40 protein-coding genes and 2 pseudogenes (1 of these 42 running past the window's edge) are annotated in these 57,671 nt (G+C 73.2%); 26 read left to right on the top strand and 16 right to left on the bottom strand.

Annotated elements, in window-relative coordinates; all coding sequences use genetic code 11:
- The 3 genes in view from NQO67_RS34160 to otnK are tightly spaced (each overlapping or abutting the next) and all read left to right on the top strand, a layout consistent with a single transcriptional unit that may run on beyond the window.
- On the top strand, positions 1–397 hold the 3' portion of the coding sequence (locus NQO67_RS34160) for a hypothetical protein (RefSeq protein WP_255954277.1). 599 nt of this gene lie to the left of the window's left edge; the window shows 397 of its 996 coding nt (coding positions 600–996); the start codon falls outside the window, past its left edge; its stop codon occupies positions 395–397.
- A complete protein-coding gene (locus tag NQO67_RS34155; RefSeq protein ID WP_255954276.1) occupies positions 394–1,131 on the top strand; it encodes an aspartate/glutamate racemase family protein in 738 nt (245 codons plus the stop codon). Before NQO67_RS34160 ends, NQO67_RS34155 begins: the two co-directional genes overlap by 4 nt.
- Positions 1,128–2,666, top strand: a complete 1,539-nt coding sequence (gene otnK / locus NQO67_RS34150) for a 3-oxo-tetronate kinase (protein WP_255954275.1) — start codon at positions 1,128–1,130, stop codon at positions 2,664–2,666. Before NQO67_RS34155 ends, otnK begins: the two co-directional genes overlap by 4 nt.
- 46 nt (positions 2,667–2,712) lie before the next feature.
- Here the strand turns inward: otnK and NQO67_RS34145 are convergent, their stop codons facing one another.
- On the bottom strand, positions 2,713–4,203 hold the full coding sequence (locus tag NQO67_RS34145) for a M1 family metallopeptidase (protein ID WP_255954273.1): 1,491 nt from the start codon (positions 4,201–4,203) through the stop codon (positions 2,713–2,715).
- A 146-nt stretch (positions 4,204–4,349) separates the two neighbouring features.
- Positions 4,350–5,597, bottom strand: coding sequence for a glycoside hydrolase family 18 protein (locus tag NQO67_RS34140; protein ID WP_255954271.1), 1,248 nt, complete (start codon positions 5,595–5,597; stop codon positions 4,350–4,352).
- A gap of 486 nt (positions 5,598–6,083) precedes the next feature.
- Here NQO67_RS34140 and NQO67_RS34135 point away from each other — a divergent pair, with 486 nt between their 5' ends.
- Complete coding sequence (locus tag NQO67_RS34135; RefSeq protein WP_255954270.1) at positions 6,084–7,322, top strand: acyl-CoA dehydrogenase family protein; 1,239 nt, start codon at positions 6,084–6,086, stop codon at positions 7,320–7,322.
- 451 nt (positions 7,323–7,773) lie between these two features.
- Here NQO67_RS34135 and NQO67_RS34125 read toward each other — a convergent pair whose 3' ends face one another.
- Positions 7,774–8,205 carry a hypothetical protein gene (locus NQO67_RS34125; protein WP_255954267.1) on the bottom strand — a complete coding sequence of 144 codons (432 nt, stop codon included), beginning with the start codon at positions 8,203–8,205 and terminating at the stop codon, positions 7,774–7,776.
- A 238-nt stretch (positions 8,206–8,443) separates the two neighbouring features.
- On the opposite strand from NQO67_RS34125, the gene NQO67_RS34120 reads away from it, so the two are divergent.
- The 4 genes from NQO67_RS34120 (at position 8,444) to fxsA (ending at position 12,812) form a co-directional block, all read left to right on the top strand.
- A complete protein-coding gene (locus NQO67_RS34120) occupies positions 8,444–8,884 on the top strand; it encodes an Lrp/AsnC family transcriptional regulator (RefSeq protein WP_255954266.1) in 441 nt (146 codons plus the stop codon).
- A 341-nt stretch (positions 8,885–9,225) separates the two neighbouring features.
- A complete protein-coding gene (locus NQO67_RS34115) occupies positions 9,226–10,851 on the top strand; it encodes an amidohydrolase (protein ID WP_255954265.1) in 1,626 nt (541 codons plus the stop codon).
- A gap of 536 nt (positions 10,852–11,387) precedes the next feature.
- Positions 11,388–12,179: a polyprenol monophosphomannose synthase gene (locus NQO67_RS34110; protein WP_255954264.1), complete on the top strand. Its 792-nt coding sequence runs from the start codon at positions 11,388–11,390 to the stop codon at positions 12,177–12,179.
- Between the two features lie 60 nt (positions 12,180–12,239).
- On the top strand, positions 12,240–12,812 hold the full coding sequence (gene fxsA / locus NQO67_RS34105) for an FxsA family membrane protein (RefSeq protein ID WP_255954263.1): 573 nt from the start codon (positions 12,240–12,242) through the stop codon (positions 12,810–12,812).
- Between the two features lie 186 nt (positions 12,813–12,998).
- Here fxsA and NQO67_RS34100 read toward each other — a convergent pair whose 3' ends face one another.
- The 4 genes from NQO67_RS34100 to yczE form a co-directional block, all read right to left on the bottom strand.
- The gene (locus NQO67_RS34100) at positions 12,999–13,373 is read right to left on the bottom strand and encodes an RNA polymerase-binding protein RbpA (RefSeq protein ID WP_099500427.1); all 375 of its coding nucleotides are present in this window, start codon (positions 13,371–13,373) and stop codon (positions 12,999–13,001) included.
- A 277-nt stretch (positions 13,374–13,650) separates the two neighbouring features.
- Positions 13,651–15,015 (bottom strand): MFS transporter, encoded by a 1,365-nt coding sequence (locus tag NQO67_RS34095; protein WP_255954390.1) that lies wholly within the window; start codon positions 15,013–15,015, stop codon positions 13,651–13,653.
- A 255-nt stretch (positions 15,016–15,270) separates the two neighbouring features.
- Positions 15,271–16,038: a glycerophosphodiester phosphodiesterase family protein gene (locus NQO67_RS34090; RefSeq protein WP_255954261.1), complete on the bottom strand. Its 768-nt coding sequence runs from the start codon at positions 16,036–16,038 to the stop codon at positions 15,271–15,273.
- A complete protein-coding gene (gene yczE / locus NQO67_RS34085; RefSeq protein ID WP_255954389.1) occupies positions 16,035–16,676 on the bottom strand; it encodes a membrane protein YczE in 642 nt (213 codons plus the stop codon). The genes NQO67_RS34090 and yczE overlap by 4 nt, the downstream gene beginning before the upstream one ends.
- A 394-nt stretch (positions 16,677–17,070) precedes the next feature.
- Between yczE and NQO67_RS34080 the strand changes: the two genes are divergently transcribed.
- The gene (locus NQO67_RS34080) at positions 17,071–18,570 is read left to right on the top strand and encodes an SCO1417 family PLP biosynthesis transcription factor (protein WP_255954260.1); all 1,500 of its coding nucleotides are present in this window, start codon (positions 17,071–17,073) and stop codon (positions 18,568–18,570) included.
- A gap of 96 nt (positions 18,571–18,666) precedes the next feature.
- Here the strand turns inward: NQO67_RS34080 and NQO67_RS34075 are convergent, their stop codons facing one another.
- Positions 18,667–20,286, bottom strand: a complete 1,620-nt coding sequence (locus NQO67_RS34075) for an ATP-binding protein (RefSeq protein WP_305126618.1) — start codon at positions 20,284–20,286, stop codon at positions 18,667–18,669.
- A gap of 100 nt (positions 20,287–20,386) precedes the next feature.
- The gene (locus NQO67_RS34070; protein ID WP_255954259.1) at positions 20,387–20,581 is read right to left on the bottom strand and encodes a hypothetical protein; all 195 of its coding nucleotides are present in this window, start codon (positions 20,579–20,581) and stop codon (positions 20,387–20,389) included.
- A 344-nt stretch (positions 20,582–20,925) separates the two neighbouring features.
- On the opposite strand from NQO67_RS34070, the gene NQO67_RS34065 reads away from it, so the two are divergent.
- From NQO67_RS34065 to NQO67_RS34045, 5 genes and pseudogenes are all read left to right on the top strand, one after another.
- Positions 20,926–21,318 (top strand): ankyrin repeat domain-containing protein, encoded by a 393-nt coding sequence (locus NQO67_RS34065; RefSeq protein WP_255954258.1) that lies wholly within the window; start codon positions 20,926–20,928, stop codon positions 21,316–21,318.
- 331 nt (positions 21,319–21,649) lie between these two features.
- Positions 21,650–23,065 carry a HEAT repeat domain-containing protein gene (locus NQO67_RS34060; RefSeq protein ID WP_255954257.1) on the top strand — a complete coding sequence of 472 codons (1,416 nt, stop codon included), beginning with the start codon at positions 21,650–21,652 and terminating at the stop codon, positions 23,063–23,065.
- 155 nt (positions 23,066–23,220) lie between these two features.
- Positions 23,221–24,345 carry a glycosyltransferase family 4 protein gene (locus NQO67_RS34055; RefSeq protein ID WP_255954256.1) on the top strand — a complete coding sequence of 375 codons (1,125 nt, stop codon included), beginning with the start codon at positions 23,221–23,223 and terminating at the stop codon, positions 24,343–24,345.
- A pseudogene (locus NQO67_RS34050) lies at positions 24,342–25,499 on the top strand (glycosyltransferase); the annotation flags it as partial. The gene NQO67_RS34055 and the pseudogene NQO67_RS34050, both read left to right, overlap by 4 nt.
- A gap of 440 nt (positions 25,500–25,939) precedes the next feature.
- Positions 25,940–26,906 (top strand): annotated as a pseudogene (locus NQO67_RS34045) (SGNH/GDSL hydrolase family protein).
- Here the strand turns inward: NQO67_RS34045 and NQO67_RS34040 are convergent.
- Both NQO67_RS34040 and NQO67_RS34035 read right to left on the bottom strand, forming a co-directional pair.
- Positions 26,869–27,840 (bottom strand): putative hydro-lyase, encoded by a 972-nt coding sequence (locus NQO67_RS34040; RefSeq protein WP_374119226.1) that lies wholly within the window; start codon positions 27,838–27,840, stop codon positions 26,869–26,871. The pseudogene NQO67_RS34045 and the gene NQO67_RS34040 sit on opposite strands and share 38 nt — an antisense overlap.
- Positions 27,837–29,189: an MFS transporter gene (locus tag NQO67_RS34035; protein ID WP_255954255.1), complete on the bottom strand. Its 1,353-nt coding sequence runs from the start codon at positions 29,187–29,189 to the stop codon at positions 27,837–27,839. Before NQO67_RS34035 ends, NQO67_RS34040 begins: the two co-directional genes overlap by 4 nt.
- Positions 29,190–29,515: 326 nt before the next feature.
- On the opposite strand from NQO67_RS34035, the gene NQO67_RS34030 reads away from it, so the two are divergent.
- From NQO67_RS34030 to NQO67_RS34015, 4 genes are all read left to right on the top strand, one after another.
- The gene (locus NQO67_RS34030; RefSeq protein ID WP_255954254.1) at positions 29,516–30,220 is read left to right on the top strand and encodes a GntR family transcriptional regulator; all 705 of its coding nucleotides are present in this window, start codon (positions 29,516–29,518) and stop codon (positions 30,218–30,220) included.
- A gap of 71 nt (positions 30,221–30,291) precedes the next feature.
- A complete protein-coding gene (locus tag NQO67_RS34025; RefSeq protein WP_255954253.1) occupies positions 30,292–31,818 on the top strand; it encodes a hypothetical protein in 1,527 nt (508 codons plus the stop codon).
- 262 nt (positions 31,819–32,080) lie between these two features.
- Positions 32,081–32,971: a hypothetical protein gene (locus NQO67_RS34020; RefSeq protein WP_255954252.1), complete on the top strand. Its 891-nt coding sequence runs from the start codon at positions 32,081–32,083 to the stop codon at positions 32,969–32,971.
- A gap of 148 nt (positions 32,972–33,119) precedes the next feature.
- Positions 33,120–38,015 (top strand): coiled-coil domain-containing protein, encoded by a 4,896-nt coding sequence (locus tag NQO67_RS34015; protein ID WP_255954251.1) that lies wholly within the window; start codon positions 33,120–33,122, stop codon positions 38,013–38,015.
- A gap of 122 nt (positions 38,016–38,137) precedes the next feature.
- On the opposite strand, the gene NQO67_RS34010 is transcribed toward NQO67_RS34015, so the two are convergent.
- On the bottom strand, positions 38,138–38,662 hold the full coding sequence (locus NQO67_RS34010; RefSeq protein ID WP_255954250.1) for a hypothetical protein: 525 nt from the start codon (positions 38,660–38,662) through the stop codon (positions 38,138–38,140).
- Positions 38,663–39,133: 471 nt separating this feature from the next.
- On the opposite strand from NQO67_RS34010, the gene NQO67_RS34005 reads away from it, so the two are divergent.
- The 5 genes from NQO67_RS34005 to NQO67_RS33985 are packed head-to-tail and all read left to right on the top strand — an operon-like array spanning position 39,134 to position 47,123.
- The gene (locus tag NQO67_RS34005; RefSeq protein ID WP_255954249.1) at positions 39,134–41,905 is read left to right on the top strand and encodes a sensor histidine kinase; all 2,772 of its coding nucleotides are present in this window, start codon (positions 39,134–39,136) and stop codon (positions 41,903–41,905) included.
- The gene (locus tag NQO67_RS34000) at positions 41,902–42,342 is read left to right on the top strand and encodes a roadblock/LC7 domain-containing protein (protein ID WP_255954248.1); all 441 of its coding nucleotides are present in this window, start codon (positions 41,902–41,904) and stop codon (positions 42,340–42,342) included. Before NQO67_RS34005 ends, NQO67_RS34000 begins: the two co-directional genes overlap by 4 nt.
- A gap of 9 nt (positions 42,343–42,351) precedes the next feature.
- Positions 42,352–42,753, top strand: coding sequence for a DUF742 domain-containing protein (locus NQO67_RS33995; protein ID WP_255954247.1), 402 nt, complete (start codon positions 42,352–42,354; stop codon positions 42,751–42,753).
- A gap of 25 nt (positions 42,754–42,778) precedes the next feature.
- Positions 42,779–46,528: a hydantoinase B/oxoprolinase family protein gene (locus NQO67_RS33990; RefSeq protein ID WP_255954246.1), complete on the top strand. Its 3,750-nt coding sequence runs from the start codon at positions 42,779–42,781 to the stop codon at positions 46,526–46,528.
- Positions 46,509–47,123 (top strand): GTP-binding protein, encoded by a 615-nt coding sequence (locus NQO67_RS33985; RefSeq protein ID WP_255954244.1) that lies wholly within the window; start codon positions 46,509–46,511, stop codon positions 47,121–47,123. Before NQO67_RS33990 ends, NQO67_RS33985 begins: the two co-directional genes overlap by 20 nt.
- 97 nt (positions 47,124–47,220) lie before the next feature.
- Here NQO67_RS33985 and NQO67_RS33980 read toward each other — a convergent pair whose 3' ends face one another.
- Positions 47,221–47,565, bottom strand: a complete 345-nt coding sequence (locus NQO67_RS33980) for an Mpo1-like protein (RefSeq protein WP_255954243.1) — start codon at positions 47,563–47,565, stop codon at positions 47,221–47,223.
- A 164-nt stretch (positions 47,566–47,729) separates the two neighbouring features.
- Complete coding sequence (locus tag NQO67_RS33975) at positions 47,730–48,623, bottom strand: M15 family metallopeptidase (RefSeq protein WP_255954241.1); 894 nt, start codon at positions 48,621–48,623, stop codon at positions 47,730–47,732.
- Between the two features lie 71 nt (positions 48,624–48,694).
- Here NQO67_RS33975 and NQO67_RS33970 point away from each other — a divergent pair, with 71 nt between their 5' ends.
- Positions 48,695–49,231 carry an NUDIX domain-containing protein gene (locus NQO67_RS33970; protein ID WP_255954240.1) on the top strand — a complete coding sequence of 179 codons (537 nt, stop codon included), beginning with the start codon at positions 48,695–48,697 and terminating at the stop codon, positions 49,229–49,231.
- 433 nt (positions 49,232–49,664) lie between these two features.
- On the opposite strand, the gene NQO67_RS33965 is transcribed toward NQO67_RS33970, so the two are convergent.
- On the bottom strand, positions 49,665–52,043 hold the full coding sequence (locus NQO67_RS33965; protein WP_255954239.1) for a glycoside hydrolase family 31 protein: 2,379 nt from the start codon (positions 52,041–52,043) through the stop codon (positions 49,665–49,667).
- Positions 52,044–52,370: 327 nt separating this feature from the next.
- Between NQO67_RS33965 and NQO67_RS33960 the strand changes: the two genes are divergently transcribed.
- Together NQO67_RS33960 and NQO67_RS33955 are read left to right on the top strand one after the other, a co-directional pair.
- Positions 52,371–54,335, top strand: coding sequence for an acetoacetate--CoA ligase (locus tag NQO67_RS33960; protein ID WP_255954237.1), 1,965 nt, complete (start codon positions 52,371–52,373; stop codon positions 54,333–54,335).
- A gap of 205 nt (positions 54,336–54,540) precedes the next feature.
- Positions 54,541–55,434, top strand: coding sequence for a DUF8829 domain-containing protein (locus NQO67_RS33955; RefSeq protein WP_255954235.1), 894 nt, complete (start codon positions 54,541–54,543; stop codon positions 55,432–55,434).
- Positions 55,435–55,565: 131 nt separating this feature from the next.
- On the opposite strand, the gene ptsP is transcribed toward NQO67_RS33955, so the two are convergent.
- Positions 55,566–57,236, bottom strand: coding sequence for a phosphoenolpyruvate--protein phosphotransferase (ptsP, locus tag NQO67_RS33950; protein WP_255954234.1), 1,671 nt, complete (start codon positions 57,234–57,236; stop codon positions 55,566–55,568).
- Positions 57,237–57,671: the final 435 nt, after the last annotated feature.

Below are 57,671 nucleotides of genomic sequence, written 5' to 3'. Positions count from 1 at the left end.
GCCTTCCCTCTACAAATGCCAGGTGCCGAACGGCGGGGTCGGCACGGTCGCCGATCTCGCGGCCGAGGCGGCCCGTGTCGACGCGGTGGTGGACGTGCCGTGGGTGGTGCTGTCCCAGGGCGTCGACCCCGCCCGATTCCCCACGGCGGTGGAGGCGGCCTGCCGCGCCGGCGCCTCCGGGTTCCTCGCGGGGCGCGCCCTGTGGACCGCCGCGCTCGGCGCCCCCGACACCCGGGCCACCCTCCACGGCCCCTGCGCCGAACGGCTGCGGCAGCTCGGCGACATCGTCGACAGGTACGGCAGACCGTGGTGGGACGCCGCGGTCGGTACGGACGTCGCGGCCGGCAAACGCGACGCCGTAGCCGGGGTGGCGCACCAGGACGGAGGCACGGCATGACGGCCGATCAGGAGCACGCACGACCGAGCGGTGCGGGCACGCCGCCCGGCACCGCACCGCCGCGGGTGTGCGTGCTGCACACCGTCGCCGCGCTGCCCGCGGTGTTCGACCCGCTGCTGCGCGAGGAGGCGCCCGGCGTACGGCCGTACCACATGGTCGACGAGAGCCTGCTCGCCGACACCATCGCGCACGGGCCGCTGCCGCGCACCACCGCCCGGCTCGCCTCGCACATCCGGCACGCCGAAGCGGCCGGGGCCCGCGCGGTCCTGGTCACCTGCTCGTCGATCGGCCCGGCGGCCGAACAGGTACGTCCGCTGGTGTCCATCCCGATCTTCCGGGTGGACGCCCCCATGGCCGCCGAGGCCGTGCGCACCGGGCCCCGCGTCGGCGTCCTCGCCACCCTCGACTCCACGCTGGAGCCGACCGCCGCCCTGATCCGGCGGCAGGCCGCCGAGAGCGGCGCCGAGATCACCCTCACCGCCTCCACCTGCGAGGGCGCCTACCAGGCGCGCATCCAGGGTCGTCCCGAAGAGCACGACGCGCTGATCGCCGCCGAGGCCCGTCGACTCGCCGCCGAGACCGATGTGCTCGTGCTCGCCCAGGCCTCCATGGCCGCCGCCGTCGGCACCCTGCCGCCCGGTGCGCTCGGTGTCCCCGTACTCACCTCACCGCGCACCGGCACCGCCCAGCTCGCCGCGCTGGGCGCCGTGACACCGCAGGAGGCGGGGGCATGACGGTCCGGCCGGCCACGGATGCGGAGCTTTCGGGCCCGGATCGGGCGGCCGGTGCACCCCAACCGGCCGGGACCGCGCAACCGTCCGCGCCCGGCACCGCTGCGCCCGACCCCCCTCGGCACCCCCTACTGGGCTGCATCGCCGACGACTTCACCGGCGCCACCGACCTGGCCGGCAACCTCGTGAGGGCCGGTTACCGCACCACGCTGATCGTCGGCGCCCGTGAGGCGGCACCCACTCCCGGCCAGCCGCCCGCTGCCGCGGTGGCGTCCGCTCCCGGCCCGGCGGCCGGAGCCACGGCGGCGGGCGTGCGGGGCCGGGGCGCTGGGGAAACCGCCGGGCCGGCCCCGGGCGCCGCCGGGGCGATGCCGTCGGACGCGCCGGACGCCGTGGTGGTGGCGTTGAAGACGCGGACGGTACCGCCGGAGGAGGCGGTCCGGGCGGCCCTCGACGCGCATCGCGGCCTCGCGGCACTGGGCTGCGAGCGCTTCTGGTTCAAGTACTGCTCCACCTTCGACTCCACGCCCGGCGGCAACATCGGGCCGGTCATCGACGCGCTGCTGGCGGCCACCGGCGCACCCTGGACCATCGCCTGCCCGGCCTTCCCGGACAATGGCCGCACCGTCTACCAGGGACACCTGTTCGTGGCTGACCGCCTGCTGAGCGAGAGCGGCATGCGGCACCATCCGCTCACCCCGATGACCGACCCGGACCTGGTCCGGGTGCTCGCCGCCCAGACCCGGCACCCCGTCGGACTGCTGCCGCACCCGGTGCTGCGCGCCGGCGACGCGGCGCTGCGCGCCCATGTGGACCGCCTCGTCGCCGACGGGACCCGGATCGTGGTCACCGACGTGCTCGGCAACGACGACTTCGCGCCGCTGCTGCGTGCCACCGCCCGACTGCCGTTGCTCACCGGCGGCTCGGGCCTCGCCCTCGCCCTTCCGCCGCCGTCCGGGCGCACCCCCGACACCGCCCCGGCCGCGGCCGCCGACCCGGGGCGTGCCGCCCGCATCCCGGTCGCCGCCGGCCCCGCCGCCGTGCTCGCCGGCAGCGTCTCCGACGCCACCCTCGCGCAGACCGCGTACGCGCGCGCCCGGTTGCCGCACCGCCGGATTCCGGTCGATGCGCTGCTCGACGACCCGGAGGGCACGGTGGCCGACGCGGTGGCGTGGGCGCGCGGGCGGGCCGGGCCGCGTCCGGTGCTGCTGTACAGCGCGGACGACCGTGACCAGGTGCGCCGGGCGCAGCGCCGGTTCGGCACGGAGCGCAGCGCGGCCGCCGTGGAGGGCGCCTTGGCGGCCTGCGCCCGGGAGCTGGTGGACGCGGGCTTCGGACGGCTGCTGGTCGCCGGCGGCGAGACCTCCGGCGCGGTGGTCACGGCGCTGGGCGTGCGGCGTTTCACCATCGGCCGCGCCATCGCCCCCGGCGTGCCCTGGACGGCGGCCGGCTACCGCGGGCGCACGGTCAACCTCGCCCTGAAGTCCGGCAACTTCGGCGCCGAGGACATCTTCGTCACCGCCCAGGACGTGCTGTGAGCCGGGCGCGCCCGATCCGGCAGGCGCGCCCGGCCCACCGTGCGTCTCACTCCTGGACGGGGTCCACCACCCAGTCCGGATGCCCCGGCATCGGCGGGGTGTGCGCGCCGTACAGCCATGGACGCAGGAAGCCCGACAGGTCCCGGCCGGCCACCTCGGAGGCCAGCGCGACGTAGTCCTGGGTGCCGGCCGCCTTCCCCCGGTAACGGGCGAACCACTGCTGCTCGATGCGCTGGAACGTGGCGTCGCCCACCTCCGCGCGGAGCGCGTAGAGCACCAGGGCAGAACCGTCGTAGCGCATCTTCTTGAACAGGTTGGACTCCGTCGGCTCGGCCGGTGCGCCGGTGTCGTGGCGCCACTGGTCGTGCTGGCGGTAGGCCTCCTTCATGGCCGCCTCGAAGCTGTCGCCGCCGTGCGCCTCGGAGTACAGCCGCTCGTAGTACCGCGCGTGCCCTTCGCTCAGCCACAGGTCGGACCAGGTCCGCAGGGCGACGCTGTCGCCGAGCCACTGGTGGGTCAGCTCGTGGACCATGTTCTTCTCGGCGTCCACCTGCGTGCCGAGCAGGTCGCCCTTCGGCAGCAGGGACAGCGTCTGCGTCTCCAGCGCCACACCGAGGTCGGTGTCCCCGACCAGGACGCCGTAGCGGTCGAACGGGAACGGGCCGAGCTGCCGCTCCAGCCAGGCCAGCTGGTCCGGCGTGAGCCGCAGGTACTGCTCGACCGACGCGGCCAGCGTGTCGGGGACCACATCCCGGATCGGCAGCCCGTGCGGGCCGGTGCGGTCGACGAAGGTGAAGTGACCGATCGCCAGTTGCACCAGCTGGGTGGCGACGGGCTGCTGGGTGTCGTACGTCCAGCGCACCCGGCCGTCGGGCTGCTCGGTGCGGCTGGTCAGCCGCCCGCCCGCGACCGCGTCGAGCCCGGGCGGCGTGGTGACGTGGAAGGTGAAGGGCGCCCGCAGGCTCGGGTGGTCGTCGGCCGGGAAGATCATCTTGGCGCCGTCGGGCTGGGGGTACAGCACGGTGCCGTCGGGCGTGGGGATCCAGCCGTAGTCCTCGATGGCGTCGTCGCGGTGCCGGGTCTGCGTCGGGTCGGCGGTGTAGGTGACGCGGACGGTGAAGTCGTCACCGTCGTCGAGCGGGGCGGCCGGCGTGACGACCAACTCGTCGCCGTCCCGGGCGAAGGACGCGGCACGTCCGTTCACGGTCACCGTGTGCAGGGTGTTGCCGGCGAAGTCCAGGTCGAAGCGGGACAGCGACTGCGTCGCCCGCGCCTCGATCGTCGCGCTCGCCTCGAACGGCGTCGCCGGCGCCTGCCAGTCGAAGTCCAGGGTGTAGTGGCGCACCGTGTAGCCGCCGTTCCCGTCCAGCGGGAAGAGCGGGTCGCCCAGGCCCGGCGCGCCGGGGGAGGGCCGGGTGGCCGGCCCGTGCGGCGTGGCCGCGTAGGAGACGGGCCCGGTCAGGGTGGCGGTCACGGCGAGTGCGGCGGCCAGCGCGAGCAGCGGTCTACGGCGGTGTACGGACGGTCGTCCGGTCATCGGGTTCCCCTTCGGTCGGATGCGCGGCAATGCCGGCCGCCGGGGGGAAAACGGCCGCTGGAGAAGGAGACGCGCGGCGCGCCGACAACGTTGCGCACACGAAAGGGCGGGAGCCCGCAGGCCCCCGCCCTTCACGGCTGTGCCGTTCAGCTGATCGCCTTGATCAGTTCGCCGTTCGTGGTGTCTCCGCTCAGTTCCCAGAAGAAGGTGCCGCCCAGGCCCTGCTGGTTCTTGAAGCTCATCTTGCCGGCGATGGTCGCCGGCGTGTCATAGCTCCACCAGTCGCTGCCGCAGTGCGCGTACGCGGTGCCCCCGACGGTGCCGGTGGCCGGGCACTTGGTCTTGAGCACCTTGTAGTCCTCGATGCCCTGTTCGTACGTGCCGGCCGCCGGCCCGGTCGCCGTGCCGCCGGGCGCGTCCTGGGTGACGCCGGTCCAGCCGCGGCCGTAGAAGCCGATGCCGAGCAGCAGCTTGTCCGACGGGATGCCCAGGCTCTTGAGCTTGGCGATGGTGTCCTCGCTGTCCCAGCCCGCCTTCGGGATGCCGCTGTAGGAGCTCAGCGGCGAGTGCGGGGCGGTCGGACCCTGCGCGTCCCAGGCGCCGAAGTAGTCGTACGTCATCGGGTTGAACCAGTCGACGTACTGCGCCGCGCCGGCGTAGTCGGACGCCTCGAGCTTGCCGCCGGCCGTGCCGTCGGCGCTGATCGCCGCGGTGACCAGCTTGCCGCTGCCGAACTTGGCGCGCAGCGCGGCCATCACGTTCCTGAACGCGTCGCTGCCGCTGGTGTCGCAGGTCAGGCCGCAGGCGTTGGGGTACTCCCAGTCGATGTCGATGCCGTCGAAGAGGCCGGCCCAGCGGGAGTTGTTCACCAGGTCGTAGCAGGACTGGGCGAAGCCGGCCGGGTCCTGCGCGGCCTGGCCGAAGCCGCCGGACCAGGTCCAACCGCCGAAGGACCACAGGACCTTCAGGCCGGGGTGCAGCTTCTTGAGCTTGGCGAGCTGGTTGAACGCGCCTGCCAGCGGCTGGTCCCAGGTGTCCGCGGTGCCGTCCACGGACTGGTCGGCGGTGTAGGTCTGGTCGGTGTCGGCCCAGGAGTCGCCGATGGTGCACTTGCCGCCCTGCACGTTGCCGAAGGCGTAGTTGATGTGCGTCAGCTTGGCTGCGGAGCCGGACGTCTCGATGTTCTTGACCCGGTAGTTGCGCTGGTAGACGCTCCAGTCGGTGTAGTAGCCGACGACACGTGACCCCGCGGCGACGGCGGCGGGCGCCCGGTCCGGCTGCTGTGCACTGGCGCTGCTCGCGCCGGCGGCGAGCAGCCCGGCGCCGAGCACGGCACTACAGGCCGCGGCGATCAGCCTTCTGAAGCGGGTGTGGGGGAGGGACGGTCTGAGCATCGGATCTCCTCGTGAGGGTGGGGAGAGGACGTTGCGACACGTGCGCGTGCTTGACCTGTGAAGGCCCCGACGTCGGTGGGGGTGCTCGCTGGAACAGTAGAAGGACTAGACCATTGAGTCAATGGTGTGTACCAATTCTCGTGCCATGGCAGCGGGACGACGACCGGCGGACCGTCGCCGTCCGACCGCCCCGCGGACCGCCGCACCAGCCTCCCTCGGACAGCGCGTCAGGCGGCCTCCCACCCTCTTTCAGCCGATCTTGCGCACCTGTGCCCGTACCGCCTCTCATCTCCCCAAACGCGGGTGACGACCCGCCCCCGATCGGGCATACTCATCGCGCCACCGCCGCCGTGTGGCCGCGCCTGCGATCCAGGGCGGCAGCGTCGGCGGCAGCGCAGCAGCACCCGGGACACGACCCCGCCGGGCGGCGCCGCCCTACCCAGGCGCGTGCCCGCCCCAGCGCCCGACAGGGAGGACCGCGCCGCCATGTCCGACTTCGCCCCGCAGCCGGTGGACCGTCAGCTACCCACCGACGAGGCACGTGACCTGCTCTCGCTCGTCCGTGACCTGATCCGCCGCGACATCGCACCCCACGCAGCCGACGAGGAAGAAGCCGGCCGCTTCCCTCGCGAGACCTTCACCCTGCTGTCCGAAGCGGGCCTGCTCGGACTGCCCTACGACAGCGAGTACGGCGGCGGTGACCAGCCGTACGAGGTCTACCTCCAAGTCCTCGAGGAACTCGCCGCCGCCCGTCTGACCGTCGGGCTCGGCGTCAGCGTGCACAGCCTGTCCTGCCACGCCCTGGCCGCCTTCGGCACCAAGGAGCAGCGCGCCGAGCATCTGCCGGCCATGCTCGGCGGCGGGCTGCTCGGCGCCTACTGCCTGTCCGAGCCGGCCTCCGGCTCCGATGCCGCGGGGCTGAGGACCCGCGCGGTGCGCGAGCCGGTGCCCACCCGTTCGGAGCAACCGCAGGATCCGGACCGGCCGCCGGTTCCGGATGACGCCCAAGGCGCCCTGGGATGGTCGCTGACCGGCACCAAGGCATGGATCACCCACGGTGGCATCGCGGACTTCTACACGGTGCTGGCCAGGACGTCGGACGACGGCGCCCGGGGCATCACCGCCTTCCTGGTGCCGGGTGACGCGTCGGGTCTCTCCGCCGCGGCCCCGGAACGGAAGATGGGCATGAAGGGCTCACCCACCGCGCAGGTCCACCTGGACGGCGTGCGGGTGCCGGATGCGCGCCGGATCGGCGAGGTGGGACAGGGCTTCACCATCGCGCTGTCCGCGCTGGACTCCGGGCGGCTCGGCATAGCCGCCTGCGCGGTCGGCCTCGCCCAGGCGGCGCTGGACGCGGCGCTGGCGTACGCCGTCGAGCGGCGGCAGTTCGGGCGGCCGATCGCCGACTTCCAGGGCCTGCGCTTCCTGCTCGCCGACATGGCCACCGCCGTCGAGGCGGGCCGCGCCCTGTACCTCGCCGCGGCACGACTGCGCGACGCCGGAAGGCCGTTCGCACGGCAGGCCGCCATGGCGAAGCTGCTGTGCACGGACACCGCCATGAAGGTCACCACCGACGCCGTACAGGTCCTCGGCGGATACGGCTACACCGCGGACTTCCCCGTCGAACGCTATATGCGCGAGGCGAAGATGCTCCAGATCGTCGAGGGCACCAACCAGATCCAACGGGTGGTCATCGCCCGCCACCTCGTCGGTCCGGAGTCCTGAGGACGGGCGCCGCCGCCGGCCGCGCGGGATCCGGCGTCGAGCGGACCGCCGGGGGCGTGAGGGCGCGCGGTGACGCGAAGGCGGTCGGCGGCGCCGCGAGCCGTACCCACTCCGGGTCGTGGCGCCCCGGCAGGGTCTTGCCACGCTCGGCCCAACTGCGCAGCAGGGCGTGGTAGATCGGCGGATCGGGCTGGGGTAGACGGGCCAGGTGCGGAACCGATTCTGCGGATACGGGGACCAGGAGGCGACGGCCGGTCGCGGGCCGGGTGGAAACGGTCATACCCGGCCAACGCCCACACGGGCGGTCAGGTCACCGCCCGGTCGATTCGTCTCTCAGTTCACCGATCCGGCCACGGGCTGATCCACGTGCCGGTGCGCATCGGGATACCTGGCCCGGAACACGGCATCCTGCGTGTACGGCCCGCCGAGACGGCCGGGCCGGTTCCACGGGTCAGGCCGCGGGGCGCCGGATCTGCGGCACCTGGATGGGGCGCGAGCCGGGGCCGCCGACGTGCGAGAACGGCTGGGTGCGCCAGTCGAGGCCCTGGGGGAGCGTCAACAGCAGTGCGGCTTCCGGCTCTTCCTCCCCGTCGGCGTCCGCGGCGAGCGCGTCGACCGACGGGCGACCGGTGCCCGCGCAGACCTGGAGACCGAACGGGTCCCATGCCGAGGGGCACAGCGCGTGCTCGGGCAGCACGTCCTCGTCCGCCAGCAACGCGATCGACTGGGCGCAGTCCGGGCAGACCACGCGGTAGGTGTCGAAGGTGTCGTCGGAGTCGGCCGGGTCGCCTTCCGGATCAGGCCCGTGGACGGCCTCGAACGCGGACTCGGTGTCCTGGTGCGCGGTGCGGGCAAGGCGGCCCGGGTACTTCGGACTTTGCATGAATATGTATCCCCCTCTGGGTGGGCCGATGAGCCGCTGTGGTCTCGACCACACGAAGCATTTCCCACGCGGCGGCAGGAAAATCGCGGCATGCCCACCCACACGCCTCGAACACTGTGGTTTTCATCACAGCTCCCCGGATCTCCCCGGACCTGGCCCTTTTACCCCCTGCCGGTCATCGAGGCGCTTCGCTGGCGAAGTTCCCGTGGGTGCGGAGCGCACTGTAGGTTCTTGCGCCATGGAGGAGCTGGATCGACGCATCGTACAGCTGCTCGTCGAAGACGGGCGGATGAGTTATACGGACCTTGGCAAAGCCACGGGTCTGTCCACGTCGGCGGTGCACCAGCGGGTACGCCGGTTGGAGCAGCGCGGGGTCATCCGCGGGTACACGGCGGTCGTCGATCCCGAGGCCGTCGGCCTGCCGATGACGGCCTTCATCTCCGTGAAGCCGTTCGACGCCAGCGCGCCCGACGACATCGCCGACCGGCTGTCCGTGGTCCCGGAGATCGAGGCGTGCCACAGCGTCGCCGGCGACGAGAACTACATCCTCAAGGTACGCGTCGCCACGCCCTACGAGTTGGAGGACATCCTGGCCCGGGTCCGCTCCCTCGCCGGCGTCTCCACCCGGACGACGGTGGTGCTCTCGACGCCGTACGAGTCCCGCCCGCCCAGGATCTAGGGGGTGTCTGACACATGCCCGCGGCGTCGCGTCGTCTGGCACGCACTCCCCCACTGCCCTGAAGGGCGTGGGAGGCACCCCCAGCCGCCTTGCCGAAGCGCCCACGTGATTCCTCCCCCAAGCTCTCGGCTTCGCTCGAACAGGGGGGACCCCCATCGAGGGCGCTTCGGCGCCTTGCGATCGCACGCACCAGACGACGCTCCTTCTCCCGCGCTCATGTGTCAGACACCCCCTAGGCAGCCACCTCGACCGGCGCCGCTCTCCCTCGCCCGGACCCCGCCGGCTGCGTGCCGGGCGCGCCCCGCGGCGGGCTGCGGTGCTCGGGCGAGGAGACTGGGCGCATGACGCACCGCACCACCTTGCTGCGCGGGGGCCGCATCCACACCCCCGCCGATCCCCGTGCCACCGCGATGCTCGTCGACGACGGGCGGGTGGCCTGGGTCGGCCCGGAGGGCGCGGCCGCATCGCTGGCCGACGACCTCGAGGGCCCCGTCCACGTCGTCGATCTCGACGGGGCCCTCGTCACGCCCGCGTTCACCGACGCGCATGTGCACACCACGTCCACCGGCCTGACCATCACGGGCCTCGACCTCACCGGCGCCGGCACGCTCGACGACTGTCTCGCGCGGGTGCGCGCGCACGCTGCCGCGCGCCCCGGTGCAGGGGTGCTGCTCGGCCACGGCTGGGACGCCGCCCGCTGGCCCGGCGGGCGGCCGCCCAGCCGGGCCGAGTTGGACGAGGCCACCGGCGGCCGTCCGCTGTACCTGTCCCGTATCGACGTGCACTCGGCCGTCGTGACCACCGCCCTGCTCGACCTGGTGCCCGGCATCCAGCACCGCGCCGGCTTCAGCGCCGGCGGCCCGCTCACCCGCGATGCCCACCACGCCGTAAGGGCCGCCGCGTACGCCGCGATCACCCCGCAGCAGCGCACCGAAGCCCAGCGGGCCGCCCTGCGCCGGGCCGCCGCCCTGGGCATCGGAGCCGTGCACGAGTGCGCGGGGCCCGAGATCTCCAGCGAGGACGACCTCGCCGGACTGCTGGACCTGGCCCATGCGGAGCCGGGGCCCCGGGTGTTCGGGTACTGGGCGGAGCCGGTGACCGGCGAGAAGGACGTCGCACGGGTACGCGAGCTCGGAGCGCTCGGCGCGGCCGGCGACCTGTTCGTGGACGGCGCCCTCGGCTCGCACACCGCCTGCCTGCACCACAGGTACGCCGACGCCGACCACACCGGTACCGCCTACCTCGACGTCGACCAGGTCGCCGCGCATGTCGCCGCCTGCACCGAGGCAGGGCTCCAGGCCGGGTTCCACGCGATCGGCGACGCGGCCGTCGCCACCGTCACCGAGGGGGTGCGTGCCGCCGCCGAGCGGGTCGGGCTCAACCGGGTGCGCGCCGCCCGGCACCGCGTCGAGCACGCCGAGATGCTCACCCCCGACACCATCGGCGGCTTCGCCGAACTCGGTCTCATCGCCTCCGTGCAACCCGTCTTCGACACGCTGTGGGGCGGCACCGACGGCATGTACGTGCAGCGTCTGGGCGCCGAACGGGCCCGGACGCTCAACCCGCTCGCGGCGCTGCTGCGTGCCGGGGTCCCGCTCGCCTTCGGCTCGGACAGTCCCGTCACCCCGCTCGGACCGTGGGAGACGATCCGGGCCGCGGCCTTCCACCGGACGCCGGAGCACCGGGTGTCGGTGCGGGCCGGCTTCACCGCGCACACCCGCGGCGGCTGGCGGGCCGTCGGCCGGGACGACGCCGGTGTCCTGGTGCCTGGCGCCCCGGCCGACTACGCCGTGTGGCGCACCGGGGAACTGACCGTCCGGGTGCCCGACGAGCGCCTCGCACGCTGGTCGACCGACCCACGCTCCCAGACGCCAGGCCTGCCCGAACTCGACCCGGCGAGCGAACTGCCGGTCTGCCTGCGCACGGTGGTGTCCGGGCGGACGATCTTCGTGCGGCCACACGAGTGATGTAGCGGGACGGTGCGGCGTCGGCCAGGGTCCGTCGCACCGCCGGCGACCTGCGTATCCTCCGACTTGACCGGGAGAGGCCGGAAATCTCCGCAGCTGGGCGGGCTGTTGACAGCACGCCGTCGGCGGCCGGTAGGTTCGGCCGGGTCCACCGCCGGACGTCCGGCCGGGGAGCCCGCGCACCGTGTGGCGCCGCTGGGTCATGGGTGGTGTGCCGCGCCGGCGTACCACCACTGGGAGCCAGGCCCAGCGCCCGCGTCACGCCGGGCGAGGGATCGTGCCGACCGGTGGGGCGTCCCCCTGCTCCGTGTGAGCCGGGGAGAGTGGCACGGATGGGGCCCGGACGCTCAGTAGACAACGGCTTGTCGTCGATCCGCAGCCAGCGGGCGCCAGGTCGGCCCGAAGGGCGCCGGGCCCAATCCGCCTCCCGTTTCGCACCCGGGGACACACCGCGGTGCCGCGGTGCCGTGCCGCCGCGCTGGCACGGGCGCCGGCCATTAAGGTGGTCCCCTGCATGTGAGACGAAGGGGCACTTTGTGAACGACGGCGATGGGACCGCCACGGCGCGTGATCGTGGGGGCCGGTCCGGCTCGCTCGGCACGGCCTTGGTGATCATTCCGACCTACAACGAGGCCGAGAACATCCGGTCCATCGTCGGCCGGGTCCGCGCCAGCGTGCCCGAGGCGCACGTCCTCGTCGTCGACGACAACAGCCCCGACGGCACCGGCAAGCTCGCCGACGAGCTCGCCGCCGAGGACGATCGGGTCCACGTGCTGCATCGGACCGGGAAGGAAGGCCTCGGCGCCGCTTACCTGGCCGGCTTCCGGTGGGGTCTGGAGCGCGACCACGGCGTGCTGGTCGAGATGGACGCCGACGGCTCCCACCAGCCCGAGGAGCTGCCGCGGCTGCTGACCGCGCTCGGCGGCGGCGCCGACCTGGTGCTCGGGTCGCGCTGGGTGCCGGGCGGCCGGGTCGTCAACTGGCCCACGCACCGCAAGCTGATCTCCCGCGGCGGCAGCATCTACTCGCGGGTCCTGCTCGACATGCCCCTGCGGGACATCACCGGCGGCTACCGCGCCTTTCGGCGCACCACCCTGGAAGGGCTCGGCCTGGCGAACGTGGCCTCCCAGGGCTACTGCTTCCAGGTCGACCTGGCCCGCCGCTCGGTCAAGGCCGGGTTCCATGTCGTCGAGGTGCCCATCACCTTCGTCGAGCGCACCCGCGGCGACTCCAAGATGAGCCGCGACATCTTCGTCGAGGCGCTGTGGCGGGTCACCGCCTGGGGCCTTGCGGAGCGGCTGGGCCGGCTGCTGGGGCGCCGTACCTGATCCCCGGCGTATCCCCGGGGTCCGGGGCGGCAGCGGCTCCCGGGCAGGCACACTGGAAGCATGACGACTGGCACCAAGCCCCCGACGCCTCCGGCACGCCCCAGGCGTTCGCGTATGCGCACCTTCCTGCCGCTGGCGGTGGCGGTGTGGCTGGTCCTGGAGATCTGGCTGCTGACCCTGATCGCGGGAGCCGCCGGCGGTGGCACGGTCTTCTTGCTGCTGCTCGCCGGGATCGTGTGCGGTGTCGTGGTCATCCGGCGCACCGGGCGCCGGGCGTTCCAGCGGCTCAGCCGGACGCTTCAGGCCCAGCAGCGCGGCGAGCCGGCGCCGGACGAGCAAGGGGGCAGCGGTCTGCTGATCGTCGCCGGGCTGCTGCTGATCCTGCCCGGCGCCCTCTCGGACGTGCTCGGGCTGCTGCTTCTGCTACGGCCGGTGCGCGGCGCGGTCAGCCGGCTGGTGGAGCGACGGGTGAGGGCCGCGGTGCCGGGTTGGACGGATCCGTTCCAGCAGGTACGGCAGCACCGGTCGGACGGCAACGTGGTGCAGGGTGAGGTCGTCCGCGACGATGAGGAACGGCGCCCCGGCGATTCAGGGCCGGACGATTCGGGTCCGCGTCCACCGCTCAATCCCTGAGGCTGTGACGGACGCCACTCGCGCCGCCCGTCCGGTTCCGCTGCGCCGCCGGATGCTTCTTTCGCCGGACGTCGTGGACGGTGATGCCGCGCGGTGAGCCGTTCATGATCGCTTGCAGCACACAGCCGCGGGCCGTGACACCTGAGGTCACGGCCCGCGGCTGTGTGTCTACTCGTCTGGTGCGAGTCAGGCTGACTTGCGGCTGTCGCGCGGATGAACGGCGATGTTCATGGCGCCGGAACGCAGTACGGCGAGCCGCTCCTCGAGGACCTCTTCGAGCTCCTCACGGGTACGCCGCTCCATCAGCATGTCCCAGTGCGTACGAGCGGGCTTGGCCTTCTTCTCCTCGGGTCCTTCGCCATCCACCAGAAGTGCCTGGGCCCCGCAGACCTTGCACTCCCACTCAGGCGGAATCTCCGCTTCGACCGAGAAGGGCATCTCGAAGCGGTGTCCCTTCTCGCATGCGTACTCCACGGCCTGGCGCGGTGCCAGGTCGATGCCGCGGTCGGTCTCGTAGCTGGTCACCACGAGGCGCGTGCCGCGAAGAGCTCGCTCACTCATGAATCGTGCCTCCCGGGCTTGATGCCCACAGGACAGGTGTCGCTGTCGTCGTCGTACGGTCAACGTCCGGTCGGCGGTAAAGATTCCCGTTCAGGGTCATGCATCGCCGTCGTAGTCGTAGCCTTGTTCAGACACTGTCAAAACATTCCGTACCCGCCACCGCCCGGTTTGTCACGTCTGACGCGAGATGTCACCCAGCGTTTCTGCTACTTTGACGCGCAGTAACGGTCCGTCTGGCAGGCCAACGGCGTACACTACCGGGATTTGTCCCCGGTTGCTAAATCCGCTCGGGTACCGGATTGCCGGCCTCCCGCACGGCCCGCCGCACGGGCACCCTGGCGAGCAGCGCGAAGCCCAGGACGAAGAAGGCGATCAGCGACAGGATCGCGGCACGGTAGCTGCCGGTCAGCTGGTACGTCAGTCCGAACAGCAGCGGACCCACCCAGGCCAGACCGCGGTCGCTCATCTCGTACGCCGAGAAGTACCCCGCCTCCTTGCCGCGCGGCACCAGGTGGGAGAAGAGCGAGCGGGACAGCGCCTGCGTGCCGCCGAGCACCAGACCGATCCCCGCGGCCAGCACGAAGAACCACACGGGCGCGCCCGCGGGCAGGAAGTAGCCGGCCGTCAGGGTCGCCGTCCAGGCCACCAGTGACCCCAGGATGGTGCGCTTGGCGCCGTACGCGCGGGCCAGCCGCCCCATCGTCAGGGCGCCGCCCACCGCCAGCACCTGCACCAGCAGCACCGCAGTGATCAGCGTGGACTGCCCGAGGCCCAGCTCTTCGGAGCCGTAGACGGAGGCCTGGGAGATGACGGTCTGGATGCCGTCGCTGTAGATCAGGTACGCCAGCAGGAAGGCAAACGTCAGCGGGCGGTGACGCATGTCACGCAAGGTGGTCGCCAGTTGCCGCCAGCCGCCTTCGGCGGTGCCCGCGTCCGGAGCCGCGCTGCCGGGTGCCGAAGGTGCGCCGGCGCGGGCGTCGCGCAGCCGGGCGAGCGGCACCAAGGTGAACGCCCCCCACCACAACCCCGCCGTCGCCAGGCAGATCCGCACCGCCACGCCCTCCGAGACGCCGAACCGGGCGTGTGCCGTGAACAGCCCGAGATCCAGCAGCAGCACCAGCGCCCCCGACGCGTAGCCGAAGGCCCAGCCGCGCGAGGAGACCGCGTCGCGCTCCTCCGGTGTGGCGATCTGCGGCAGGTAGGAGTTGTACAGGGCCATCGACACGGCGAGCGAGGCGTTGGCGACGATCAACAGCGCACCGCCGAGCAGGTAGCGGTCGCCGTCGAGGAAGAACATGCCGGCGGTCGCGCACGCGCCCAGGTACGCGGCAGCCCCCAGCAGCGGTTTCTTGCGCCCGGTGCGGTCGGCCGCGGAGCCCGTGAGCGGCATCGTCACGATGGCCAGCACGACGGAGGCGGAGATGCAGTAGGCGAAGAAGGAACCGGCCCGCACGGAGAGGCCCAGCGGGTGCACGTAACCGTCCTGGTCGGCCGCCGCCTTCGCCACCTCGGTCAGGTACGGCCCCAGGAACACCGTCACCACGCTGGTCGAGTAGACGGAGCAGGCGAAGTCGTAGAAGTACCAGCCGCGCTGCTGCCGCCGGCGCGCCGCGCGCTCCTGCCCATCGCCGTCCGGCGCCACCGCTGCCGACGCCGTCCCGCCCCGCCTGCTGCCGCCCGGCGTAGTGCCGGCGTGCTGTGCGGTGCTGACCTGTGCCGTGCCGTCGCCTCGCGCCGTGCCGGTCGCTTCGGCGGCCGGTACGGGCCGCAGGGAGTCGTCGCCCACCCGCGCCTCGCCTTCCCTGACCTCGTGGGGCGAGCGCGTACGGCCCGGAACGCCTGCCCCGTCCTCCGCGCCTGGTGCCCCCGTGCGTGCGCCGCCCCGGGCGGCCGGGCGTCAGGCCCAGTCGCCCCGCTCTTCGAGGACCGCACGCAGCGTGTCTGTGTGGTCGGTCATGATGCCATCCACGCCGAGGTCCAACAGCCGGTGCATCTGCCCGGGGTCGTCGATGGTCCACACATGGACGTGGAGGCCCTGTGCGTGGGCGGTACGCACGAAGCGGTGGTCGACCACCCGCACCCCGGACTGCTCCACGGGTACCTGGGCGGCCACCGCGGAGCGGCGCAGCCCGGCGCGCAGCCCCCAGGAGCGCAGCCGTAGCCCGAGCACGCCGCGGGTGCCCAGCGAGGTGGCGAGCTTGGGGCCCGCCAGGCGTTGCGCCCGGACCACCCTGGCCTCCGAGAACGAGCCCACGCACACCCGGTCCCAGGCGCCGGTGCGGCCGATCAGCTCGATCAGCGGCAGCAGCGCGGGTTCGGCCTTCACGTCGATGTTCCAGCGCACCTCGGGAAACGCGGCCAGCAGCTCCTCGAACAGCGGTACCGGCTCGCGCTCCGCCACGCGCGCCCGGCGCACCTCGCTCCACGGCAGCTCGGCGATGCGCCCGGCACCGTCGGTGACCCGGTCCAGCGTTGCGTCGTGGAACGCCACCAGGACGCCGTCGGCAGTGGCGTGCACGTCGGTCTCGATGTAGCGGTAGCCCGTGTCGACCGCGCGCTCAAAGGCGGCCATGGTGTTCTCCAGGCCGCCGGCGGCGCCGCCGCGGTGGGCGAAGGGGATCGGTCCCGGGTGGTCCAGGAACGGATGGCGGGGATGGGTGCTCACGATCGCAGTATCGCGCTTTCCGGTGACCCTTTGGCCACGACCGTGCTGCCGGAGGATGCCGGCCGGACGGCGAAGAGACGGAGGAACGGCTGCACGAGCGGGCCGATGGCCAGCGCGTACAACAGCGTTCCGACGCCGATCGTGCCGCCGAGCAGGAAACCGCCCGCCACCACGGCCACCTCGATGGCGGTGCGCACCAGGCGGATCGAGCGGCCGGTGCGCCGGTGCAGTCCCGTCATCAGCCCGTCGCGCGGCCCTGGGCCGAAGTCCGCGGCGATGTAGAGCCCGGTCGCCACGCCGTTCAGCACGATCGCGGCGACCATCAGCGCGATCCGGACGGCCAGCGGGTGCGGCGTGGGCACCAGTGCGAGCGTGGCGTCGATCGCCAGGCCGACCACGAACACGTTGGACACGGTGCCCAGGCCGGGACGCTGCCGCAGCGGGATCCACAGCAGCAGGATCACGATCCCCACCAGGATCGACATCGTCCCGATCGGGATTCCGGTCAGCTTGGCGAGCCCCTGGTGCAGCACGCCCCACGGTTCGAGACCCAGGCCGGCCGCCACGAGCAGGCCGGAGCTGACGCCGTACAGCGTCAGACCGACGTACAGCTGCACGAGGCGCCGGGCCAGGCGCACCCCGCGGACGGTATGTAGGGCCCGAGCGGCCCGGGAGGACGGGACCTGCCCGGGTGCCGGCGGTTCGGTGGCGGACGGTTCGGCGGCGGGCGGTGGCGCGGCGCGAGCCGGGGCGGCGTCCGACCCGGGCGGCTCGGCGCGGTCGGTGGGGTCGGCGCGGACGCCGGGGGCGGCGGGGTCGGTCAAGCCGGTCGTGCTGGTCGTGCTGGTCGAGCTGGGTGGGTCGGTCGGGTCGGCCGGGGTGAGGGAGCCGGTCGACGCGATTGGCTGGGGGGTTTCCGGTATATGGGACAAGAGTGGACCTCCGTTGGTGTCAGTGGACCGGTTCGTGTCACTCTGTGGCGTGAGAAATGGAACGCTCCAGGGCCAATTCGAGGAAGGTGGACTGGTTCGGATGGCAGGGTGGACTTCGGCGGTGGGGGTGGCGCACCTCGCCCGGCTGCTCACCTCCCAGCAGCCCCGGCCCGCGGGCCCCGGCACCCGCAAACCGCCCGCGTACCGTGCGCTGGCGGACGGCATCCGGGTGCTGGTGCTCGAAGGCCGCATCCCCGTGGCCGCTCGGCTGCCTGCCGAGCGCGAGCTGGCCATTGCGCTCTCCGTCAGCCGCACCACCGTCGCCGCCGCGTACGAGGCGCTGCGCACCGAGGGGTTCCTGGAGTCCCGCAGGGGCGCGGGCAGCTGGACCGCGGTGCCGGCCGGCAATCCGCTGCCCGCCCGCGGTCTGGAGCCGCTGCCGCCCGAAGCGCTCGGTTCCATGATCGACCTGGGGTGTGCCTCCCTTCCCGCACCCGAGCCCTGGCTCACCCGTGCCGTCCAGGGCGCCCTGGAGGAGTTGCCACCGTACGCACACACCCACGGCGACTACCCCGCCGGCCTGCCCGCGCTGCGCGCACTGCTCGCCGAGCGCTACACCGCGCGGGGCGTGCCCACGATGCCGGAACAGATCATGGTCACCACCGGAGGCATGGGGGCGACCGACGCGATCTGCCATCTCTTCGCCGGCCGCGGCGAGCGCATCGCCGTGGAGTCCCCGAGCTATGCCAACATCCTCCAGCTGATGCGCGAGTCGGGCGCCCGGCTGGTGCCGGTCGCCATGGCGGAGGGCCTGACCGGATGGGACCTGGAGCGGTGGCGGCAGGTGCTGCGGGACGCGGCGCCCCGGCTGGCGTACGTGGTGGCCGACTTCCACAACCCCACCGGTGCCCTGGCCGACGAGGACCAGCGGCGCCGCATGGTCGACGCGGTGCGCTCAGCGGGCACGGTGCTCGTCGTGGACGAGACCATGAGCGAGCTGTGCCTCGACCCGGACCTCACCCTGCCCCGCCCGGTCTGCAGCTTCGACCCCGCGGGTTCGACGGTGATCACGTTCGGCTCGGCGAGCAAGGCGTTCTGGGCCGGTCTACGCATCGGCTGGGTGCGTGCGGCGCCCGACGTCATCCGCAGTCTGGTCGCCGCACGCGCCTACGCGGACCTGGGCACCCCCGTGCTCGAGCAGCTCGCGGTGAACTGGCTGCTGAGCACCGACGGCTGGCAGTCCGCCGTGGCGGCCCGGCGCACCCAGGCCACCGAGAACCGCGATGCCCTCGTCTCCGCCCTGCGCCGGGAGCTGCCCGACTGGGAGTTCGAGGTGCCCTCCGGCGGCCTCACGCTGTGGGTGCGCACCGGCGGCCTGTCCGGATCCCGGATCGCCGAGGCGGGCGAGCAGGTCGGCGTGCGGGTGCCGTCCGGTCCGCGCTTCGGGGTCGACGGGGCCTTCGAGGGCTACGTACGCCTGCCGTTCACGGTCTCGGGGGCGGTGGCCGATGAGGCGGTGGCCCGACTGGTCGCCGCAACTCGGCTGGTGGCCGAAGGCGTCAGCGGTCCCTCCCAGCTGCCCAGGACGTTCGTGGCGTGACAGCGGCGGGCCGGGCCCGCGTGCGCCGGGCGCGGTACGCCTTCTGAACGGACGTTCAGGGGGAGCGCCGGACCGGATGACCGGTGAACCCGGTCCCTAGGCCGACACGTTCGGCTGAGACCCCGCCGGCGTGCCGGAACGACCGCGCTCCGGCTCGGCAGCCGGGTCGCCCACCCGTTTCGACAGCAGCGTCGGCGCCGCCGCCCGGTCGGCCGTGCCGGCTGCCTCGTCCGACGGGTCGGGGGCGGCCGGCACCTGCAAGCGCAGCACCGGTCCCGAGCCCAGCCGTGCGTACCCGCGTCCCGGCGGGACGTGCGCCGTGGGCGTGGTGTGCGGCGGTGCCCCGAGCACCGCCTCCAGCCGGTCGAGCGGGGCCGCGCCCAGCACCACACGGGCGCGCGCGTAGCGCCACACGGCCTCGTCCAGGCCGTCCAGCGCGTCGACGTGCTCGGCGACCACGACCGTCACCCCTGCCGCGCTCCCCAACCGCAGCAGGGTCCGGAGCAGTTCCTGCGGGTCCTGGCGTCCCTCGGCGGCGGCCAGGTCGGCGAGCAGGGCCGGCCGGTCCACCAGCAGCCAGAGCGGACGGGCGGTGTCCTCCGGCGGGCGGTGTCCCGCCTGGCGCGCGCGGTCCGCGGTGACCAACCGGCGCCGGGTCTCGTGCGCCGCCCACTCCAGAGCGGCCAGTGCGCCGGTCAGCCCGCTCTCCACGGCGAGCACGCCGGCACGCCCTTTCAGACCGGCGTGCTCGCCGGTGCCGCTGCCGTCCACGATCAGCACGTCGCCGTGGTCCAGGGCCTGGCGGGCGAGGGTGCGCAGCAGGGTGGAGGTGCCGCTGCCAGGGCGGCCGGCGGCCAGCAGGTGCGGCTCCGTGCAGCGCGGTCCGGTGCGCCACACCACGGCCGGCAGGTCCGGTGGCTCGGCGTCGTCCACCACGGGCAGCGTCCACGGCACATCGGCGGGATCCGTGAAGCCGAGGACGGTCTCGCCCGGCGCGGGGCGATACTGCCGGGCCGCGATGTCGGTGGGCAGCGGCGACAGTGCGGTGACCGTCAGCTCGCCGGCCTCCTCGTCCCAGTCGAAGCGGTACTCCCGGCCCCGGCCCGACTTGGCGGCCACCACCCGCTCGACACGGGCCCGCGCATCGGCGTCGTCGTCCGCGAAATACGCCGGGTAGCGCAGGACCAGCCGGCACAGCCGTCCGTCGGCGTCGCGCGCGTGACAGGCGAAGGCGCCCTGCCACGCGCCCCCGTGCGCATACAGCGGGTCGGGGTCGTCCGGCACGTGGAAGCACGGGACCAGCGCCTCGTAGAGCGCACCCAGCCGGCGCTCCCCGGCCTCGTCGAGGGCCGGCGGTACCTCACGCGGCAGACCGCGCCCCTGCCAGAGGGCCACGGCCGCCAGCGTCACCAGTGCGAGCGGCACCCCGTAGGGAAGCAGGGCGACGGTCAGCACCACGGAGCCCACGAAGAACACCAGCGCCCCGCGCCGCTCGCGAGGCGTGTCCGACCAGCCGCGCCGGGCGGAGGCGGCGAGCCGGCGCAGTCCGCGGGCGAGCATGCGCAGCGGTGCCGGCAGCAGGGGAACCGGCACCACGGGCGCCAGGACCGCCGCGGAGCCGGTGGGCTCCCGGCGCCGGATGATCGGTGCGGCGCCGGAGCGCAGGACAAGGGGAAGGGGGCGCCGGGCCACGTCGTACTCCTGAGTCGTCCTCATGAGCGGGACGCCGGTGGGAGGGGGGCGTCCCGGGGTCGTCGGGCAGGGTCGTGGAAGTCGTCGGGGCGGGGGAGAGGGGGCGCCAGGTGATGTGGCGCGGTCAGAACTTGATGCCGCCGATCAGGCCGGCGAGGCTCTCGCCCCCGGCGTGGATGCTCGGTGCGAGGGCCGTGCCCGCCAGGTAGAAGCCGAAGAGCGAGCAGACCGCCGCGTGGGAGAACTTCAGGCCGTCCTTGCGGAAGAAAAGGAAGATGATGATGCCGAGCAGCACCACGCCGGAGATGGTGAGGATCATGCGCGTCTCCTGTCGAGGACGGTCACGGTGAGTCCCGGATTCCTCACAGCATGTATCCGTGCGACAAAAGGTGCAACTGAGTGAAAATAGATCACTTCCCCCCGGCTCGACGGGGTGTCGCCCGCCACGACGCCCGCGCCGGGGCGGTCGAAGGCGAGGCGGACTGCGCCACGGTGATCCTTGCCGGAACGGGACCCCGGGTGTGGTTCCCACGGGCAGTACGCTGGCGATTCACTCGTATGGTGCCCGGCCGTACGTGGTCGCGCCCGTGGGCGCGGCCCGGCGCCCCTGGTCCCTGCCCGTGGCCGTCCCCGTGGCCGTCCCCCTCGAAAGGCCCTCCCCTCATGAGTGAAGCCCCGGACCCCGAGGTCGTGGAGCTCGCCACCAAGATCTTCGACCTCGCCCGTCAGGGTGAGACCGACGCGCTCGCCGCCTACGTCGACGCGGGTGTCCCGGCGAACCTCACCAACGACCGCGGCGACTCCTTGGTCATGCTCGCCGCCTACCACGGCCACGCCGGGACCGTCCGTGCCCTGCTGGACCGCGGTGCCGCAGCCGACCGCGCCAACGACCGGGGCCAGACCCCGCTCGCCGGCGCCGTCTTCAAGGGTGAGGAGGCGGTGATCCGGGTGCTGCTCGACGCCGGCGCCGACCCCGCGGCGGGCACCCCCTCGGCCCGCGACACCGCCCGGATGTTCGGCAAGACGGACGTGCTCCGGCTGTTCGGCGACGCGTGAGCGGTGCCGCGCGCCCGGGGCGCCGGTGCGCGGCCCGCCGCGGGTCGCGACGGCGGGCCGGGAGGGCAGCCGGGCGAAATGTGGTCGCGGGGGACAGAACCCCTGGGCCATCATGACGTCGTGATTCACGGACGCGACGGCGGGGCAGATGTAGCCGCACCGCGCGGCCCTCCCCGGGGAGGGACCCCCAGTGGCCCGCGGGTCGACCGATGAGAGGCAGAGGACGATGGTCTACAGCAAGCTACGGACGACAGGTGTCCCGACGAGTTGTCGCGCCGCCAGGTAGTGCACGAGTCCGGCCCTGTCGACGCTTGATGTGAGGCTGTTTCCCATGTTCGAACCGGTCATAGCGCCCAGCGGTACGCTGCTCGGCCTGTTGCAGCGCGGCCGCGGCGACGGCACGCTGCACGCGCTCACCGCGCCCCGCGCCGAAGCACTGGCGGCCCTGGACCACTGCGTCCTGAACGATCCCCGCCGCGACTGGCAGGTGGAGAACCGCTCCCTGTACTACGCCCGTCTCTATCTCGACCTGGACGGCGCCCTTGACGAGATCGAGCGGCACCTGTTCGATCCCGAGGATCTCCTGGAGGACGAGACCCGCACCGGCCTCGCGCTCTCCGTCCTCGGCCACCTCGCCTCCTACGGCCGGCAGGACGCCGTGCTGCTGCTGCGCCGCTACGCCGCCACGGGCAGCAACTGGACCTGGGCCCTGGACGAGCTCGCCCTGCGCGACGACGACGCGGGGCTGCGGGCGCTCGCCGTCCCCGTCCTGGCCCGCTTCCCGGCGGGCACCGAAGGAGACACCGCGCTCGCCACCGCCCTACGGGACGCCTTCGAGCCCCGGCCCTGGCGGTTGTGGGCCGACGACCCCCGACCGGGCGTCGGCGACCGGGTGCGCGCGGCGCAGGAAAACGCCTCCTTCGACCGCTGGCAGCGGCAGCTGAGCTCATCCGGGCCGCGCCCCGAGTGGAACGTCCAAGCGGTCCTCGACTGGGCCGAGCAGGGCGCGCAGCGTGGCACCCCGCTCTACGGGCCGGCCGCCCGGTGCCTGGTCGCGGTCGCCCAACCCGCGGACCGTCCGCTGCTCGTCGAGGCCGCCCGCAGCGGCCCGGACGGCGCCCGCTGCACCGCACTGCGCTATCTGGCCGGCGCACACGATCCGCAGGCACTCGACCTCATCGAGGCCGCCGCGCAGGACTCCTCACCCGTCGTCGTCGAGGCCGCCCTGTCCGCTTTCGAACGGATGCGCAGTGTCGCCGCCGTCGAGCGCGCCCGCCGCTGGGCCCAGCGGCCCGATGCCCTCGGCGCCGCGGCCGGCCGCGTACTCGCCTGCCGGGGCGCGGTCCGCGACCGTGACCTGGTGCTGGACGCGCTGCGCGAGGCGGTACGCGGCGACGGGCCCGACGCGGACACGCTCTGCCCGCTCGTCGACGGCGCGGGACGCCTCGGCCTGCGCTGTGCGGCACCGGTCCTCCGGCACGTCTACCGCGAGACCTCCTCGTCCCATCTGCGCGGCCGCACCGCGCGTGCGCTCGCCGCGACGGACCCGTCGTTCGCCGCCGGGTTCGCGGTCGAGTGCCTCTGGGACTGCGAGGAGTCCACCCGCGAGCTCGCCGCCCGGTACGCGGAGACCGGTGACGCCCGTGTGGCGGAGCGGCTCAGGCGACTGGCCAGCGATCCCGCAGAGGTGGACGACGTGCAGGTCGCGGTGCGCAGCAGGATCACCCCCGACGCCCCCTCTGCCTGAGAGCGGTGCCGGCGCCCGAGGTCCGGCCGACGTCCCGCTCTGTCCGAGATCGCAACGGTTTCGGCCACCCCTGACAGGTCAACGCTCATGGGACGTTCCTCGCCAGGAAAGATCCACTTTGGCGTGGCCACGTCCGGTGCGACGACAACACGAGTATGCGTGTCGTCATCGTCAGTGAATCCTTTCCCCCCGACGTCAACGGCGTGGCCCACTGCGCCCAGCAGACCGCCCGTCACCTGACCGCGCGCGGACATCAGCCGCTCGTCGTCGCGCCCGCCACCGCCGCCGGTCCCGCTGCCGACGCCGCGGCGCCCTGCCCCGTGGTGCGCGTCCCGTCCCTTCCGCTGCCCGGATACGCGCAGGTCCGGGTGGCCCTGCCGAGCCGCCGGGTGGCCGCTGCGCTCACCGCGCACCGGGCCGACATCGTCCACCTGGCCAGCCCCTTCGTCCTCGGGGTGCGCGGCATGGCCGCCGCCGAACGCCTCGGGATACCCGCCGTCGCCGTCTACCAGACCGACCTCGCCGGCTACGCCCGCACCTACGTGGGCGGGGGCGAAGCGGCCGCCTGGCGCCGGCTGCGCGGGGTGCACTGCGCGGCCGACCGCACCCTCGCGCCGTCCACGGCGGCCCAGCGCGACCTGGCGGACCACGGGGTGCCACGGGTGCGCCTGTGGGGCCGCGGCGTGGACACCACACGGTTCCGGCCGGCGCTGCGCGACGACGCGCTGCGCCGTGACCTCGCCCCGGGCGGCGAGGTCATCGTCGGCTACGTCGGCCGGCTGGCCCCGGAGAAGCGGGTCGAACTCCTCGCCGGCGCCTGCCGCCTGCCCGGTGTGCGGGTCGTCGTGGTCGGCGACGGACCCAGCGAGGACGCGCTGCGCAAGGCGCTGCCCGGGGCCGTCTTCCTCGGCCGCCGCACCGGCGACGACCTCGCCCGTGTCTTCGCCTCGCTGGACGTCTTCGTGCACACCGGGCCGTTCGAGACGTTCTGCCAGACCGTGGAGGAGGCCATGGCGAGCGGGTTGCCCGTGGTGGCCCCCGCCGCCGGCGGCCCGCTCGACCTGGTCGACCACGGGCGCACCGGGCTGCTGGTGCCACCGGAGGACCGGGCCGCCGTGCGTCGCGCCGTCGTGCGGCTTGCCGTCGACGCCCCGCTGCGCGCCGCCTTCGGCGCCGCCGGCCGCGCCACCGTCGAGGACCGTACCTGGGCGGTGGTCGGGGACGAACTCATCGAGCACTACACCGAGGTGCTGGCGCACCGCGCGGCGGTGGCGGCATGAACGGCGCGTGCCGGACGTCCGGGGCGGCGGACGGGCCACTGCGCATCGTGCGGCTGGCGAACTTCGTCGCGCCCGCCTCCGGCGGCCTGCGCACGGCCCTGCGCGAACTGGGCGCCGGATACCGGGCCGCCGGGCACGACCCGGTGCTGATCGTGCCCGGTGCGCGGGCCGACCGCCGGCAGACCGACCAGGGCACCGTCATCACCCTGCCGGGACCCTTGCTGCCCGGCACTGGCGGCTACCGCGTCCTGATCGACCGCCGGCGTCTGACCCGGCTCCTGGAACGGCTCGCCCCGGACCGCCTGGAGGTCTCCGACCGCACCACCCTGCGCTGGACCGGCGCATGGGCACGCCGCGCCCGCGTCCCGGCCGTGATGGTCTCCCATGAGACGGCGCACGGCGTGCTGCGCGCCTGGGGCGTGCCGGAGGCCGCCGCGTGCCGCGCCGCCGACGCGCTCAACGCCCGTACCGCCTGGGCGTACACCCGTGTCGTGTGCACCACCGAGTGGGCCGAGCGGGAGTTCGTCCGCATCGGCGCCCGCAACGTCGTACGGGCGCCGCTCGGGGTCGATCTGGCCGCCCGGCACCCCCGGCTCGCCGATCCGGGGCTGCGGGAGCGGTACGCCCGGCCGGGCGAGCTGCTGCTGGCGGTCTGCTCCCGGCTCTCCGTGGAGAAGCGGCCCGGCACGGCCCTGGACGCCCTCGATCGGCTGCTGGCACGCGGCATCGCGGTGCGCCTGGTCGTCGCGGGGGACGGCCCCCTCCGGCGCCGGCTCGAACAGCATGCCCGGCAGCGGCGGTTGCCGGTCACCTTCCTCGGGCACGTCGCCGACCGCGGGCTGCTCGGAGCGCTCCAGGCCACCGCCGACGTCTGCCTCGCGCCGGGCCCCGCGGAGACCTTCGGCCTCGCCGCGCTGGAGGCACTGGCCTGCGGCACCCCGGTCGTCGTGAGCGCCTCGTCCGCGTTGCCGCAGATCATCGGTGCGGCGGGCGCCGCGGCGGCGGATACCGGTGAGGCCTTCGCCGACGGCGTCCTCGACGTGCTCGAGCGTCCGGAACGGGATCGACGGCAGGCGGCCCGGGCCCGTGCCGAGTGTTTCGGTTGGGACGCCGCTGTGGCCGCTTTCCTGCGCGCCCACGACGCGCCCGTACGTGTGGGGGCAGGGACAGGGACAGGGACAGAGGCAGGGGCAGGGGCAGCCGCGTCCGTGGCGGCGGAGGAGCCGGCACCGTCGCGGGACCTGGGTCCCGAACCGGGCAAGGTGCCGGGCGGGCCGCGGGAAGTGCGCCTTGCGCCGGGCGCCTTGCGGGTGGCGCCGGGCGCTCTGCGGGGCGCACCGGGTGGCCGCGCGCCGCTGCGTGGCGCCGAGGCGCCTGGCGAGGACCATGCCGGGGTGCCCGCTGGGGTGCCGGCCGACGTGGCGGTTTCCGGCCATGCGCGTGCCCCCTTCCGGGCCTCGGACGACGCGCGCCCGCACGACGCCGAGCAGCCTGCCGGGGGCGTGGCGGCCGTCCACGATGCGCCCTCCGCCGGCGATGGACCCGCTTTTCCGGATGCGCTCTCCGCGACCGGCGCGGCGCGGGACGGTGCGGGATGAGGCGCCTGCGGTTCGTGGCGCTCGGTGACTCGCTCACCGAGGGGGTGGGCGACCCGATCGGCGACGGTTGGCGCGGCTGGGCCGCCCTGCTCGCCGCCGGTCTCGGCCCCGCGGGATCCGTCGACTTCCACAACCTCGCGGTCAGCGGGGCACGCACCTGCGACGTGCTGCACCGGCAGACGCCGCGCGCACTGGACCTGCGGCCCGACCTCGTCACCGTCGTCGTCGGCGTTCAACGACACCCTGCGGTGCAGCTACGACATCCACGCCGTCGCCGCCGGGCTGAACCGGGTGTACGCGACGTTCGCGGCGCAGGGCACCGCACTGCTCACCGCCTGCCTGCCCGACCCCGGGGCCATGCTGCGGCTGCCGGGCCTGCTGGCCCACCCGCTCGCCCGGCGCCAGCGGTCGGTCAACGCCGTCGTACACGCCCTGTCCGAGCGGTACGACGCGCTCCATGTGCACCTCACGGAGCGTCAGTGGCTCGCCGACCGGGCGATGTGGAGCGCGGACCGGCTCCATCCGGGCGAGCGCGGCCACCGTCTGCTGGCGGTCCGCGTCCACCGGCTGCTCGCCGACGCGGGCCTGGCCGCCGGGGCGCCACCGGCCGGCGAGCCCGAACTGCCGCCCCCGTCGCGGGGCACGAAGGTGCGCTGGCTGGCCACCGAGGGAACGGCGTGGGTGCTGCGCCGGTCCACCGACCTGTTGCCCCAACTGCTCGTCCTGGCCGGCCGGGAAGCGGCGCACCGGGCGTGCGGCACGAGTGCACGGTTGGACGCACAGGCCGCCGTCGCGACGGCGGAGGCCCTCGCGACGGCGGGGGCGGCCTCGCCCGCGGCGCCGCCCACCGGGACTCCGGTGGCCGCCCTGCCGCTCGCGTCGGCGGCCGCGGTGGCTGCCCTTGGTGTCGGGGCCGCCCCGGGCCTCACCCCGCCCGGTAGCGCTCGTCGCGGACGTCGGTGATGAACATCCGGCCCGGTGCGTGGGTGAGGGCGAACGGGGGGCGGGACGCCATCAGCACCGCCTGCGGGGTGACCCCGCAGGCCCAGAACATCGGGACGTCCCCCGGCTCCGCCACCACGGCGTCGCCGAAGTCGGGCCGCGCCAGGTCCTTGATGCCGATCCTGGACGGGTCGCCGAAGTGCACCGGGCCGCCGTGTACCGCAGGCATCCGCGTGGTCTCCGCGACCGCGGTGGACAGCCGGTTGTGCGGCACCGGCCGCATGGACACCACCATGGGGCCGGCCAGTCGCCCCGCCGGTCGGCACCAGCGGTCGGTGACGTACATCGGGACGTTGCGGCCCTGTTCGACATGGCGCAGCGGCACGCCCGCCGCGGACAGCGCCCATTCGAAGGTGAAGCTGCATCCGATGAGGAACGAGACGAGGTCGTCGCGCCAGTACGGGAGCACGTCCCGGGGCTCTTCGACGAGTTCGCCGTCGCGCCAGACCCGGTAGCCGGGCAGATCGGTGCGCAGGTCCGCGTCGGGTGCGAGCCGGGTGGTGGGGGAGCCGGGCGCCGTGATGTCGAGCACCGGGCACGGCTTGGGGTTGCGGTCGCAGAACAGCCGCATCTCCTCCGCCCAGTCGGCCGGCACGCTGATCAGGTTGGCCTGGGTGTGTCCCGGGGCCCAACCGGCCGTCGGTGCGGTTCCGCCGGACCGGAACCATGCCCGGGCGGCCCGTGCGTCCCTCTCGGGTCCCTCTTTGCGCCCCTCTTGGCGTCCTTCCTTGCGCCCCTCTCCGTGCGTCCGGTCCTGCCCGGCCTCCGGAGGCGTCGTGGCCGGCGCGCTGCCGGGCAGGGCGCCGGCCACCAGGACGGGGGACTCGACGGCAGCGTTCGGCAGGTCGCTGGCCGGAGCGGCGCCGGCCGTGCGGTGCTCGGGCAGCAGGGTCACGACAGCACCTTCCCGCGCGTCTCGGGCAGCCCGAACAGCGCCACGACCGCCAGTGCGTACCCCAGCGCGCCGAACACCAGCGCTCCGCCCACGCCCCAGCTGCCCGCCAGGAACCCGACGAGGGTGGGGAAGACGGCGCCCACCGCACGGCCGGCGTTGTACGTGAAGCCCTGCCCGGTGCCGCGTACCGCGGTCGGGTACAGCTCGCTCAGGTACGAACCGAAGCCGCTGAAGATCGCCGACATGCAGAAGCCCAACGGGAAACCCAGCACCAGGAGAGCGGTGTTCGCGCCGGACGGGATGTTGGTGTACGCCACGATGGCGAGCGCGGACAGGATCGCGAAGATCATGATGTTCCGCTTGCGGCCCAGCCGGTCCGTCAGATAGCCGCCGGTCACGTAGCCGATGAAGGCGCCCGAGATCTGGAACGTGAGGTAGCCGCCGGTGTTGACGACGGAGAGCCCGCGTTCCTCCTTGAGGTAGGTGGGCACCCAGGTGGCCAGGGTGTAGTAGCCGCCCTGGACCCCGGTGGACAGCAGCGCGGCGAAGAACGTGGTGCGCAGCAGGCCGGGTTCGCCGTCCGCGGTGCGCGGCGTGAAGATCTCCACGAAGGTCGCCATGGGGGAGCCGCTGGACCCGCTGGCCTCGCCGGCCCCGCTGGGCGCGCGCCGTTCCGCCGCCTTCGGCGCGTCGGTGACCTGCCAGCGCAGGTAGATCACCAGGAGCGCGGGAAGGGCGCCGGTCCAGAACATCACCCGCCAGGCCATGGCCTCGGACAGGAACTGGAAGACCAGCGTGTAGACGATCACCGCGAGCCCCCAGCCGACCGCCCAGGAGCTCTGGATGGCACCGAGCGTCCGGCCGCGGTGCCGCGCTGAGGCGTACTCGGCGACCAGCACGGCGCCGACCGCCCACTCGCCGCCGAAACCGAATCCCTGCACCACGCGGAACGCCAGCAGCGCCTGGTAGCTGGGCGCGAAGCCGCAGGCCACCGTGCCGATGGCATAGATGATGATGGTCATCAGCAGGGCGTTGACCCGGCCGAACCGGTCGGCCAGCACGCCCGCGACGGCGCCGCCCAACCCCGAGACGACCAGGGTGACGGTCGTGATCAGTCCGGTCTGGCCGCTGTCCAGGTCGAAGTAGGCCGCGATCGCGACCATGCTCAGCGGCAGCGTGTAGTAATCGTAGGAATCCAGGGCGTATCCACCGAAGGCGCCCGCGAACGCCTGGCGTCCCCGTGGCCCGAGGGCCCGCAGCCAGCCGAACGCGCCGTCGTCGCCGGCGCGTTCGTCCGGGCTGCTTGCCGTGTCGGGCGCCGTGGGCGGTGGAGTGGGAGTTGTGCTCATGGGCACCTCGCAAGGGATGAGGAGGGTGCGTATGGGCCGATTGCCGCGTCCGGCCCCTTCCGGGAGCGGCAGTCCCCGGAGGGAGCGGTGCCGGGGAAGGGGCGCTGCCGGAAGCGGAAGGAAACGGGTGGTGCCAGAACGGGTGACCGGTGGGGAGGTGGTGCCGGAGAGGGGGCGGCTCGGTGAACCGGAGCCCTGGGGCCGTCAGGCATGGGGTGCCGCTCGCGTGCCGTGGGGCGGCCGCGTTCCGTCAAGGTAGAGGATTGTTGAACGATCCCTCAATACCCATGTTGTTTTGTTCTTGTGTCTGCGGTTGAATTTCGGGCATGGCCGAACTCCCCGAACTTGCCGACGATCGCGCGCTCCTGGGGCGCACCAGCACCGCGGAGCGGGTGGCCGACATCCTCAGGACGCGGATCGCCGAGGGCTACTTCCCGCCCGGCACCCGGCTGTCGGAGGACAGCATCGGGGGCGCGCTCGGCGTCTCACGCAACACGCTGCGCGAGGCCTTCCGGCTGCTCACCCACGAACGCCTGCTCACCCACCGCCTCAACAGGGGCGTTTTCGTGCGGGTGCTCACCGTCGAGGACGTCGAGGACATCTACCGCACCCGCCGCCTCGTGGAGTGCGCCGTGGTGCGCGGACTCGACGCGCGCCCCTACGCGCTGGACGCGGTCGCGGGCGCCGTCACGGCCGGCCGGAAGGCCTCCCGGGCCGACAACTGGAAGGGCGTTTCGACGGCCAACATCCACTTCCACCGAGAGCTGGTCGCTTTGGCCGGAAGTGAGCGCACCGACGAGCTGATGCGCAGCGTGCTCGCCGAACTGCGTCTCGCCTTCCACGTCGTGGACGACCCGCAGCACCTGCACGAGCCGTACCTCACGCGCAACGCACAACTCCTGGGCACCCTCGAGGCCGGGCGCCACGACGAGGCCGAAGCGCAGCTCGCCGGGTATCTGGACGACTCGCGGCGGCAACTCGTGGAGGTCTACGGGAGCCGAGTGGCCGCGAACGATCCACAGACCGGTTGAGCGTCCACCACCGGCGCCGGTCGGCCGAGCGCCTGTGCGTGGTTGTCACACCCAGGACCTAGTCTGTGACCGTGACGTCGACAGTAGCTGCCACCACCGCTGCGCCGCAGCTCAGCCGGGGGCCGCGGCCCGCCCCGGGCCCGGCCGCCGACGAGGGCCTGGCGCGCCGCCTGCGTGCCCTCGCCTGCACCGCCCCGCTGCACGACCTCGACACCCGCAAGGCCAACCTGGCGGGGGAGTACTCGATATACGGCATGGCGGAGATCGCGCTCGCCGCCATCGACCTGGTCACCCTGAACATGGACTTCGACACCGGCGCCGATGCCGACCAGGTCGTCTCGCGCCTGCTGCCCCGGGTCGGCGCGCAGGCCCCGCAGCGCCCCGTCGACGAGCACGAGCGAGTGGCCCGCTGGGTCCTGGAGAACCTGATCAACGTCGGCAGTGTCGACCGCGGCTTCCGCGCCGTCTACGGCACGTTCGCACCCGACGGCAGCTACGTCCGCCGTGACTACGACTTCAAGCTCGTCGAAGAGGTCCCCGGCCACGGCGGCGGCGTCCGCCTACGCACCACCGACGAGGCGGTCAACGTCCTGGTGGGCGCCCTCGACACCGACGTCACCAGCGCCCAGATCGCCGCCGAGGTGAAGCTGGAGGTACTGATCAGTCGCGGCCGGCTCGCCGACGCCCAGCTCGCCGCCGAGCAGGCCAGGTACCGCACCGTGCAGTACGCGGAATCGCTGCGCCGCGCCCTGGAGGCCACCCGGCGCAACGTGCGTGCGGTCGACTGGCTGCGCACCGTCCCCGACATGATCGACGAGGCCCTCGTCCACGTCGCCGACCGCTACCGCCACGAGAACGCCATCCTCACCAACATCCGCAAGTCCCGCGACGAGTCCGAGGACCAGGAACACAAGCGCCGCGCCGCCGAACTGGTCGACATCGTCAAGGACTGCATCCGCCGCCACACCCAGTTGCAGTCCCGACTCCTGGAAGCCGGCCCGCTGTTCCGCGCCGAGCAGGACCGCCAGGCCTTCGCCACCCCCTCAGCGCGCGCCGGACTCGACCTGTACGGCCAACTCGTCGCGCCCGTGCTGCCGCTCCCCGTGGCGCAGGCCACCCAGGTCACGGACGCGTGGTTCGCCCGTGGCACCGGGCTGCGCACGCCCGCCGCGGTACGGCTCACAGACCTCGTCGACCTGCTGCTGACGCCGCCGCTGGAGCGTGAGCACCTGGGCGCCGAGATGCCCGAGCCGGATCTGATCGCCACCCCGGACGACAGCCGCTTCACCGAGGAGCAGCTGGCTGCCGCCATGGACCTGCTCGACCTGCCGGCCGACGCCCCGCGCCGGCTGTCCGGCCTGCTCGCCGACGCCCGCCGCAGCGACCCCGAACTGCCCTACCTGGTCGCCCTGCTGGCCGTGCACGCCGCAAGCCCCGCGGTCGGCACCGCCTACCGCCAGGGCGAGCAGCAGCTGCTCTTCGCCGTCGACGACGGCACGGAGCTGGACGACCCGGAGTTCGGCGGCGCCGACCTCATCGTCGGCACGGCCCGCCTGGACGCCGCGGGCATGGCCGCCGACCGTACGGAGGCGGCATGAGGCGGCCCCCACCCGCCACGGCCCCCCGACGCCCCGCACAGCCCCGGGCACGGACACGGACACGGACAAGCATGGGTATGGCGCACGAGCAGTGGGTGCCGGGCGACGGCCGGCGGGGTGCGGACTTCCCCGCGGCACCGGCGGCACCCGCGCCCCCGCGACCCCGTCAGCGCGCGCGTCGCCGCCCGCAGCGGCCGCAGGAGGCGACCGCCCGGGCCGGCACCCACCCGCCCAGCACCCCTTTCGGCAAGGAGCACAGCACGTGAGTGACCACCCCGCAGACGCCGGCGCGTGGGGCGAGTCCCAGGGCGGCCGGCCGGAGGCCGCGGCCACGGCGCCCGTCACCCCCGCCGACGCCGCGGACGCCGCACGGCTGGTCTCCTTCGGCCTCCAGCCGCGGCTGCTGCCCGCCCGCAGCGAGGAGTACACCGAGCTGCTGCGCCGCTACCGCGACGACCCGCCCTTCGCCCGCCTCGCGGACGCGGTGGCCGCCGGCCTTGGCCTGATCGTGCTGGAGGTGTCCCCACGCGCCGGCATGGCGGTGGCCGCCGCCGAGGACTCCGTCTTCGCGGTCCGCATGGGCGACTACGCCCGCCGCGCCGCAACCGACGCCACCGACCGCTTCCTGCACGGGCTCGCCCATCTCGCGGTCGCCGCGCTCGCCTTCCCCCGCCCCGAAGACCTCGCCGACGACGGCTACATCGGCCGCCTCACGGTCAACGGCGTCGATGCCTTCGTCCGGCAGGCCTGCCGCCGCCTGGAGGAACGCGCCGAGGCCCAGGGTGAGAACACCGACCCGGCCACCGACGCCCCGGGACTCGAAGCGGCCTGGCGGGTCTGGGCGCGCCGCAGCGCCACCGGCGCCACCAAGGACGCCCGCCGGCTCGCCGGCTCCACCACCGGCATCGTCGCCAAGGCCGTCGCCTTCCTCGCCGACTCCGGATTCCTCCAGCGCACCGGCGACGACGCCGGGGGCACCTACCGCACCACCGCCCGCTACCAGCTCCAAGTACGCGACATGGCCGGCAGCGCAGCCCTGGCCGAGCTGCTGGACCTGGGCATAGTGCCCGTCACCGACGGCACCGCCACCCTGGTGCCCCCCGACGAAACCGACGCCCTCGCCCCCGACGCCGGCCTGCCGTTCCACGCCTGACCCACCCGCGCCCGGCCCTCCGCCCGGCCCCTAGCGTCCCCCCGGTTCCGCCCCCGAAGCACGAACTCCCCGCCCCGAACGACCAGCCCCGACCCTGATCCCGAGCCCCGAGCCCCGAGCCCCGAGCCCCGACGAGAGTTCCGCCGCCATGTACGAGCTGTCCCGCGTCCGCCTCTACTCCATCGGGCCCGCCGGTGCGCGCTACGCCGACACCGTGCTGGACCTGCGAGGGGTCGGCGAACCGGTGCCGGACCCCGCGCCCACCCAGGCGGAGTTCTTCGAGGACGAGCCGACCGGCCCGCCCCGCCGCCCGGCTCCCGCAGGAGTGCTCTTCCTGGAGAACGGCGGCGGCAAGTCCGTCCTGCTCAAGTTGATCTTCTCCGTCATGCTGCCCGGCCACCGCAACACCCTGGGCGGCGCCAGCTCCGGCGTGCTGCGCAAGTTCCTGCTCGCCGACGACTGCGGTCACGTCGCCCTGGAGTGGCAGCACACCCGCACGGGTGCCTGCGTCGTCGTCGGCAAGGTGAGCGAGTGGCGAGGACGGCAGGTCTCCAGCGATCCACGCAAGTTCGCCGAGGCGTGGTACTCGTTCCGACCAGGAGCCGGCCTCAGCCTGGACAACCTGCCCGTCGCCGAGTCGACCGCCGTGCGCCCGCCCGTCGAGGGCCTGTCCGGCGCCCGCGGCCGGCGACGCACGATGAAGGGCTTCCGCGACGCGCTCACCGAGGCCGACAAGGTCTACCCGCACCTCGACGTGCACTGGGAGGAGATCCACGAACGCTGGACCGAGCACCTCGGCGAGCTCGGCCTGGACCCCGAGCTGTTCCGCTACCAGCGGGAGATGAACGCCGACGAGGGCGAGGCGGCCGGACTCTTCGCGGTCAAGAAGGACGCCGACTTCACCGACCTGCTGCTGCGCGCCGTCACCGACACCCGGGACACCGACGGACTCGCCGACCTCGTCAGCGGATTCGGCAACAAGCTCGGACGGCGCGCCGAGCTCATCGCCGAACGCGACTTCACCGCCGGCTCCGTCGACCTCCTGGGCCGCATCGTCGACGCCGCCGAGGTGCGGTCACGCGCCCGCGACATCCACGCCGGAGCCGAGCGCCGCACCAGGACGCTCGCCCGCCGCCTCGCCGCCCGCGGCACGCAGGAACGCCACCGGGCCACCGAGCTGGCAGGGCAGGTCACCTCGGCCGCCCACACCGTCACCGAGACCGAGCGGACCCGCGAGCGCAGCGCCCTGATCGCGGCGGAACTGGCGTACCGACACGCCTCGCTCGCCCTCGCCGGCGCCGAGAAGGCCGCCGCTGCCCACAAGCGCGAACTCGCCGACGCCCGCACGCTGTACGCGGCATGGCAGGCCGCGGAGGCCGTGCTGCGGCACCGTGCCGCCGCCGATCGCGCGGCCCGCGTCGCCGCCGCCATCCGCGAGGCCGAGCGGGACGCCGCCCCCGCGCTGGCGGCCCGCGCCCAGGCCGCCGGTGACCTGGTGCGCGCCCTGGACGCGGCCGCCGTCGACGCCGAACGGCTGGCGGCCGAAGGCGAGGCGCGTTCCAGCGGACTCCAGGAGACCAGCGAGACCGCACACCGTGACGCCACCGCAGCCGCCACCGAGGCCCAGCGCGCCCGCAGCGAGGCGGACCACCTGCGCCAGCGGCTGGCGGAGGTCGAAGAGGAGACCACCGAGGCGGTGCGCGCCGGTTGGCTCGACGACAGCGCCCCGGACGCCGACCCGGCCCGTGCGGCACTCGCCGCGAGCGACGCGGAGAAGACCGCCGTCGCCGCATGGGACACCGCGCGCGAAGCCGCCCGCCGCACCGCGGAACGCGCCAGGGAAGCGGTCGCCGTGGAGAGCCGCGCCGAGCTGACCGCGGCCCGCGCGTCCGACGCCGCCACCGCCGCCGAGCGCGCCCACCAGGCCGAACTGCGCGCAGCCGAGTCCCTCACCGCCGACCCCCGCGTCACCGCCCTGCTGGGCCTGCCCGGCGCCCTCGTGCCCACCGGCGGCACCATGGGCTCCGAGACCGCCGCCGATTCCGCGGCCGCGGACGGTACCGGCGCGACCGCCGGTCCCGGAAGCACCGGCCGTCCCGCCGCGGCGGGAGACACCGGGGAGCCCGGGGGCACCCGGATCGCCGAGGACATCGGCAGCGCTCCCCATCCCGCCGGGCCCGACCCCACGCACGCCGGCGCGGACCCCGCCGGCCCGCACCCGTCAGCCGCCGCTCCACGTGACCGCACCTCGGGCCCGCTCACCGGCGACGAGCTGGACCGGTGCGCCGACGACCTGGAGCGGCTGCTCGACGAGACGGTGGCCGCCGCCGAGCGGCAGCTGTTCGACCTGCGCACGGCCGCGGCTGACGATGCCCGCATCCTGGCCGCGCTCGGCGACGGCGGGCTGCTGCCGCCCGGGCCCGATGTGCTGGCCACCGTCGCCTACCTCGGTGAGCACGGCATCCCGGCGCTGCCGGGCTGGCGGTACCTGGCCCAGGCCGTCGACCCGGTGGACCACGCCCGGGTGCTCGCCGCCCGTCCCGAGTTGGTCGACGGCGTGATCATCACGGATCCCGGCACCCATGCCCGGGCCCGTGAGGTGCTCGGCGACGCGGCCCTGCTGCCCCGTTCCACCGTTGCCGTCGGTACCGCCGCAGCCCTGCTCGCTCCCGTACCCGCCGGCCCGGACGGCGACGGTGCCGCGATGCAGGGCCCCGACGGGGCTCATGCGGTCTTCCTGGTGCCGCCGAACCCGGCCATGCACGACGAGTTCGCCGCCGACGAGGAGCGCCAGGCGCTACGTGGGCGGGCCGCGCGCCGGGACGAGGAGATCAGGGAACTGGCCGCCCGGCTGGCGGGGGACCGTGAGCTGGCCGCGCGCCTGGTCTCCTGGCGGGCGGCCTGCCCCGCCGGCCGGCTCGCCGAGCTCGCGGCGGCGGCGCACTCCGCGACCGTGTTCGCGCAGGAGGCCGAGGCCGAGCTTGCCGAGGCCCGTACGGCCCGTGCCGAGGCCGAGGAGGCGGCCGCCGAAGCGGCGGCGGCACGGGACGAGCGGCAGGAGGCCGCACAGCTCGCCCGGCGCGCCGCCGACGCCCTCGCCGGACTCGCCTTCCGGCTCCGGGAGCGCTCCGGATGGCAGGCCAGGCTGCGCGAACTCGCCGACGACGCCGTCGAGTCCGAGGCCCGCGCCCAGACCTGCCTGGAGCGTGCCCGTGCCGCCGACGAGGACCGCCGCGCCGCCCAGCGCGCCGCCGACGACGCACACCGCACCGCGCGGGCCCTGCGCGCCGAGCGCGCCGACATCGCAGGCGCCCCGGACGACGTGCTTGCCGACGACCTGCCCGCCGCCGACCGCCCCGCGCGAAGGGACCGGCGGGTCCCGGACCCTGCCACGTCCCTGCCCGCCCTGCGCGAGGCCTACCGCGCCGCCTCCCAGGTGTACGAGAAGGCCGGCGTGGGCGCCGATCTCCGTGCCGAGCAGGCCCGCGCCGAGAGCGACGAGAGCGCGGCACGCGCCGAGCTGGACCGGCTCAGCAACAAGGTGCGCACCCGCGCCGCGCAGCTGTTGCAGTCCCCGGACGGCGCCGACGGCCCGTCCCGGCAGGCCGCGGCGGCCCGCGCGGAGGAACACGTCCAACTCCTGGAGGGACGCGCGACCACGGCGAGCGAGCAGCTGGGCAGGCTGCGCGGCGAAGCCGAGCGGCTGGCTCCCGAAGACGGCACGGCGCACACCGAGCTCCCGGACCCTCTGGAGCCCACCGACGCCGACCACGCCCAGAGCCTGCTGCGCACCGCCACCACCGAACTCAGCGCGCACACCGAGGCGGTGAGCCAGGCACGCGAGGCGCACGCCGAACTCCTCGCCGCCCACCGCGCCGCCGAGGACGCCGCCGCCGGCTTCGACGAGACCGCGGCGCTGCTCCGGGACCTGCTCCGCGACCACCACGATGCGGCCGAGCAGGGCGAGGAACCCGAGCCCTATCAGGGCAGCTTGCAGGAGGCTCGGCACGCGGCCGGCGAGGCACGCCGGTCACTGCGCGGCTGCGCCGCCGACCTGTCCGCGGCTGAGGCCTCGGTGCGCGAGGCGAGCGACGTCCTCGTACGCCATGCGAACGCCACCCGCTACGAACAGGTGCGCACCCCTGCCCGCCAGCAGATCCGGGAGCTGCCCGCTGCCGCACTCCCCGAACACGCGGCCCCGTGGGCGGAGGCCTTCGCGCCCCGGCTGCGTGTCCTCACCGATGAGCTGGCGCAGTTGGAGCGCAACCGCGACAGCATCGTCGACCGGCTGCGCGGCATGGTCGAGCAGGCGTTGGCCACGCTGCGTTCCGCACAGCGGCTGTCCCGGCTGCCGGAGGGGCTCGGCGAGTGGTCAGGACAGGAGTTCCTGCGCATCCGTTTCGACGAGCCCGACCAGGCGACGCTCACGGAGCGCCTCGGCGAGGTCATCGACGAGGCGACCCGGGCCGCCGTCCGGAAGAACTCCGACCTGCGGCGCGACGGGATGTCCCTGCTGCTGCGCGGAGTGCACGCGGCACTCCAGCCGCGCGGCATCAGCGTGGAGATCCTCAAGCCGGACGCGGTGCTGCGCGCCGAGCGGGTGCCGGTCGGCCAGATGGGCGATGTGTTCTCCGGCGGCCAGCTGCTCACCGCTGCCATCGCGCTGTACTGCACCATGGCCGCGCTGCGGTCCAACGACCGGGGGCGCGAGAAGCACCACCACGCCGGCACCCTGTTCCTGGACAACCCGATCGGCCGGGCCAACGCCACATATCTGCTGGAGCTTCAGCGCGCCGTGGCCGACGCCCTGGGGGTGCAGCTGCTGTACACCACCGGGCTCTTCGACACGACCGCACTGGCCGAGTTCCCGCTGGTGATCCGGCTTCGCAATGACGCGGACCTGCGTGCCGGGCTCAAGTACATCAGCGTGGAAGAACACCTTCGCCCCGGCCTGCCCCAGCAGGATCCGGGCGAAGAGGCCATCCACGGGGAGATCACCGCAACCCGTATGTACCGCCGCCCGGCGGGCGCACGGCCCGCCTGAACCCCCTCCGCGTGTGCACCCCTGCCGCGTGCGGGGATTCGCCCCGCACGCGGCGTGCCAGCGCAGGGTCGGCAACCGCCCCACATCGGCCGAAAGGTCGTCCCGGCGGGCACCGACCGCCGCTACGGATGCGATAGCCGACGGGGGCCGCCGCCCGCCTCACGTATCCGTGCGGGACGGGCCTCACGGCGTGCCCTGCGCCGCTCCCGCCGTCGCTGCCGGGCGGAGCTGCTGGGCGCGGAGACCACGCCGTGGCGCTGGTTCCACACCTGGCGGGTGACCCAGACGTCCAGCACTGCCCAGGTGGCGACGACCGTGCTGGCGATGCTGCTGAGCACCATGGGGAAAGCCAGCCACGATCCGGCCATCGTGCACAGGAACGCCGTCATCGCCTGGACCAGCGTCACCGCGACGATGAGGACCGCACGCACCGCCGCGGTGCGCACCGGGTCGGGCAGCCGGCGCTTCCGTGCGGGTTCGTCCTTCCACAGCTGTGTACGGTCCCACTGGCGGCCTTCCGGAGCCCGGCGCGAGGGTGCCGGGGCATCGCCCGGACGCCACCGAGGGTCCTGTGCCGGGCCATCCGCTGCTTCCCGTGCCAAGGCCCTGCCCGGCCCTGCCGTGCCCTTCACAACGTCACTCCCCACCTTCGTCGGACCTTCTTCCGGTACACCCGCGGTTCGTACGGATCAGTCGTATGCGACTGACTTGAATGATGCGGCCAGCTGCCGAGCCGGCCCCACCACGTCTGCCCGGCTTGGCCTGCTTTACGCGAACTGGGAACCTCGCAGCTCCCGATGGCCCCTCCTCAGAGTGAACCCCTTGTCCAGGAAGACGAACAAAGCCTCTCTGAAGATTCCCTACGGATCGAAAAGAATCAGCCAACTGCGGGTGGCGCCCCACGGGGCCGCGTACCCGTCCTGGGCACATCCGCGAACCGTCATCTCCCGTAATGGCCGGACAACTATGGACGACCTGGTCATCCGGTATTTCGGAGTCGACGCTACGGGCCTTCGAGTTGATCGGTGACGAGTAGTAGGCTCGCGCCGTTTGTTGACGTACACCGCATACGCTGTTCACGTACACCCCCGGCCGAAGGGGGCAAGCTGGGGGAGGCCATGCGCTTTCGCGGGAAATCGATCCGCCGGAAGATCGTGGCGCTGTTGCTCGTGCCCTTGGTCACCCTGACCGCGATCTGGGGATTCGCCACGGTCGTGACCGGCCGGGAGGCGCTCCAGCTGCTGGGCCTCGCCAAGGCCGTCGACCAGATGACCTACCCGATCGAGGACACCGCACACGCCATGCAGCGTGAGCGCCGCCAGACGCTCATTTACCTGGCGGATCCACGCGCCTCCGACGTCGAATGGCAGATGCGCAGGAGCCGCACGGCCACCAACACCGCCGTCGCCAAGATGCAGGAGATCGCCAAGGACGACGACGTCCGCGACGGCATGACCAAGGACGCCAAGGAACGCCTGGCCACCCTGACCCACTCGCTCGAGGGGTTGGTGACGCTGCGGCAGAGGGTGGACGGCGGCAGTGTCGACGGCCTGACCGTGCTCGACCTGTACGACGACCTCGTCGACCCCTGCTACGAGCTCCTGGTGTCGATGCAGGGCGTCAACGACGTCGACCTGAGCAAGCAGGGCCAGGCGGTGATCTCCCTGGGGCGCGCCCGCGAGCTGCTGGCCAGGGAGGACGCGGTGGTCTCCGCGGCCCTGGTGGCGAACCACCTCAACCAGAGCGAGATCCGGCTCATCTCCGACCTCGGCGCCCAGCGCAGCCTGCTGTACGCCACCAACCTCCCCTTGCTCCCCGACCACGACGCCGCCCCGTTCAACCGCTACTGGACGGCCCAGGGCACCAAGCCGCTGCGGACGGTGGAGGACGCTCTGGCGAAGGCCGTCCCGGGGACGCCCCGTGCGGTGGACAAGGGCACCTGGAACACCATCGCCACCAAGGCCCTCCTCGATCTCGGGGACATGGACAACACCGCGGTCGACCACTACCAGGACCGCGTCCGGCCGGTGTCCGTGGGCGTCCTCATGCGGGCCGGGGTGGCCGGTGTCCTCGGCCTGGTCGCCCTGCTGTTCTCCCTGATCGTCTCCATACGGATCGGCCGTAGCCTCATCCGGGACCTGCACCAGCTGCGCACGGAGGCGCACGAGGCGTCCGGTGTGCGGCTGCCGGGCGTGATGCGCCGGCTGGCCAGCGGCGAGCAGGTCGACGTGGAGACCGAGGCGCCCCGCCTGGACTACGACAAGAACGAGATAGGCCAGGTCGGCCAGGCTCTCAACACCCTCCAGCGGGCCGCAGTCGAAGCCGCCGTCCGGCAGGCCGAAATGCGGCGCGGTGTCTCCGAGGTGTTCGTCAACCTCGCCCGCCGCAGCCAGGTCCTGCTGCACAAGCAGCTGACGCTGCTGGACAGCATGGAACGCAGGACCGAGGACACCGACGAACTGGCCGACCTCTTCCGCCTCGACCACCTCACCACCCGCATGCGCCGCCACGCCGAGGGCCTGGTCATCCTCTCCGGCGCCGCGCCCTCGCGACAGTGGCGCAAACCGGTCCAGCTGATGGACGTCGTCCGCGCCTCCGTCGCCGAGGTCGAGGACTACGAGCGCGTCGAGGTCCGCCGCCTGCCGCGGTTGGCCGTCATCGGCCCCGCGGTCGCCGACCTCACCCATCTGATCGCCGAACTCCTGGAGAACGCCACCGTGTTCTCCCCACCGCACACCGCCGTGCAGGTGATCGGCGAACGAGTGGCCAACGGCTTCACCCTGGAGATCCACGACCGCGGCCTCGGCATGGCGCCCGACGTGCTGCTGGACGCCAATCTGCGACTCGCCGAGACCCCCGAGTTCGAGCTCTCCGACACCGACCGGCTGGGCCTTTTCGTGGTCAGCCGGCTCGCCCAGCGGCAGAACGTGCGCGTGTCGCTCCAGCAGTCGCCGTACGGCGGTACCAGCGCCATCGTGTTCATCCCCGACTCGCTGCTCACGGACTCCTGGGACGTCACCCGAGACGATCCGGCGTTGTTCGTCGAGGACTCCGGGGGCGCCCCGCTGGAGGCCCCGGTCGGCAGCAAGCCGCTGCGCCGCAAGTCGGTGCGGGACGCGGACCTGCTCGACGGCCCGGTGGAGCTTGAGGCCCCCGTCCCCGCGTCCGGCGGCAAGGCGGAGCTGGCCGGTTTCCCGGGCACCCTGGACGACGAGGACGGCGAGCACGGCGGCATGTTCCATCGGCGCCGGCCGGGCGCCCGCCCGTCGGGCGAGCAGCACCAGCAGGCGTCCGACACCCGTGAGCCCCGTGGCGAAGCCACCCGCCCCGGAGGCCCGGACCGCCCCGGCGGACCGGTGCCGCTGCCCCGGCGCACCACACCCAAGCTGGTCAGCTCGCACGGCCATCCGGTGACGCCGAGCCGGCCGCGGGAGAACGACACCCCGCAGCAGCATCATGCTGCCTCGACACAGGAGGCAGGTGTGCAGAGCGATCTCCCCAGGCGCCGCCGCCCCGCCCAGGCCGCCCTCCCGCAACGGGACCAGCCGTCCGGCTCCACACCGCTGCCGCGCCGGGTGCGACAGGCATCCTTGGCACCGCAGCTCAAGAGCGGACCCGAGCGGCGCACCGAACGCCAGGTCGACGAGGACACCGGCGGCGCACCCGTGGAACGCGACGCGGAAGAGGTGCGCAGGAGAATGGCCTCCATGCAACGGGGCTGGCGGCGCGGCCGCGAGGAGAACACGGCCGGCGAAGACGGCTCCACGAGCTCAGCGCAGGGGACGGGCTCCGAAGACAGGGCGCAGGGGCCCTCCCCCGAGAGCACGGCGCCGGAGACAAGCCCCAAGGGCACAGCGCAGGGAACGACATCTGAGGGGGACGGTCGATGACCGCACCGAAGGCCACCGGCCATACCGAGACACCCGCGGCCGTCGGAGAGCTGAACTGGCTCCTCGACGATCTGGTCCGCCGCGTCGCCAGCATCCGCAAGGCACTCGTGCTCTCCGGCGACGGCCTGCCCACCGGCGTCTCCGAGGAGCTGACCCGGGAGGACAGCGAGCATCTGGCAGCCGTCGCCTCCGGGTTCCACAGTCTCGCCAAGGGCGTCGGCCGCCACTTCGACGCGGGCACCGTCCGCCAGACCGTGGTGGAACTCGACGACGCCTTCCTCTTCGTCACGGCCGCCGGTGACGGCAGCTGCCTCGCCGTGCTGGCCGACGCCGACGCCGACGTCGGCCAGGTGGCCTACGAGATGACCCTTCTCGTCAAGCGGGTCGGCACACATCTGGCGGCCACGCCACGTACCGATCTGCCCGCCGGCGGGTAGTGGGATGGCATGAGCGCAGACGGTCGGGAAACGCCGCACTGGTTCGACGACGATGCCGGACCCGTGGTGCGTCCGTATGCCATGACACGGGGCCGCACCAGCAGTACGGGGCAGCACAGGCTCGATCTCATCGCGCTGGTGCGGACCGAACCCGATGTGGACGACGCGGAGCTGGAGGAGGAGCAGACACTCTCCCCGGAGCATCTGCACATCGTCGGGATGTGCCGTCGGAACCCGCAGTCCGTGGCCGAGCTGTCCGCCGATCTCAAATTGCCGATCGGCGTGGTGCGCGTCCTCATAGGCGACCTTGTCGAGGCGGAGCTGGTGCACGTGACACGGCCGGTGCCGCCCGCTCAGCTGCCGGACGAGAGTATTCTGCGCGACGTGATCAACGGCCTTCGAGCGCTCTGAGCAGCGCGCACGCCGGGAGAGAAAAGTGACAGGCTGGCAGTTCTGGGTCGACCGGGGCGGTACGTTCACCGACATCGTCGCGCGCCGTCCCGACGGTCGCCTGCTCACCCACAAGCTGCTCTCCGACAACCCGGCCCGCTACCCGGACGCCGCGGTCGCCGGTATCCGCGCCCTGCTCGACTCCGCCGAACCGGGCAACGAGGCTGTACCGCCCGCCACGGACGAGGCCGGCGACGCGCGCATCGAGGTCGTCCGGATGGGCACCACGGTCGCCACCAACGCCCTGCTGGAACGCAAGGGGGAGCGCACCGCGCTCGTCGTCACTCGAGGCTTCCGCGACGCGCTGCGCATCGCCGACCAGAGCCGCCCCGCGATCTTCGCGCGCGAGATCGCCCTGCCCGAACTCCTCTACGAGCGGGTCATCGAGGCCGACGAGCGCCTCGCCGCAGACGGCTCCGTGCTGCGCGCCCCCGACCTGGACCGGCTCGAGACCGACCTGCGGCGCGTGTACGACGACGGGATCCGGGCGGTCGCCGTCGTTCTGATGCACAGCCATCTGCACCCGGACCACGAGCGTGCCGTCGGGGCGCTCGCCGAACGCATCGGCTTCTCCCAGATCTCGCTCTCCAGCGAGGTCAGCCCGCTGATGAAACTGGTGCCCCGAGGCGACACGGCGGTCATCGACGCCTATCTCTCACCGGTGTTGCGCCGCTACGTGCGGCAGGTCGCCGACGCGCTGCACGGCGTGCGGCTGATGTTCATGCAGTCCAACGGCGGGCTGACGGAGGCAGGACACTTCCGCGGCAAGGACGCCATCCTCTCCGGGCCGGCCGGCGGCATCGTCGGCATGGCCCGGATGTCGCAGCTGGCCGGATTCGACCGGGTCATCGGCTTCGACATGGGCGGCACGTCCACCGATGTCTCCCACTTCGCGGGCTCGTACGAGCGGGTCTTCACCACCCGGATCGCCGGGGTGCGGCTGCGCGCCCCGATGCTGGACATCCACACCGTCGCCGCGGGCGGCGGCTCCATCCTGCACTTCGACGGCAGCCGGTACCGGGTCGGTCCCGACTCGGCGGGCGCCGATCCGGGACCCGCCTGCTACCGGGCAGGCGGCCCCCTCACCGTCACCGACGCCAACCTGGCGCTCGGCCGTATCCAGCCGGCGCACTTCCCCCGGGTCTTCGGCCCCGGCGGCGACCAGCCGCTCGACGACGCGCTGGTGCGCGACCGGTTCACGGCGCTGGCCCGCGAGATCCGCGAGCAGACCGGAGACGACCGCACCCCCGAGCAGGTCGCCGAGGGCTTCCTGCGCATCGCCGTGGCCAACATCGCCAACGCGGTCAAACGGATCTCGGTCCAGAAGGGCCATGACGTCACGCGCTACGCGCTGACGACGTTCGGCGGCGCGGGCGGCCAGCACGCCTGCAAGGTCGCCGACGCGCTCGGCATCCGCACCGTGCTCGTGCCGCCCATGGCCGGGGTGCTGTCGGCCCTGGGCATCGGGCTCGCGGACACCACCGCCATGCGCGAGCAGTCCGTGGAGACCCGGCTGGCGCCCGGAGCCATGCCGGGAGTGCTCAGGACCGCCGACGACCTGGAAGCAGCAGCCGGCGCCGAGCTGCGCGCCGAGGACGTGCCCGCCGACCGCATCCGGATCACCCGCCGCGCCCAGCTGCGCTACGACGGCACCGACACCGCGCTCACCGTGGAACTCGACACGCCGGACGCCATGGTCCGCGCCTTCGAGGACCGCCACCGCGCCACCTACTCCTTCACGCTGGACCGGCCGATCGTCGTCGAGGCACTCTCCGTGGAGGCCACCGGCCTGTCCGAACTCCCCGACCTGTCCGCCCTCGCCCCCCACACCACCTCCTCCGAGGCCGGGGCCGAAGCCGAGGCCGGGAACGGCGCGGGGCACGCCCCCACCGTCAGCCTCTACACGGGTGACACCTGGCAGGACGTCCCGCTGTACCAGCGCGCCGCGCTGTCGGTGGACGAGACGGTCACCGGCCCGGCCGTCATCGCCGAGTCCGGCTCCACGACGATCGTGGACGACGGTTGGCGGGCCGCGGTGAACGCCGGCGGCCACCTGGTCATGGCACGCGTGGCGGCGCAGCAGGGCTTCGACGCCGGCACCGAGGCCGACCCCGTCCTCCTCGAGGTCTTCAACAACCTGTTCATGTCCATCGCCGAACAGATGGGCGCCCGACTGGAGTCGACATCCCAGTCCGTGAACATCAAGGAGCGCCTCGACTTCTCCTGCGCGCTGTTCGACCCGGACGGCAACCTGGTCGCGAACGCCCCGCACATCCCCGTCCACCTGGGCTCCATGGGCACCGCCGTCAAGGAGGTCATCCGGCGCCGCGGGTCGGGCATGCGCCCCGGCGACACCTACGCCGTCAACGACCCGTACCACGGCGGCACCCACCTGCCCGACGTCACCGTCATCACCCCGGTCTTCGACACCGGGGAACCCGGGCGGGACTCGCAGGCACGGGCGGAGGCGCAGGGGGAGCCGGCGGAACCGCGGATCCTCTTCTACGTGGCCTCGCGCGGCCACCACGCCGAGATCGGCGGTATCGCGCCCGGTTCCATGCCGGCGAACAGCCGCACCATCGACGAGGAAGGCATCCTCTTCGACAACTGGCTGCTCGTGGACGGGGGCCGCTTCCGCGAGGCGGAGACCCGGCGACTGCTCACCGAAGCCCCGTACCCGTCCCGCAACCCGGACACCAACCTCGCCGACCTGCGCGCCCAGATCGCCGCCAACCAGAAGGGCGTCGACGAGGTCGGCCGCATGATCGCCGGCTTCGGCCTGGACGTCGTACAGGCCTACATGAAGCACGTCCAGGACAACGCCGAGGACGCCGTGCGACGCGTCATCGACGCCCTGGAGGACGGCTCGTGCTGCTACGAGACCGACTCCGGCGCCATGATCCGCGTGAAGATCACCGTGCACCGCACGGAGCGCTCCGCCACCATCGACTTCAGCGGCACCGCACCGCAGCTGGCGACCAACTTCAACGCCCCGTTCTCCGTCGTCAACGCCGCCGTGCTGTACGTCTTCCGCACCCTGGTCGCCGACGACATCCCGCTCAACGACGGCTGCCTGCGCCCCCTGCGGGTGATCGTGCCACCCGGCTCGATGCTCGCGCCCGAGCCTCCGGCCGCCGTCGTGGCGGGCAACGTGGAGACCTCACAAGCCATCACCGGCGCCCTCTACCAGGCCCTCGGGGTGCAGGCCGAGGGCTCGGGCACCATGAACAACGTCACCTTCGGCAACGACCGCCACCAGTACTACGAGACGGTGGCGTCCGGCTCCGGCGCCGGCGACGGTTTCCACGGCGCGCCCGTCGTCCAGACCCACATGACCAACTCACGGCTGACCGACCCCGAAGTGCTGGAGTGGCGACTGCCGGTGCTCCTGGAGGAGTTCGCGGTGCGCGACGGCAGCGGCGGGCGGGGCCGCTGGCGGGGCGGGGACGGCGCGCTGCGCCGTATCCGCTTCCGGGAGGCGATGACCGTCTCGACGCTGTCCCAGCACCGCAGAGTGGCGCCGTACGGCATGGCCGGCGGCGCTGCGGGCGCGCTCGGCGCCAACCGGGTGGAGCGCGTTGACGGCACAATCGTCCAACTGAACGGTAGCGACTCGGTAGAGGTGCGTCCCGGAGACGTTCTCGCCATTGAAACCCCAGGCGGCGGCGGATACGGTCCACCGGCGTCCGATCACAGCGAGGCAGGAGAAGACACGGATGATCTTCGGGAGATCTGACCGGGGAGAACCTCCGGTCGCACCCGTCACGCTCAAGATCCTGGTGGCCGGTGGCTTCGGCGTGGGCAAGACCACGCTCGTCGGCGCGGTCAGCGAGATCAAGCCGCTGCGCACGGAAGAGATGCTCAGCGAGGCCGGGCGGCCGGTGGACGACCTCAGCGGGGTGGAGCGCAAGACCACCACCACCGTGGCCATGGACTTCGGGCGGATCACGCTCCGCGAGGACCTGGTGCTCTACCTCTTCGGTACACCCGGCCAGGACCGCTTCTGGTTCCTGTGGGACGAGCTGGCCACCGGTGCCCTGGGAGCCGTCGTCCTCGCCGACACACGCCGTCTGGAGGACTGTTTCGCCGCCGTCGACTACTTCGAGCGCCGCTCGATACCGTTCATCGTCGGGGTCAACTGCTTCGAAGGCGCCGCGCGTTACCCCGCCGATGCGGTGCGGGACGCGCTCGACCTCGACGGGCAGGTTCCGGTGGTGCTCTGCGACGCGCGCGAGCGGGACTCCGTCAAGAACATCCTCATCGAGGTGGTCGAGCACGCCATGCTGATCTCGGCCACGTCGAGAGAGCCGGCGGCGTCGACTCTCAGCTGACCGCGGTCCGGCCTGACCGCAGGGGGAGGATTCGGCCATCCGCGCCGTCGCGGTGCGGCACCGGGTGGCCGTGTCCGGTACTTCCTACGGCGCGCAGTCAGCCGTTCTCGGCGAGCCACTTGGCCGCGATCTCACCGAGTTCGTGGTCGCGGCCCGCCAGCATCATGCGGATCATCTCGGCGTCACCGCGCAGCGACCACGCGGGGTGCCCGAAGGTCGCGGGGTTGTTCCTCTCGATGAGGAAGTGCGCGGGCCATGCGGTGCCGTAGCCGATCAGCGGCAGCGCCGCCGCATAGCGCTTTCGCCCGCGCGCCAGCCCGTAGGCGCTCACGGCCAGCCCCGTGAGCGTGCCCACCAGGTGCACCCATCGAGTGGCGGACTGGGAGTGCATCGCCACGTAGTAGGGCCAGAACTCTTCGTAAGAATCGAAAGTACGCGCCATGGGCGCACGGTAGTGCGTTCCGCGGCTCTGTACAGCCCTGGGTGCGCTGGATCACGCGCTGGGGATCCACGGCGGTGCCAGGACGGCCCGGCGCGGCCCGGAACAGCCCGGCACGGCCCGGGAAAGCCCGGGACCGCCGTGCGCCCCGGGCCTCGTCCGCAGGATCAGCGCCCGCCGTGGTCACCGGGCGTCAGCGACCGCCGAGAGATCGGGAAGTCGAAGTACGTGTCCGGGAACACCTCCGGCTGGTACGTGTAGTGCCACCACTCCTCCGGCAGGTTCACGAACCCCTGCGCGGACAGCGCGTCGCGCAGCAGGTCGCGGTTGGCCCGCTGGGTGCCGACGATCCGAGGGTCGTCGGTGTGCGCCAGGGTGTCGAAGCAGTCGAAGCCGGTTCCCATGTCGATCGAGTTGTCCGGGAAACGCTGGTCCTTGGGGCCGTAACAGGGTGCGAGCGGCTCCCCTGGCACGTAGGGGCGAGTGGGCAGGGCCGGCAGCCGTACCAGCGTCAGATCCATGGTGGAGCCGCGGCTGTGGCCGGACTTCTCCGCGATGTAGCCGTCCTCGAACAGCCTCGTCTTGTCGACATGCGGATAGAACTCCGCCTTCATGCGCTGGTCGTCGAGGTCCTTCGCCCATGCCACGAACCAGTCCACGGCACGCTGCGGCCGGTAGCAGTCGTACACCTTCAGGGAGTAGCCCTGGCGCAGCAGCTTCTGCTGGGCCTTGTGCAGCGCCGTGGCCGCGGCCCTGGTCAGGATGCACATCGGCTGGCGATAGCCGTCCACGGGGACGCCCGTGAAGTTGTGCGGCGTGATGTAGCGGATCTCCTGGAGGATGGTCGGATCGACGTCGCTGAGCGCCACGAACTCCCGCGGCGCCTTGGGCTCGGGGCGGGCCTGCGCAGGCGCCACCGCGCTGCCGAGGGCGAACAGGGCCGTCAGGGCGACGGTGATCCTGCGCAGCGCCGAGCCACGCCGTGCAGGCGCCCTGCGCACCGGTTCCGAGGCGCCCGGGCGGCTGCGCCGGGACGGAGCGAAAAGCATGGATCTTGTCATGCTCCCTGCTGTATCAGCAGCCCCGGGTGCCGCGGAAGACGTCGTGCAGATGATCAGATACAGTCCGCGGCGTGTCCGCAACTCATCAACCACACGCCAACCCCGCGCCGTTTTCGCATTGTTCGAGCTGCGGGGCGCCCTACCCGGGCGATGTGTCCGGCTGGCCCCGGACCTGCGCGTCCTGCGACCATGTCGCCTACCGCAACCCCCTGCCGGTCGCCGTGGCCCTCCAGCCCGTCTACGACCCCCAAGGCACCGCCCTCGTCGTCGTGACCCGCAGCATCGCCCCCGAACGCGGTGGCACGGCGCTGCCCGGCGGCTTCATCGACGATCGGGAGGACTGGCGGCATGCCGTCACCCGTGAGCTCAAGGAGGAGACGGGCATCTGCGTCGCCAGCCGCGACGTGCGCCTCGCCGACGCGATGAGCGCGCCCGATGGCCATCTGCTGCTGTTCGGCCTGCTGCCCGAACGCCCCGCGGCCGACCTGCCGGAACCGCGCCCGACGGACGAAACCGAGGGCTGGGACCTGCTGCGCAGGCCGGCGGAGCTGGCCTTCCCGCTGCACACGGCGGCTGTGCAGGCGTTCTTCGACGGCCGGTACATCTGAGGCCGGTACGAGTCCGGTACATCTGAGGCCGGTACGAGTCCGGTACATCTGAGGCCGGCACGACGGGGAACGGCTACGGGCCTGGCGGCTGGGACGTCTTCAGGTTGGTCGGCCGTGGTCGACAGGCCTGGGCGGCTATGGTCGGCAGGCATGGGCCTGCCGGGAAGGCCTCGGCCTGGTGGGTAGGCCTGCCTGCCGGGTAGGGCTGCCTGCCGGGTAGGGCTGCGGGCTCGGGGCTGTCCGGTGGGACGGGTCCGGCGAGGCTGGTGGGACGAGGCCCGGCGAGGCCCCGTTCACGGGCTCTCCGCTCACCCGGGGGGTCTGCCGACGTTCCGTCAGCTGCCGTGCCTTCATGGGCCGCTGGCGGGCTCGCCGAGGCCGTCCCAGGGGTCGCGGCCCGCAGGCTGCACAAGCCACCTCGCCAGATCCCCCATCAGATCCCCCGTATCCGCACCGGACGCCCCGCCTCACGCGGGCCGTCCGCCGTGTGGCGCTCCACGGTCACTCGGTCGCCGGCCCGGCGGACGACGTACCGTTCCACTTTGGCGTCCCTGCCTGACCCGCCTGCGTCGCCCCCGTCCCCGGGGCGCACGGCTTCGGGTATCACCACGCCACCGCCACGGCGGCCCGGGGCGGGCGCCCACGCCTCCAGTGCGATCACGCCGTCCTCGCCCAGCACCGGCACCACGGACCCGCCGCGCGCGAGGACCGGCACGTGCGCGAGCGGTGCGGCCAGGTCCACGCGGGCGGGGCCGTCGTACGACTGCCCGGTGCGGGTGTCGTACCAGCGGCCGGGTGGCAGCCGCACCTCGCGACGGTCCACGCCGGGCTCCAGTACCGGGGCCACCAGGAGAGCGTCACCGAGCAGGAACGCGTCCTCGCAGTCACGCAGCGCCCGGATCTCGGGGCTGCCCCACCACACCGGCCGCACCGGGGGTGCGCCGGTACGGCGGGCCAGCTGGGCCAGCGTCACGAAGTACGGGGTGAGACGGCGCCGTTCGGCGAACAGCACGCGCGCGTGCGCGACGATCTCGCTTCCCGGGACGGGTTCGCCCACCGGCAGCCCGGGGCCCCGGGTGCGCAGCAGCGGCAGATGGGCGGCCAGCTCCAGGCGGCGCACCTGGAGCTCCGACGAGCCGCCGGCACCGCCGTCCACCAGGTCGGGACCTGCGAACGGCACCCCGCACAGCCCGAGGCCCAGCACCACCGACAGTGCGGCACGCAGCCCTGGCCAGCCCGCCTCCACCGTGCCGCACCAGGTGCCCGCGTAGCGCTGCATGCCCGCCCAGCCGGAACGCGCGAGCAACAGCGGGCGCTCCTCGGGACGCAGCTTCGCCAGCGCCTCATGGGCGGCGCGCGCCATGGTGAGGCCGTAGACATTGTGCGCGGCGCGGTGGTCGCCGCCGTGGCCGTCCAGGGCGTGCCGTGCTGAACGCGGCAGCGTCGCATCACCGTAGGCGGCGTAGGCCACCGGCTCGTCCAGGGTGTGCCAGAACCCGGCGAACCCCTGGTCGAGCCACTCCCGGTAGTGCTCACCCCACCACTGGCGTGCCGTCGGATCGGTGAAGTCCGGGTACACCGACTCACCGTGGTGGCCCTCCCCGTGCACCGGCCGGCCCGCCGCGTCCGCGACGAAGACGCCGGCCGAGGTACCGCTCGTGAAGACCGCGTCGTCCCGGTCGGCGCGCACCGCGGGGGAGACGACCCCCACCAGCCGTACGCCGTCCTCACGCAGCTCCTTGGCCAGGCGCGGCAGCCCCTCCCCGGGCTCCTCCTCGGCGGTCGGCCGCCCCGCGTCCGGCGCCCGCTCCAGGTCCACGTGCACGGCGTCGAGCGGCAGACCGTGGGCACGGTGGCCGGCCACGACACGGCGCACCTCCGCCTCGCCGTCCGGCCCCCGCACCACATGGTGGTGGCCGAACGACCAGGCCGGTGGCGGTGCGGGCGGGCCGGTGAGCGACGCCCAGGCGTGCAGCACCCGCGCCGGGCTGCCCACCGCCACCCAGCAGCGCAGCGGGCCACCCTCCATGCGCAGCTCGGACGACCCCGCGCGATCGTGCCCGGAGCCTGCGCCCTCCTCGCCTTCTCGCAGGGTCACCGCGCCGTCCCAGGTGGTGTCATGGAACACCAGGTGCGTCCCGGCATCGGCCACCACGATCTGCACCGGCATCGTGATGTGCAGCGGATCGTCCTGCGGCCCGTACGCCGTCTGCGGGTCGGCGTTCCACAGCCGGTACGTGCCGTCCCGTAGCCGCGGCCCGCAGGACCGGCCGCCCAGACCGAAGAAGCGGGCGTCGGCGGCGACCCGGGAACGCTGCACCCAGCGTGCCTCGCCCCCGCCCACCGGCTCCCACCAGCGCGGCGGCTGGTCGTGGCGGAGCCGCACCCCGCCCGGGGTGTACACGTCCATCGCACCGTGCCGGGACACCGCGACCGTGACCCGCTCGGCCACCACGCGCCAGCCGCCGGCCGTGTCCGGTTCCAGCGACGCACGCGGGTCCGGCTCGGGCGCGCTACCCGCCAGCGCGTACGACGGCAACGGTCCCGCGCCCTCCCAGCCCCAGAACAGCGCCCCGCCGGCCATCACGGTGATGCGCAGCGCGGATCGCTCGAAATGGACGACGCCGCCGCCCGGGCCGGGCTTCACCCGCGTCACCTGGCCGGGCACCCGGGCCCGCTCCGGGCCACGCTCCGGCAGACCGGCACCGTCCGTACGGTGCCGGCGCCATGTGGCGCGCATCATCCGCAGTCCGCGCGCCGGCCCCGCCCTGCGGACCGCCTGCATCGAACGCACCAGGTCACGACCGTCCATGGTGATCACCCTGCCATTCGCGCGGGCACACAGGGGCGTCGTTCAACTGCCGTTCACCCACGGTGCGGTCACATCTTCATGAACGGGACCGCGCAAGGGGAGCATCGGGATCGCGCACGGATGCATACGGGCACCCGGACGTGTTCCCCGCACACCCCCGAGCGCGCCCGGACATGTCGCCGGGACACGTCCGCGTGCACGCCGGGCTGTGTGTTTCCACCCTGGCGTGGCAGTCGATCACATGGCATCGTCCCAGTCACTGCATCCCGCGCACACCCGTCGTGCACGGCACGGCGCACCCGACGCGTCACCCTTGGGAGCCGCCCCATGACCGCCACGAATCCCGCCCCGCTCTGGAAGCCCGACGACGACACCGTCGAGCAGGCGAACGTCACCCGCTTCCAGGCCTGGGCCGCGCACCGGCACGGCGCCCCGGAGGGCGGCGGCTACCCGGCGCTGCACCGGTGGTCAGTGGAGTCGCTCGAACCCTTCTGGGCAGCCGTCGTCGAGTGGTTCGACGTCCGCTTCAGCACGCCGTACACCCGCGTGCTGGCCGACCGGACGATGCCCGGCGCCCAGTGGTTCCCCGGCGCCACCGTGAACTACGCCGAGCACGCCCTGCGCGCCGCGGACAGCCGCCCCGACGAGCCCGCCATCGTGCACGTCGACGAGCGCCACGAGCCGGGCACCATCAGCTGGTCCGAGCTTCGCCGGCAGGTCGGCTCACTCGCCGCCGAACTGCATGCGCTCGGCGTGCGCCCCGGCGACCGCGTCAGCGGCTACCTCCCGAACATTCCGCACGCCGCCATCGCCCTCCTCGCCACCGCGGCGGTCGGCGCGGTCTGGACCTCCTGCTCCCCGGACTTCGGGGCCCGCAGCGTGCTGGACCGCTTCCAGCAGGTCGAACCGGTGGTCCTGTTCACCATCGACGGATACCGCTACGGCGGAAAGGACCACGACCGCAGGGACGTCGTCGACGAGCTCCGTCGCGAGCTGCCCAGCCTGCGCGCCGTGGTCCACGTCCCGCTGATGGGCACACCCGCGCCCGAGGACGCCCTGGAGTGGTCGGCCCTGACCGCCGGGGACACGGCGCCCGTCTTCGAGCAGGTCCCCTTCGACCACCCGCTGTGGGTGCTCTACTCCTCCGGCACCACCGGGCTGCCCAAGGCCATCGTGCAGTCCCAGGGCGGCATCCTCCTGGAGCACCTCAAGCAGCTCGGCCTGCACTGCAACCTCGGGCCCGGTGACCGCTTCTTCTGGTACACGTCCACCGGCTGGATGATGTGGAACTTCCTCGTCTCCGGCCTGCTCACGGGCACCACGGTGGTGCTCTACGACGGCAGCCCCGGGTACCCGGACACCGGCGCCCAGTGGCGGGTCGCAGCGCGCACCGGCGCCACCCTCTACGGCACTTCGGCCGCCTACGTGATGGCGTGCCGCAAGGCGGACGTCCACCCCGGGCGCGATCACGACCTGTCACGGATCCGCTGCGTGGCCACCACCGGGTCACCCCTGCCGCCGGACGGGTTCCGCTGGCTGCACGACGAGTGCGGCGAGAAGTGGATCGCCTCCGTCAGCGGCGGCACCGACGTCTGCTCGTGCTTCGCGGGCGCCGTCGCCACCCTCCCCGTGCACATCGGGGAACTCCAGGCCGCCTGTCTCGGCACCGACCTACAGGCGTGGGATCCGCAGGGCCGGCCGGTCCTGGACGAGGTCGGCGAACTGGTGGTCACCCAGCCCATGCCGTCCATGCCGATCCGCTTCTGGAACGACCCGGACGGCCAGCGCTACCACGACAGCTACTTCGACACCTACCCGGGCGTGTGGCGCCACGGCGACTGGATCACGATCACCCCCCGCGGCTCCGTCGTCATTCACGGCCGCTCCGACTCCACCCTGAACCGGCAGGGCGTCCGGATGGGCTCCGCCGACATCTACGAGGTCGTCGAACGCCTCCCGGAGATCCGGGAATCCCTGGTCATCGGCATCGAGCAGCCCGACGGCGGCTACTGGATGCCACTCTTCGTCCACCTGGCGCCGTCCGCCGTCCTCGACGACGCGCTGCGTGACCGCATCAAGCAGACCATCCGTACGAACCTCTCCCCGAGGCACGTTCCCGACGAGGTCATCGAGGCCCCCGGCGTCCCGCACACCCTCACCGGCAAGCGCATCGAGGTACCGGTCAAACGCCTCCTCCAAGGCGTCCCGATGGACAAGGCGGTCAACCCCGGCTCCGTCGACAGCATCGAGCTGCTCCGCTTCTACGAGGGCCTGGCGCGGCCGCGATCCTGACCGGGCGCGGGGGATCCCCAGGACCGGGACCGGCCCCCGGGACCGGGACGGAGCCCGAGATGCGCGACCGAAGCACGAAGCCCGAAGCCCGGGGGACCGCCCCGCGGAGGCCGCTGCCGACCCCTGCCGCGGCCGCCCGAACCACCGTTGTCAGTGCCGACCGTTACGGTGAGTGAGCATTGATCGACTGTGCAGAGGGGGAACCATGGCGTACACCGAGCTTGCCCGCATGCAGCAGCTCCTGCACCGCGAAATGGCCGGCACGATCGCACTGCTCACCGACGAGGAGGACTTCACGGCGATGCGGAGCTACCGCAGCTTCGCCTTCGACGACCACCACGCCTATCTCCAACAGATCGAGACCCTGCTCCACGCCCTCACCTCGGAGGGCCGGCACACCTCCCTGGCCCTCTTCGACCCCGCGGAGTACGAGGACTTCTGCACCCGAGCGGGCCTTGATCCCGACGCGCAGGCCAGCCGCGGCCGCTTCACCGCCGAGCTGGCCGCCACCGGCGCCACCATCGCCTACGACGGCCGACCGCTGGCCCAGCTGGTCCCGGACCTGGTGACAGCAGCCTTACGCCAGGCCACCTGGCAGTACGCGACGACCCTGCTGGCCGGCATCGGCACCTGCGCCACCTGCGGGGAGGACATCGGCTGGTCCTCCTTCACCCGCGCCTGCGACCTCGTCCTCCGCGTACTCGACCGAGCCGGCCCCGGCACGCACCATCTCGTGTGCAGCGCCGCCACCCCGGCTGACACCCTGCTCTCCGCGCTCGACGTCGCCGACGACGAGCACGGCCGGGCGCACCTGGACGAGTCCGCGATCCGCGCCTTCGCCACCGTCCTGGCCACGGGCATCGCCAGCCGGACCACGGGCGGCCTGGTGGTGCGGACCATCCGGCCGGGCGTGCCGGACCGGGTCTACGGCTGGCGGCTGGAAAGCTGGCAGTTACGCCCCCTGACCGAGGCCGAGGTCTTCGACGCCTACTGCACGGACGTGGAATCCGGCGACCTGGTCCCCCCGGAGTCCGGCGTCGACTACGTGCTGCCCCCGGATCTCGGACCGGACGAGCCCCCGGCGGGCCATCCCCACTGAACTACGTACGGACCCGCCCGCGCACCGGACCCGCTGCCTTCGCGCGCGCCTCTCGCACGCCCCGGCCGGGCCCCGGGCGGGGTGCGGCCCGGTTCAACCCGCCACCGGGGACATGGCGACCCGTCGCCGGATCACTCCCCGGACAGCACGGCGTGCGCCGCGCCGCGTGCTTCGCTCGCGGTGTCCGCGGCCCGTGCTGCGGCCGCGGCACGCTCGCACTGCGCCAGCGTGTACGTGGCCAGCGTGGTGCGGACATAGGGGAGGGACGCCGCGGTCATCGACAGGGAGGTGACCCCGAGCCCCGTCAGTACGCAGGCCAGCAGCGGATCCGACGCCGCCTCGCCGCACACCCCGCAGCTCTTGCTCTCGGCCCGTGCGGCCTCCGCGGACAGTGCGACCAGATCGAGCAGTGCGGGGTGCCAGGGATCCTGCCACTGCGACACGGCTCCGACCTGGCGGTCGGCCGCGAAGGTGTACTGAGCGAGATCATTGGTGCCCAGGGAGAGGAACTCCACCTCCTGGAGGATCGAGCGGGCCCGCAGGGCCGCCGACGGAATCTCCACCATCGCCCCCGCCTTGGCATGCAGTCCCGCCGCACGGCAGGCATCCGCAAACGCCTTGGCATCGGTCCGGTCGGCCACCATCGGCGCCATCACCTCCAGGTGGACGGGCAACCCCTCCGAGGCCCTGGCCAGCGCGGAGAGCTGGGTGTGCAGCACCTCGGGATGCTCCAGCAGCGTCCGCAGGCCACGCACACCCAGCGCCGGGTTGGGCTCGTCCCCCGGGGTAAGGAAGTCCAGCGGCTTGTCCGCCCCCGCGTCCAGTACCCGCACCACGACCCGCCCCTCGGGAAACGCTTCGAGCACGGACCGGTACGCCTGGAGCTGCTTCTCCTCCGACGGTGCCGTGGCGCTGTCATCGAGGAAGAGGAACTCGGTACGGAACAGGCCCACGCCTTCGGCACCCGCCTCCACAGCTGCGGGCACGTCCTCGGGGCCACCGATGTTGGCCAGCAGCGGCACCTTGTGACCGTCCGAGGTCGCTCCGGGACCCGCCGAAGCAGCCATCTCGGCACGCCGCTTCGCCGCTGACGCGCGCATCCGCTCCGCATGCTCCGTACTCGGTTCCGGAAAGACCTCGCCCGAGCTGCCGTCGACGGCGATGACCATCCCCTCGGCCAGCTCGGTCGCACCGCGCAGGGCCACGACCGCCGGCACGCCCAGCGCCCGCGCCAGGATCGCGCTGTGGCTGGTGGGCCCACCCTCCTCGGTGACGAAGCCGAGCACCAGGGAGGGGTCGAGCAGCGCGGTGTCGGCCGGTGCGAGATCGCGAGCGATGAGGACGTACGGCTGCTCGCTGTCCGGCACCCCCGGCATCGGAACCCCGAGCAGCCGGGCGACGATACGGTTGCGCACATCGTCCAGGTCCGCGATCCGCCCCGCCAGGTACTCGCCCGCACCGGCCAGCAGGTCACGGTAGGTGGCGAACGCGTCGTAGACGGCGCGCTCCGCCGTGCTGCCCACGCTGATGCGGCGCTCCACGTCGGCCCGCAGCTCCGGATCCTGGGCCATCAGGGCCTGCGCCTCGAGCACCGCCTGGGCCTCGCCGCCGGCCAGGTTGCCGCGCGCCGTCAGATCGGCGGCGACCGCCTCGACGGCCTGACGGGCGCGCCCCTTCTCACGCTCCACGTCCTCTGCGGGGATCTGCTTCGCCGGCGGTTCGAGTACGGCGGTGCCCATGTGCCGGACCTCGCCGATCGCCACGCCATGGCTCACCCCGACGCCTCGCAGCGTTGTCTCCATGTCACCGTCCCCTTTACCCGTGTCCACTACGTACCCGTGTCCACCTGTGTATCTGTGTCCACCCGTGCCCGGTCAAAGCGGCAGACCCGGCCGCCACGGTGCTGCCTGCGTCGTCGAGGCCAGGCGCCGCGCGGCCCATCCCGTGGAACGGGGATGACGCAGGCCCGGGGTGCACGGTACGCGCCGCTCAGCAGGGTAGATCATGAGAAGTCCCGGTTTCTCATGAGAGGTCCCGGTTGGCTGTCTAGGAGTGCCGCAGAAACGATTTGCACCCATCGGACGGCGGCTGTACAGTTGATTCCCTGTTCGGAGCCAGGCGACGTGAAGCGCCGAGGTTCCACGACATCCAGTAGTCAGATCCTAACTTTCCGACGCGGCCCGCCATGCCTGCGAGGCGGTGGGCCGAGGCCGGGAAATTAGCTGATACAGTGGATT

The organism is Streptomyces odontomachi (assembly GCF_024435355.1).
GTDB classification, from domain to species: Bacteria; Actinomycetota; Actinomycetes; order Streptomycetales; family Streptomycetaceae; genus Streptomyces; species Streptomyces odontomachi.
This window is presented reverse-complemented; position numbering and strand designations above follow the sequence as displayed.

What these genes read in the sequence shown, in the direction of transcription:
- NQO67_RS34155 (WP_255954276.1), top strand. Translation starts at nt 394, where the DNA reads ATGACGGCCGATCAGGAGCACGCACGACCGAGCGGTGCGGGCACGCCG.
- NQO67_RS34005 (WP_255954249.1), top strand. Translation starts at nt 39,134, where the DNA reads ATGCGCTTTCGCGGGAAATCGATCCGCCGGAAGATCGTGGCGCTGTTG.
- ptsP (WP_255954234.1), bottom strand. Translation starts at nt 57,236, where the DNA reads ATGGAGACAACGCTGCGAGGCGTCGGGGTGAGCCATGGCGTGGCGATC.
- NQO67_RS34030 (WP_255954254.1), top strand. Translation starts at nt 29,516, where the DNA reads ATGGCCGAACTCCCCGAACTTGCCGACGATCGCGCGCTCCTGGGGCGC.
- NQO67_RS33975 (WP_255954241.1), bottom strand. Translation starts at nt 48,623, where the DNA reads ATGACAAGATCCATGCTTTTCGCTCCGTCCCGGCGCAGCCGCCCGGGC.
- NQO67_RS33980 (WP_255954243.1), bottom strand. Translation starts at nt 47,565, where the DNA reads ATGGCGCGTACTTTCGATTCTTACGAAGAGTTCTGGCCCTACTACGTG.
- fxsA (WP_255954263.1), top strand. Translation starts at nt 12,240, where the DNA reads ATGACGACTGGCACCAAGCCCCCGACGCCTCCGGCACGCCCCAGGCGT.
- NQO67_RS34035 (WP_255954255.1), bottom strand. Translation starts at nt 29,189, where the DNA reads ATGAGCACAACTCCCACTCCACCGCCCACGGCGCCCGACACGGCAAGC.
- NQO67_RS34060 (WP_255954257.1), top strand. Translation starts at nt 21,650, where the DNA reads ATGTTCGAACCGGTCATAGCGCCCAGCGGTACGCTGCTCGGCCTGTTG.
- NQO67_RS34055 (WP_255954256.1), top strand. Translation starts at nt 23,221, where the DNA reads ATGCGTGTCGTCATCGTCAGTGAATCCTTTCCCCCCGACGTCAACGGC.
- NQO67_RS34100 (WP_099500427.1), bottom strand. Translation starts at nt 13,373, where the DNA reads ATGAGTGAGCGAGCTCTTCGCGGCACGCGCCTCGTGGTGACCAGCTAC.
- NQO67_RS33955 (WP_255954235.1), top strand. Translation starts at nt 54,541, where the DNA reads ATGGCGTACACCGAGCTTGCCCGCATGCAGCAGCTCCTGCACCGCGAA.
- NQO67_RS33965 (WP_255954239.1), bottom strand. Translation starts at nt 52,043, where the DNA reads ATGGACGGTCGTGACCTGGTGCGTTCGATGCAGGCGGTCCGCAGGGCG.
- NQO67_RS33960 (WP_255954237.1), top strand. Translation starts at nt 52,371, where the DNA reads ATGACCGCCACGAATCCCGCCCCGCTCTGGAAGCCCGACGACGACACC.
- NQO67_RS34145 (WP_255954273.1), bottom strand. Translation starts at nt 4,203, where the DNA reads ATGACCGGACGACCGTCCGTACACCGCCGTAGACCGCTGCTCGCGCTG.
- NQO67_RS34070 (WP_255954259.1), bottom strand. Translation starts at nt 20,581, where the DNA reads ATGATCCTCACCATCTCCGGCGTGGTGCTGCTCGGCATCATCATCTTC.
- NQO67_RS34140 (WP_255954271.1), bottom strand. Translation starts at nt 5,597, where the DNA reads ATGCTCAGACCGTCCCTCCCCCACACCCGCTTCAGAAGGCTGATCGCC.
- otnK (WP_255954275.1), top strand. Translation starts at nt 1,128, where the DNA reads ATGACGGTCCGGCCGGCCACGGATGCGGAGCTTTCGGGCCCGGATCGG.
- NQO67_RS34125 (WP_255954267.1), bottom strand. Translation starts at nt 8,205, where the DNA reads ATGCAAAGTCCGAAGTACCCGGGCCGCCTTGCCCGCACCGCGCACCAG.
- NQO67_RS34080 (WP_255954260.1), top strand. Translation starts at nt 17,071, where the DNA reads ATGGCAGGGTGGACTTCGGCGGTGGGGGTGGCGCACCTCGCCCGGCTG.
- NQO67_RS33995 (WP_255954247.1), top strand. Translation starts at nt 42,352, where the DNA reads ATGAGCGCAGACGGTCGGGAAACGCCGCACTGGTTCGACGACGATGCC.
- NQO67_RS34135 (WP_255954270.1), top strand. Translation starts at nt 6,084, where the DNA reads ATGTCCGACTTCGCCCCGCAGCCGGTGGACCGTCAGCTACCCACCGAC.
- NQO67_RS34000 (WP_255954248.1), top strand. Translation starts at nt 41,902, where the DNA reads ATGACCGCACCGAAGGCCACCGGCCATACCGAGACACCCGCGGCCGTC.
- NQO67_RS34015 (WP_255954251.1), top strand. Translation starts at nt 33,120, where the DNA reads ATGTACGAGCTGTCCCGCGTCCGCCTCTACTCCATCGGGCCCGCCGGT.
- NQO67_RS34115 (WP_255954265.1), top strand. Translation starts at nt 9,226, where the DNA reads ATGACGCACCGCACCACCTTGCTGCGCGGGGGCCGCATCCACACCCCC.
- NQO67_RS34065 (WP_255954258.1), top strand. Translation starts at nt 20,926, where the DNA reads ATGAGTGAAGCCCCGGACCCCGAGGTCGTGGAGCTCGCCACCAAGATC.
- NQO67_RS34075 (WP_305126618.1), bottom strand. Translation starts at nt 20,286, where the DNA reads ATGAGGACGACTCAGGAGTACGACGTGGCCCGGCGCCCCCTTCCCCTT.
- NQO67_RS34120 (WP_255954266.1), top strand. Translation starts at nt 8,444, where the DNA reads ATGGAGGAGCTGGATCGACGCATCGTACAGCTGCTCGTCGAAGACGGG.
- NQO67_RS33985 (WP_255954244.1), top strand. Translation starts at nt 46,509, where the DNA reads ATGATCTTCGGGAGATCTGACCGGGGAGAACCTCCGGTCGCACCCGTC.